Origin of the sequence: Burkholderia sp. AU15512 (assembly GCF_002223325.1) — a bacterium.
Taxonomy (GTDB): Bacteria; Pseudomonadota; Gammaproteobacteria; order Burkholderiales; family Burkholderiaceae; genus Burkholderia.
In genome coordinates, this window is sequence record NZ_NKEX01000006.1 from 1,145,437 (window position 1) to 1,202,743 (window position 57,307).

The following is a 57,307-nucleotide window of genomic DNA, read 5'->3' on the forward strand; positions in this document are numbered from 1 at the left end:
CATCTTCGATCGGCGCGGGTACCGCGTGCTGGCTGACGGCGACGCGCGCACAGGCCGTATCGAGCAGGCTGATCGCCTTGTCCGGCAACTGGCGGGCGGGAATGTAACGGTGCGACAGCGTGACGGCGGCCTCCAGCGCAGCGTCGAGCACGAGCACGCGGTGATGGCTTTCGAGCTTCCCGGCGAGGCCGCGCAGCATCGTCAGCGCGGCCGCTTCCTCCGGTTCATGGACGTGCACGAGCTGGAAGCGTCGTGTCAGCGCCGGGTCCTTCTCGATGTACTGCTTGTACTCGGACCACGTGGTCGCGCCGATCGTGCGCAGCAGGCCGCGGGCGAGCGCGGGCTTCAGCAGGTTCGCGGCGTCGCCGGTGCCGGCGGCCCCGCCCGCGCCGACGAGCGTGTGGACTTCGTCGATGAACAGGATCGCGGGCCGCTCGGACGACATCGCTTCGTCGATCACGCCGCGCAGCCGGCTCTCGAACTCGCCCTTCACGCTCGCGCCGGCCTGCAGCAGCCCGATGTCGAGCAGGTACAGCGCAACGTCCTGCAGCGACGGCGGCACGTCGCCGTCGGCAATCCGCAGCGCGAAGCCTTCCGCGACCGCCGTCTTGCCGACGCCGGCCTCGCCGACCAGCAGCGGGTTGTTCTGCCGGCGTCGGAGCAGGATGTCGACGATCTGACGAATTTCCGGATCGCGTCCGATCACCAGATCGATCTCGCCGGCCCGCGCGCGGGCGGTCAGGTCGACGGCGAAGCGCGCGAGCGCCGACCCGTCGGAGGCGGCGGCGGTCGCGCCGCGCATCGTCATGTCGCCGCCCGGCGCCGCCTGCCCGGCCGGTGGCGCTTCGGGCGAGCCTTCGACGATCGACGCGAGTTCGTCGGCGAGCACGTCCGGCACGATGCGCTCGAATTCGCGCGTGATCGCCAGCAGCACGTTGCGCAACTGCGGTGTCTTCAGGATCGCGAGCAGCAGCACCGCGCCGCGAATACGCGTCGCCTCGTACTTCAGCGTCGCGTAGACCCACGCGCGTTCGACCGCATCGTCGATGTGCACGGACAGATCCGACACCGAGCCCGCGCCGCGCGGCAGCTTGTCGAGCGCGGTAACGAGCCCGCGGTCGAGCGCGGCGTCGTCCACGCCGAAGTGGCGCAGCACGCGCTGCAGGTCGCCATCGGGCCGCTGCAGCATCTGCTTGAACCAGTGCGCGAGCTCGACGTACGGATTGCCGCGCAGCCGGCAGAAGCCGGTCGCCTGCTCGAGCGTCTCGTAGAGGAACGGATTCAGCTTTCCGAACAGGTTGGCGCGGCCGATATCGGACATGACGGTTCCCGTTTAGGCGGTTTCGCGATGAAGGGGGGCGCCGCCGCGCCGCACGTCGTAGCGAACGACGAGGTCGCGCGCGGGGCCCGGATCGAGCCGCTGCCCGAGCCACGCGGTGCGGCCGATGCCCTGCGGCGCGCCGAGCGCGATCGCCGGCACCGCGTCGGCCGCCAGTTCGAGCTGCACGTCCCAGTCGAACTCGATGCCGACGTATTCGCGCACCCATTGCGCGAGCTGCCGGGCGTGCGGGCCGTCCGGCAGGAAACGGCGGTACGCGTCGAGCGACAGCGGGCCGAGCACGATCCGGAAGCGCGACTGCGCATCGCGCACGGCCACACCGAGCGCGACGGCGCCGACTCGCAACGTCGGCCGCGTCGCGCGGATCGTGCAGCGCTGCGAACGTTCGATCGCGACCCACTGCGGCACGTGCTCGACGATGCGCGCCTCGACACCGAAATGCCGGCGCAGGATCTGCACGAGCCCTTCCGGGTTGCGCGTGTGCCGCACGAGATGGCCCGCGTGGAACAAGCGCGCATGCGGCGCAAGCATGTCGGTATCGGCTTTCGCGGCCGGCTTGTCGCCGTGTGCCGCCCGGCCGATCAAGCTTGCGACATAACCGTCGAACCGTGCGCGTTCCGGGCGATCGAGGCTCACCGTCGGCTGCGCATCGGCCCAGGCGCGGTAGAACAGCAGGATCAGCCGGTGATGAAACAGGTCGGCGAACGCGGCGAACGTCGGGTCGTCGTGCTGCGCCGCGCGTTCGTGTGCGTATTCGGTCAGGTGCGTGGGCAGCGGCCCGTTCGGGCCGAACAGCCCGAACCCGTGGATCGCGATGCGCGGCGGCATGCCGCTGCCCTCGTCGCTCACGCCGGCCAGCATCGACGCCGCGAACGCGAGCGACGGCTGCTGCCCGAGCCGCACCGGCTCGTCACGCGGCCGCATCGCATGGCCGAGCGGCGCGCGGCCGGGCGACAGCGCATCGAGCCAGCGCAGCGCCTGAAACAGGTCGTAACCGTGCGGCGCGGCGCGCAGGCGTGCCCACCACGCGTCGCGGCGTGCGGCTTCGGCAGCCGGCCCGGCGGCCGGAGACATATCGCGCTTCATATCGCGGGCCGCCTGCCGATGCGCGCCGGCCAGTGAGCGAGCGTGCCGCGCTGCGCACTGGTCAGCACGCATTCGGCGAACGCATTGATCGACACGTGGCGCGCGAAGAACTGTTCGAGCACCGCGCCGAGCAGGAATGGGCTGTCGCCGGAGAACGCATGATCGTCGACGGTCACGTCGACCTGCACGCCGCGCCCGAACATCAGCAGGCCGGACGCCGGCAGCCGGCGGAACACCGGCGAGAACGCCACGCGCAGGACGCCGTCGATCTGCCGGCGCATCGCGGCATCGGCCGGGTCGGCATGCAGGCCGAGCAGTTCGCGCAGCGCATGCGCGCCCTCGTCGTCGTCGAGATCGGTCAGCGTGTGGCGGGCCAGCCCGAGATGGCGGATCAGCCGCCACGCGGTTTGCGCATCGGCGATCGGCGGCCGAGGCCGCGACGGGCCGCGGATCGCGACGATGCTTTCGACCGGGGCCGATACGCGCAGCGTGAACGTGTTCGCGTCGCCCGGTGGCTGCAGCAGCACGAGATCGCGGTTCGTGCACAGCGTGTCGGCCGCCAGGTAGCGCATCGTTTCATCGTACGGCGCGCACTGGCTGTCGACGAGCGACACGTAGGTCTCGCTGCCGACGTAGCCGGTGCGCGTGCCGTTCGCACGCGCCTGAGAAGAGACCAGCCGCGGTTCGCGCCGCACCGTGTAGTACGCGCCATGGTTGCCGTCGTCGCTCGCGAACGACGCGTGAAACGGCCGGAATTCGCGTGACTGGCCGTCGTCACGCTGCTCGCTCGCGAGCCGCTGCACCGCATAGACCTCATAGTCGAGCGGCCGGCTGCGATCGACGACGACATGGTGCTCGCGCGCGCCCGGCTGCAGCGGAATGCGGTCGGCGCGGCGCGCGAACAGGTTCACGGCCGGCGTGCAGTTCAGCGCGAGGTGTTTCGCGCTGACGGCCGCCTCGAGCGCCGCATCGTGGCGATCGAACAGCACGGTCAGTTCGAACGCGTCGCCGGTCGCGCGCGCAAGCGCGGCGCGCAGCCCGCCGATGCTGAAAAACAGGAAGCGCGCCGGAAACGCGAAATACTCGCGCAGCAGCCGGTAGCCGTGGAAGCTGCGGCCATCGTCGGGCAGGATTGCCTGCGCAGGATCGAAGCCCTCGTGGACGATCGCGTCGGCATCGAGCGTATGCAGCCAGCGCGGCGGCTGCGCCGGATCGTGGCACACGACGCCGAGCGCATGCGCGGCGATCAGTTCGAGCAGGTGCAGCGCGTCGCGTTCGGGGCCGGCGAGATGAAACGTCAGCCGGTCGAGCGGCAACTGGGACAGTTTGGCACCGCCGCGCGCCTCCAACCGGATGCGCAGCGCGCCGCGCACGTCCTGCCGCGCGGCGAACGCGCCGCGCGGCAGCCACGACGGCGCACCGGTGACGGTCGCATCGGTCAGTTCGAGCGGCCACAGCGTCAGGTCATGCGCGGTGCGGAATTCGCACGCGGTTTGCTCGGACGCGGCCGGACGCGCGCGCAGCGCGGTGCCGGCCGGCAGCCGCCAGCCTTGCGCCAGGCTGCCTTCGTTCAGCAGCGGCGCGAACCGCACGATCGCCATCGACGGCAGCGGCGCGATATAGCCGGGATACACGGCATCGAGCAGCGCCTGCGTGAAGCGCGGAAACTCGGCGTCCATCTTGAGCTGCACGCGCGCGGTGAGGAAGCTGAAGCCTTCGAGCAGCCGCTCGACGTACGGATCGGGCGGCCCCGATTCATTGAGCCGCAGCCGCGCGGCCACTTTCGGGAACTGCTGCGCGAATTCGCCGCCAAGCTCGCGCAGGTACGCGAGTTCGCGGTTGTAGTAGTCGAGCAGGCGCGTATCCATCGCGTCAGGCCCCTGCCACCGATTGCAGCGACATCGCGCCCGTCTCGAGATCGAGGTCGGAGCGCAGCACGAATTCGAGCGGATGCGGGATCGACCACAGCGTGCCGCGTATCTCGAACAGCAGCACGTTGTGGCGCCGTTCGCCGGCGCGGCCGCCGGCGGCGTCGATCACGCTGCGCACTTCGACGCTGTCGGGCGCGATGCGCGGCTCGAAGCGGAGGATCGCGTCGCGGATCGACGCCTCGACCGACATCCGCTCGACGCCCGACATCGGCTTGCCCACGAGCGGCCGCATCCCGTAGTTGAGCACCGACGCCTGCGCGTGCGCGAACGCCGACCAGTCGACGAAGCCGTCCTCGGCGTTGCGCGTGTTGAGCAGCCACGCGAGATCGCGCAGCACGGCCGCGCGCAGGCGTTCGGTGCCGATCCACTGCGCGCCGGGCGCTTCGGCGGCGCGCTGCGGCGTGTCGTCGGTGAGCCGGTCGAGCAGCGCGGGCTGGAGCCGGTCGCGCAGGCTGCCTTCCCTGCCGTCGCGTCCGTCGCGTCCGTCGCGGCCGTCGCGGGTTCGCGGGTCGTCCATCGTCATCTCCGCGCCGTCACATCTCGGTGTTTTCCTTGATGTTCCAGCCGACGGTCACCTCCGCGCCCTTGCCGCCGTTGTCGTTCTGCTGCCAGTACTGCTTCTTCACCTTCGCGGCCTGGAAGCCGTAATGCATCATCAGCCGGTCGGCGACGTCGCCCGGATCGATGCCCGCGACCTGCGCGGACGTGACGAGCACCTCCTGCAGCGTCACGCGCATGAACTCGACCTGCGTGCCGCCCGTCTTGCACGCGGAGATCTCGACCGACGACAGATGCTTGCCGTTCGCGCAGTTCTTGATGATCGCGGGCGCACCCTTGTCCATGTACGCGGCGACGACGAGATCGTTGAAGCTCGCCTTGCCCGCGTTGCCGCCGCTGCCGCTCGCCATCGCGCCCGGCTGGCTCGCGCCCCACGTGAACGACTGGATGTCGGTCCAGCCCTTGTGCTGCGCGTCCGCCGATTCGCCGGTCACGCCGTCCACCTTCATAAACATTGCCACGCCCATTGCCGTCTCCGTTTCAGTGCGATGTCAGGATGAATGCCGCGTTGAAGCCGATCGTTGCTTGCTCTGCCCTCACTCGTTGGCCGCCTTCGCGGTCGGCAGCCGCGAGATGAGCCGCAGCGACACGGTGAGCCCTTCGAGCTGGTAGTGCGGCCGCAGGAAGAATTTCGACGTGTAGTAGCCGGGGTTGTCCTCGAGCTCCTCGACCACCACCTGCGCGGCCGCGAGCGGCTTGCGCGCCTTGGTTTCCTGCGACGAGTTGATGGGGTCGCCGTCGACGTAGTTCATGATCCAGTCGTTCAGCCAGCGCTCCATGTCGTCGCGTTCGCGGAACGAGCCGATCTTGTCGCGCACGATGCACTTCAGGTAATGCGCGAAGCGGCAGCACGCGAACAGGTACGGCAGGCGGCCGGACAGCCGCGCGTTCGCGGTCGCGTCGGGATCGTGGTACTCGGCCGGCTGGTACAGCGACTGCGCGCCGATGAACGCCGCGAAATCCGAGTTCTTCCGGTGTACGAACGGCATGAAGCCGTTCTTCGCGAGCTCGGCCTCGCGGCGGTCGCTGATCGCGATCTCGGTCGGGCATTTCTGGTCGACGCCGCCGTCGTCGGTCGGGAACGTGTGGCTCGGCAGCCCTTCGACCGCCCCGCCCGATTCGACGCCGCGGATCGACGAACACCAGCCGAACTGCTTGAACGAGCGGTTGATGTTCGCGGCCATCGCATACGCCGAGTTCGCCCACGTGTAGCGGTCGTGGTTCGCGGCGTCGGTGTCTTCCTCGAAGTCGAATTCGTCGACCGGGTTGGTGCGCGCGCCGTACGGCAGCCGCGCGAGAAAGCGCGGCATCGCGAGGCCGATGTAGCGCGAATCCTCCGACTGCCGCAGGCTGCGCCACGCCGCGTATTCGGTGTTCTGGAAGATCTTCGTCAGGTCGCGCGGGTTCGACAGCTCCTGCCACGAATCCATCTGCATCAGCTCTGGCGATGCACCGGCGATGAACGGCGCGTGCGCGGCCGCCGCGATCTTCGACAGCTCGCCGAGCATCTCGACGTCCGGCGGGCTGTGGTTGAAATGGAAATCGCCGACCAGGCAGCCGAACGGCTCACCGCCGAACTGCCCGTATTCCTCTTCGTAGATCTTGCGGAACAGCGGGCTCTGATCCCATGCGACGCCCTTGTAGCGCTTCAGCATCCGCGCGACCTCGTTGCGCGACGCCGGCAGCGCCTTGATCTTCAGCAGCTCGTCGGTCTCGGTGTGCGTGACGAGGTAATGCAGCCCGCGCCACGCGCCTTCGAGCGTCTGGAATTCGTTGTGATGCAGGATCTGGTTGATCTGCTCGGACAGCTTGCGGTCGATCTCCGCGATGATCTGCTTCACGCTGCCGTATGCATCGGTCGTCATGCCGACCGTATGTTCGAGCGCCTGCTGCGCGAGCGTGCGCACCGCGCGCTCGACCGACTCGCGCGCCTCGGCCGTCTTCGGCTTGAACTCCTTCTGCAGCAGCGCGGCGAATTCGTCGTGCGCGACGGCCGGTTGCGCGGCGTCGCGCGTGTCCGCACGGGATTGGACGGGATCATTCATCGCGGGCCTCCGGTTGGGTCGCGTCGCCGCCCTGCGCGGGGGCGTGCGGGTTGCGCACGAGCGTCTTCAGCAGGTCGGGATCGTTGATCGCGCGCTCGATCAACTGCTCGGCGCCGTGCTTGCCGTCCATGTACGACAGCAGGTTCGACAGCTCGGTGCGCGCCTCCAGCAGCCGGCGCAGCGCGTCGACGTTGCGCGCGATCGCGGCCGGCGAGAAATCGTCGATCTGCTCGAACGTCATGTCGACGTTGAGCATCCCTTCGCCGGTCAGCGTGTTCGGCACCTGGAACGCGACGCGCGGCGCGACCGATTTCATCCGCTCGTCGAAGTTGTCGACATCGATCTCGAGAAACTTGCGCTCCGGCAAGTCCGGCAACGGCTCCGCACGCTTGCCCGCCAGGTCGGAAATCACGCCCATCACGAACGGCAACTGCACCTTGCGTTCGGCGCCGTAGGTCTCGACGTCGTACTCGATCTGCACGCGCGGCGCCCGATTGCGCGCGATGAACTTCTGTCCGCTGCCTGCCGCCTTGGTTCTGTCCGTCATCGTCCACTCCTTCACATCGATCAGGTTGCGCAGTTGGTCGTCACCGCCCGCATCGCGGCGGCGCTCGCTCGTGTCATTCGCTCCGCTCGCCGCTCAGCAGGTCCAGCTTCGGCAGGCTCTCCGGCGCGAGATCGCGGATGATTTCGTAGAAGTCGAGCGCGAGCAGCCGTTGCGCGCGCCGCAGCAGCAGCGGCGCCGGATGGCTCGGCTCGTGTTGCTCGAAATAGCGGCATATCTTGTCCAGGCCGATGCGCACGTCGTCGCGGCTCGTGACCTCGGCATCGCGCCAGGCGTGGGCGTTCGGTTTGGCCGCCGGCGCGGTTGCGGCGGCGCCTGGCTGTGCCGTATCGCCGGGCGCGGCCTGCTGCATGTCGGGCGACACCGGTTGCGGCTCGGGCAGCGGCACGTCGCGCACGATCCGTTGCAGCGCCTTCTCGGCGTCGCCTTCGTCGGGCGCCCATTCGCGGCCCAGCCGGTCCGTCACGCCCGCGCGGATCGCCTCCAGCGCGTGCAGTGCCGCGCGCGCCGCGTCGAGCGGCGTCGTGCCGTCGCTGCGTGCGGCCGACAGCGCAGCCAGCAGGCTTTCGCGGCTGCCCGCCACGGGGCTGCCGGTGTCGTCGCGGCCGTCGAGCAGCCGTTCCGCGTCGCGCACGCTCGGCCCGCCGTCGAACAGCGGCTGGCGGCGCGCCGCGCGCGCGCAGTCGTGCGCGCCGGCTATCTCGGCGAGCGCGTTCATTCGTAATGTCGGGTCCGGTTCGCCGTCCGCGTCGAGCCGCGGATGCAGGTCGTCCCAGCGGCGTTCGAGCAGGTTTGCGACGAGCGCGAGCGCGTCCGCGTAGCCCGGAATACCGTGTTGCTCGATCCAGCTTCGTGCGAGACAGGCGAGGACGCGCAGATCCTTCGTGCGCGCCGACAGCGCCAGCGCGAGGCGCTCGACCGCCCGCCAGTCGGGCGCTTCCGCAGGGATCACGGTGTCGCCGTATTGCTGCTCGGCACGCGGCGTCGCGCGCTCCTGCAGTTGCAGGAACTCGGCGTCGTATTCGAGGTTCGCGCCGCACCGCGCATCGGGTGCGACATCCGCGAGCAGCTGGCCGATCAGGTCGGCGCGCGGCGTCGCCGGCAGGCCGGGCGGCACCGTGGCATATGCGGCGGCGGCCAGCGCCGCCTGGCTGACGTCATTCGAATGCATAGTCGATGTTGACCGGTTTGCTGCCGAAGTCGATCGCCACGGTGCGGTGCAACGGCGGCAGCGTGCCGTTGCGGATCTCGATCACGTAGACGCCCGGCGTCAGCGATACCGAGCGCAGCGGCGGGCTCGCGCCGCGCCGCGCGCCGTTCACGTAGACGTCGCCCCACGGCCGCACGTTGAAACGCACCTGCACGGTTTCCTGGGCCTTCGGCGGACGCGGCTGTTGCTCGGCAGGCAGCACGTTCACGGCGGCGACCGCGGTGTCGGCTTCCGATGGTGGCTTCGATTTCGTCGCGGGCGTGGTTGCCGGCGCAGCCGCCGCTTCCGACGGCGGCACGTTGACGACGCGTTCCGACGAATCGAGGCTGCCGGCGGGGGCGATGCCCGAGCTGGGGCCCGACGGGGACGGAGCCGGGTTCGTCACGGTGGTCGCAACCTGCGGCGCGGGCGTGGCGGCTTCGACGGCAGGCGCGCTGGCCGGCGCGGCGGCGACGGCGGGCGGTGGAACCTGCGCGGACGATCCGGCCGGCAGGCTGGACGGCGGCACGACGGTCGGTGTCGGCCCTTGCTGGGCAAGCGTGGCGCCCGGCGTGCTCGCGGGCGGTGACGTACCGGCCTGCGGCTGGCTCGCGACCGATGCGGCTTCGTCGGCGACGCGGGCGGGACGCGCCAGATAAGTCGCCGCGAGGCCGACGGCGATCAACGCAACGAGCGCGCTACCGACGTAGACAGGCACGCGGCGGTGGTGCGATCCAGGCGGAGCGTGGCCGCGTTGGGCGCCGGTCGGCACGGATGCGCCACTCGATGACGAGGCCGACGCCGATGCGGCGGGATGCGGTGCGGTCGAAGCGGCGGCGCCGGCAGCCGCGGATGCGTTCGCGTTGCCGGAACCGGCTGCACCTTGCGCGTCGATGTTCGGGGCCGTATTCGCTGATCGCGTACCGGCGTCGTTGTCGGTCGTTGGGGATCGCGTACCGGCTGCGTCGTGTGTGTCAGTTCGTGCAGCGGGCGCTTCTTGCTTGCGTTCGACGTTTCCGGTCGGCGCTTCGTATTCGACCGGTTTTTCAACCGGTTTCGCAGACGATTGAGACGTATGCGATGCAACAGACGCTGCGAGCGAGCCCACAGCCGCAACGGCGGCGCCTTGCGCGATGGTTCTGGACGTCGAAGGCGCATCGGCCTCCGGCTTGGCGCCGGACACGCCAGACGATGCGGATGCCGTATCCGTAGGCGCAGACCCATGATCCGCACCAGCGGGCGTCAACGCTCGCCCATCCGCCGCAGCGTTGCCCGAAGCGGTCCCGCCCGCGCCGATCGAAGCCGCGCCAACAGCCGACGCCGTACCGGACGCAGCAGAAGCCTCACCCTTCCCTTCCCCGCTCCTGCCTGCCTCACCCACCGGCGGCACGACCGCCGCGCCATATCCGCCACCCGTCCCGACGTCCCGCAACCCGAGCTCCGCCGCGAACGCCGCGACCGATTCCGGCCGATCCGGAATCCGCAACTGCAGCGCATGATCGACCGCCGCGAGAAACGCCGGGCTGTACACCTCGCCGGCCGGCAGTTCGCGCGACGCGAGCGGCCGGTACGTGTCCTTGATGCTGCGCACGACGGCCGCGGGCGGCAGCTCGCCGGTGATCATCGCGTGCATCACCGCGCCGAGCGCATAGAGATCGGTCCACGGCCCCTGGCTGAACGCGGGATCGTCGGTGTACTGCTCGATCGGCGCGTAGCCGGGCTTGATCATCATCGCGCCGTCGTCGACCAGGTCGCCGATCCGTTTGCGCGCCGCGCCGAAGTCGAGCAGGATCGCGCTGCCGTTCGGCCGGATCAGCACGTTGTCGAGCGCGACGTCGCGATGGAAGCACTGCGCGCGATGCAGCGTGTCGAGCGCGCCGAGCAGCGCGCCGACGATATTGCGCAACTGCGTCTCGCTGATCCGCATCCCGCCGTCGAGCAGTTGCTTGAGCGTGCGCCCTTCGTAGAACGGCATCACCATGTACGCGGTGCCGTGGCTTTCCCAGAAATGCAGGACCTTGACGAGCCCCGGATGATCGAATTGCGCGAGCAGGCGCGCTTCGTTGAGGAACGCGCCGCGGCCGGCGTCGAAGGCCTGCGCGAACCGCTCGGAGCGCAGCGACACCGTGTAGTCGCCGCCGCGCGTCGCCAGCATCGACGGCATGTATTCCTTGATCGCGACCGCGCGCCGCAACGTGCGGTCGAATGCGCGATAGACGATCCCGAAGCCGCCGATGCCCAGCACCTCGTCGAGCTGCAGTTCGCCCAGGCGATGGCCGAGCGGCAGCGGCCGCACCGTGAATTCGGATGCGTCGCCGCGTGTCGCCGTGTCGTGCTCGTTGTCTCTCGATCCAGCGTCCTTCATCTCCACCACCTCTCGAAACCGCGTCCCATTCCACCCGCCGCGCCCGCCGCGCCCGGCGGCCCGCCGTCCGTCAGCCGGGTCGCTAGCTGCCGCCGAACAGCGTCAGGAACAGCGCGTTGTCGGGCGTGCCCGTATGCGCGTGCGTGCGCAGCGGCGATCCGTCCGCGCGGTTGGTCCACCAGAAACTGGTGCCGCCGTGCGGATCGAAGTAACCGGACAGCCCGGGCCACGCGGCCGGGGCCGGCCGTTCCGGCGGCGGCGCCGGCATACCGTCGACGATGTCGGCGTAGGTGTCGTCGCCCGGCGTGAGCCGCACGCGCGCCAGCATCTGCTCGAGATCGCCGGGCGCGCGGGCATGGCGGATCGTGTCGAGCAGCGCCTGGCCGACCTGCCAGTAGAACGTGTCGGCGGCATCCGGCAGCCCGTTCCAGTAATCGGCGGCGCGCATCGGCAGCGTGACGATCACCGGGTAGTAGCGCCCGACGCGGTCGCAGCTCGGCGCGAGGCAGCCCGGCTGAATGCACGACGCCCCCGCCCCCGCCGGAATCAGGAAATTCCAGACCGGCGCGACCGTGTAGTGGCGCTCGATCTCGTCCGCGCCGCGCTGGCGCATCGCGGCCATGCCCTGCTGGAGCCAGCGCTCCCACCACAGCGCGAGCGCATGCGGCAGCCGGCTGTTGACGAAGTCGCCGGCGCCGGGAATCTTCCCGTACCAGGCCGGCGCATCGCCGTCGGTACGCGTGAACGGCGGTGTCGGGCTCATGGCTTCGGCGGGCATGTAAAGGACTCCATCTGGGGCAGCCTGAACGGGTTGCGGACACTGCCCGCATTCACTTGCAGCACGATCGGTTTGCCGTCGACCGTGAAGCGCGCAATCATCTGGTCCGAGCCGCGTCCGGCCGACACCCCCGCGCGGTCGAACAGCCGGTGCAGCGCCCACGGCCCGTCGGTCGAGAAGCCGTCGGTCGCGCCCGCCTGCCCGGACACCTGCAGCCGCACCTGGTTGCTGCCGCGCGGGCCCGGCCAGTTCACCGCGCTCTGCACGAGCGGGCCGTGCGCGTAGCGGACGATCTGTCCGTCGACGTCGAGCACCATCTCCGTGATCGACGGGTCCATTTCGAGCGGCTGGATCTGCACCTTCAGCTGTGCGGTGCGCGCGCCGCCGCCGAAGTAGACGTCGCGGATCACCGCCGCCTTCTCGAACGACGCCAGCATCGCGGCGGCCGACGGATCGGCGTCCGCATTGCGGTTCGCGAAGCGCCACGGGTGCGACGTCGTATCGACGATCGACTGCAGGTTCTTCTGGAAGAAGTCGTCCATCAGCCCACCGGGCGCGAACATCTGCGCGAAATCCGCCGGCGCGACGTCGCGCGCCGCGCCGCGCGCGAACGGATAGCGGCCCGCGATCGCCTGCCGGCAGAAGTCGCCGACGTTCGCACCGGCGCGCGTCGCGACGCTGCGCTGCTCGACGGTCGCCACGCTGCCGTTCGCGACGTTCGACAGGTCGTCGAGCACTTCGCGGAACGGCGTCGGCAGGCGGCCGGCCTGGGCGCGCAGCTTCGCGGGCGCGTCGGACGGCGGCGGCTGCGCGCCGCTCCTCAGCGCGTCGTCGGTGGCTGTCAGGTACGTGTACAGCGCGTCGATCGACTTCAGCACGTCGTTGAATGCCGACGCCTGGTCGCCGCTGCCCGGCGCGAACGCACGCAGCCCGGCGAAGTGGCTGTCGACGACCTGCTCGGCGCTCGCGGGCGCCGCCGCGGACGCACTCGAATTGCTGCCCTGGCCCGCGAAGATCTGCGACAGCGAGCTGCGCGCCTCGTCGACCTTGTCCTGCGCACGCGCCGCGAGATTGCGCGCCCCGCCCGGTGCGTCGCCGAGCGCGGTGTCGCGTGCGAGCGCCACCATCAGCCGCGTGAGCGGCGAATCGGCGGACGACAGCGCACGCGCCACCTGGATGCTCTGCGCGAGCGTCGCGGTGCGCTGCAGCTTGATGTCGGCGAGATAGTCGTCCCAGATCTTCAGGTAGTCGTTCAGATAGAGCTGGCGGATATCGCGCGCCCACGCGGCCGCGTCGTTCGGGCCGGGAATCTCGGACAGCCCGAGGTTCAGCACCCACACCTCCTCGCGCCCGTACGCTTCGACCTCGCCGGCCAGGCGCGGCGCGAACACGTTGCGATAGCCGTTGCGCGTGTAGAGCCCCGGCACGCCTTCCGACAGCGGCTTGCCGCTCTGCCGGCGGAACACCAGCGACGCGTCGGGGCCGACCGCCCGCGCCACGCTGAAGTCGAACGCGGAGGTGGCCGGCCGCAGCGTCATCGTCATCTGCCGGTACAGCCGCTGCGAGAACGGCACCTGGCGCAGCCGGTCGCGCACGTCGGCCACGAGGCGCTCGTTCATCGGATACGGCGACACCGCGACCCGGTTGCCGAACAGCGCGGCAAGATGCGCACGCAGCGCGGAGCGTTCGGCCGGCGAGAAATCGGGCGGCAGCGCGCGTTCCATCTCGAGGTCGACGACCGCCTGCACGAACGCGGGATCGTAGTGCGCGCTGTCGTACAGCATCAGGTAGGCCTTCAGCGCCGCATACGCGTATTCGGTCTCGTCGGGCCGTGCATCGCGCAGCGCGGCCTCCATCCGGCTCGCGGCGATCGGCAGCAGCACGTCTTCGAGCGCGCGCCGGTACACGGCGTCGACGGCTTCGTCGATCTTCTCGCCCTGGAACAGCCCCCACCGATACGCGAGCGGCGGATGCTGCAGGTCGACGCCGCCCGCATTCGCGAGGTTGCCGAGCGCGTCGAGCACGGGCAGCAGGCGCGCGACGTCGGCCGCATCGGAGAATGTCGCGCCGGCGATCTGCGCATCGACGGCCGGCACGCGCCCGGCGATCTGGTCGAGATACGTGCGGTTGTTCGAATAGCTGCGCAGCCACGCAAACAGCACGGCCACGCACACCAGCGCGAGCAGCACGTAGCCGGCGATCTGCAAAACGCGCCGCTTCTGGTGCCAGCGCAGGTCGCTGCCGGCGAGCGCGGCCTCGCGGAAGATGTGTTCCTGCAGCAACGACTTCAGGAAGAAGCTGCGCCCGGTCGAGCCGACCTGCGCGACCGGCGGCACGCCCTCGATCTTCAGGAAGCGCTTGATGCCGCTCATCACGCGATCGAATGCGGTGCCCTCCTGCGTGCCGCTCGTCAGGTAGACGCCGCGCAGCATCGGCATCGGCTCGTAGCTCGACACGGAAAACACCTCGGCGACGAACTGGCCGAGCATGTCCTGCAGGTCGGCGATCTGCTGCGGCAGCAGGTAGGTCATCTCGCGCTGGCGCGCGTCGGTCTGCGCGGCGAGCAGTTCGGGCAGCCCGTCGTTCAGCCGCTGGTGCAGCAGCCGGTATTCGCGGTCGAATGCCGCCCGCAGGTCGAAGCCCGGCGCCTCGCTCTGCGCGAGCGGGAACGTGAAGCCCCACACCTGCGCGCATTCCGCGCGGCCGTAGTGGCTGAAATACTCGGCGAAGCCCGCGAGCAGGTCGGCCTTCGTCACGAGCAGGTACACGGGAAAGCGGATGCCGAGCTGCGCGCGCAACTCGAGCAGCCGCTTGCGCAGCACCATCGCGTGCTGCGTGCGTTCGGCTTCCGACGCACCGAGCAGGTCGGCGACGCTGATCGTCAGCATCGCGCCGTTCAGCGGCTGGCGCGTGCGGTACTTCTTCAGCAGGTCGACGAAGCCTTTCCATTCGGCCTCGTCGAGCGCGCGGTTGCCCTCGTGCGTCGTGTAGCGGCCGGCCGTGTCGATCAGCACCGCGTCGTTCGTGAACCACCAGTCGCAATGCCGCGTGCCGCCCACGCCGCGGATCGCCGCGCGGCCGAACTGCTCGGCAAGCGGAAAACTCAGCCCGGAATTCACGAGCGCGGTGGTCTTGCCCGAGCCCGGCGCGCCGATGAACACGTACCACGGCAACTGATACAGATACTGGCGCGACATCCGGTCGAACCAGCGCGGCAAGCCCTTGCGCACGGTGTCGGCCTGCCCGAAGCGCACCTTCTTCAGCAGCGAAGCGGCTTCGTCGAAGCGGCTGCGCAACTCGTCGAGCTGCGCTTTCGCCGGATCGTCGGCGGTGGCCGGCCCGGGCGCGGCCTCGCGCAGCTGGTTCAGCAACTGCGCGTTGAGCCGGCCGGCGCGCCAGCTGCGCCACGCGACGCGTGCGCCCCACGCGATGAACAGCACCGCGATCGTGAGCCCGCGCGCCCAGCCGCTTTCGAGCGGCCGGACCTCGGCGAACGCGAACAGCGGCCCCGCGAGCCACACGAAGCACGCGAGCACGACGAGACCCGCGAAGGTCCAGATCTCCCGCGACGGCAACGGCCGGACGAAACGCGCGACAGCCTGGTTCATGGTCAATTGGCTCCCTGCGTGGCGCTCGCGCCGACGGCGGCGCTGCCGGGCGCCGGCAGCAGCGTGATCTCGACGCGCCGGTTCAGTGCGCGGTTCGCCGGCGAATCGTTCGGCGCGACCGGATCGAGCGTGCCGCGCCCTTCCGCCGCGAGCCGCTCCGGATGGTCGAGCCGCGCGGCGATCATCCCGCGCACGGCTTCCGCGCGTTCGCGCGACAGGTCCCAGTTCGATGCGAAGCGCGCCGTATGCACGGGCGTGTCGTCGGTATAGCCGGTCACGCGCACGTTGCCGGGCACCTTGTTCAGCGCGTCGGCCACGCGCGCGAGCACCGGCACGTAGCGGTCGATCACCGACGTCGAGCCGGACTTGAATACCCCGTCGCCGCGCAGCACGATCACGCTGCGGTCGGCCTGGTCGCGCACCGCCACGAGGCCGGCCGCGATCTCCGGTTCCAGGAACTTCGCGATGCGCGGCGCCTGCGCCGGGCGCGGCGGCGCCTGCGCGGGCTGCAGTTTCGGCACGTGCAGCGCGTCGATCGACGCGAACAGCCGATCCGAATGCCCGGCGAGCGCGATGCGCAGCCCGACGAACACGCCGAAGCCGATCAGCAGCGCGAGCGCCACGCACACCCACAGCGGCACGCCGAAGCGGCGCGCGACGTCGCGCGTGACGACGTCGCGCCAGTGCGGCGACAACGCCGGTTCGAATTCGCCGCGCACCGAGCGGATCGTCAGCGCGAGCTGGTGGCGCAGCGCGTCGAGCTGCGCATGGCCGTTGTCGAGCACGCGATAGCGGCCCTCGAAGCCGAGCGCGAGACAGAAATACAGCAGCTCGAGCAGGTCGAGATGCTGGCGCGGCTGCTGCGACAGGCGTTCGAGCAGGTGGAAGAATTTCTCGCCGCCCCACGTCTCGTTGTGGAACGACACGAGCAGGCTGTGCGACGACCACACGCTGCCGCCCCACGGCGTCAGCGCGGCCGCCTCGTCGAGCGCCGTGCACAGGCAGTAGCGCGCGCCGATGATCGCTTCCGACGGCACGCCGGCCTCCTGCGCCCGCGCCTCGAACTGCCGGATCTCGACGACCAGGTGCTCGCGCAGCCACGCGGGATTCGGGTGATGGACGGTCGAGCGGATCTGCGGCACCAGGTTGAGCAACGGATTCGCCGCGGCGACGAGCGGATTCGTGCCGCTCGCGGCCCAGCGCCCGGGGCGCGGCTGCGTCGCGGTCGGGCCGGCCGCGCCCGCCGCGGCCGGATGCATGCCGCCCGGATTCGGCGGCACGAATCCGCCGGCGCCGGGGGAGATCGAATCGGAGGAGGAATTCATCGCGTCGCCCCGCCCTTACCCGCGTATCGCCCAGAACTCCATCGAGAGCCCAGGGAATTCGCCGGCGAAATGGAAAGCGAGACCGCCGGAGCGCGCCAGCTGCTTCCACAGGTCGCTGCCCTTGTCGATCTCGAAGTACGTATGGCCCGCGTGATACGGAATCTGCCGCGGCGCGACCGGCAGCTGGCGCATCGTGATGCCCGGCAGCTGCAGCTGCACGAGATCGCGGATCCGTTCGACCGGCCCGAGCTTCGCCTGCGCGGGAAACCGTGCGCGCAGGCTGTCGGCCGGCACGTCCGCGCGCACCGCGAGCACGAAGCCGGCGGTGTCGCGCAGCGCCGGGTCGGCCAGCGTCGCGACGCGGATGCCGTTGCCCGCATCGCGCAGCTCGATCTGGATCGCGTTCTGCTCGAGCACCGTCGACAGCGACCGGCGCAGCTCGGTCATCAGCTCCGCGAAGCTCGTGCGCAGGTCGTCGTGCACGTAGACCGCAAGCGACTGCGGGCGCCGGCCGGCCGCCGTGAACGTACTCAGGTCGCAGGCGAGCTTCAGCCAGTCGCAGAACAGCGCCTCCGGGTGCGTCGACACGTGCTGCTGCGCGTGCCAGGTCAGCGCGAGATAGCGGTTCACGAGCTGCAGCAGCAGGAAATCCGCGACTTCCGACACGCCGCCGCGCCCGGGCTCCGACAGCCGTGCAGCGAGCGCTTCGCTGCGTTGCGTGAGCAGCCCGTGCAGCTCGCGCGCATACGCCAGCAGCACGGCGTCGTGCTGCGCGACGAGGCGCGGCGGAATGTAGCCGTCGTCGACGAGCAGCCGCGCGTCGGTGCGCCGCTCGACGATCCGTGCGACGCCGAGCGCGTGCCAGTCGCCGGTCAGCTCGGCTTCGAGCATCAGCCGCACGTTCAGGCGGCCCGTCTGCAGCAGCGCGGGGCCGAGCGCGACCGCGTTTGCGTCGGCCACTTCGTATTCGCGGACGACGTAGCGCGCGACGTCGGCGCTGCCGTTCGCGCCATTCACGCCGTTGGCGGCATGGTTGCCGCCCGCGCCCGCACCGAACGACACCTCCTCGCCGCCGCCGCGCCACAGCGGCAGCGCGAGCACGACGAGCTGGTCCTTCGCATTGGCCGGCACGTCGAGCGGCTCGGGGAGATCGTCCGGATGGGACAGGTCGAACGGCGTGCCGTCGCGCATCACGCCCGACGCGGTGCGCAGCGCGACCTTGCCGAGCGCCAGTTGCTCGCGATCGAGTTCCAGCGTGTCGAAGCCCCAGTAGAAGCCTTGCAGCGGCAGGCAGCGCAGCGCGACGTAGCGCTCCCAGTGCCGTTCGAGCTGCTGGAAATGCTGCGGCCGCAGGAACATCCCCTCGGTCCACACCACCCGCTGGCGGAGCGCCGCGATCGGCGTCGCGGACATCGTCGGTTCGGTCATGGGCGCCCCTTCGCATCGTTCAGCGCGACGCCGCCATTGCGGACGGCGATCGACAGCTTCAGCTCGCCCGGCGACGTCTGCCAGAACTTGTAGAGATTGAGCTGCTTCGCGCGCGGCAGCGGCACCGTCAGCCGCCAGCGGTTCTTGTCGAGCATCCGGTATTCGGCGACCACGCCGATCGCGCCGGCCTCGACGTTGCCGCGATAGCGCAACGTGCGCGACTCACCCGGCCGCAGGATCACGCGGTCGGTGCCGAGCAGGTCCGCGCCGAGCACGTTTTCCGGCTTGTCCTGCAGCGAGAAGAAATCGGCGCTGTCGAACGAGGACGCCGCGCGGAGCTGGAACACCTTCAGCACGATCGGCGAAGGCTTGCGGTTCATGTCAGGGTTGACGTCCGGCGCAACGTCAACCGTGATCGCATACGGCACCGCCGCGGCGTGCTCCGTCGCACCGCACCCCGGCAACAGCATCACGCATCCCCATACGATGAAACTGCTCGACCGCCATTGCATATGCCACCCTCGCCACCCAATAGCCGCGCGCCGGTTTTCGACTTCGAAACCGGATGATCTGATTGAAAAAGGGACAATTAATTGATCGGTAATTGTGTAACCTGCATATCCATCCATTGCAATCCGTGTCGGCAAATTGTTCTTGTAAAAAGCCGGGTCATATCAATCGGGGTTTTTGAAAGTCGCTTTGGCGAGATGATGGCCAATTGAATTGAGATTGGTAAATTAATGGCAAAAGTTAATCCGACCGGTGCGCCTGGGCGGCCCGGTTCTATGGCGTGGACACCTGTCGGATGGGCGCGGGACGTACGCCGGCCGGCCGCCGGGCAAGGGACGCTCGCGACGCTGGTGGTGTGCCAGGCTATTCGTTTCGCACGAACGGATGCCCCGTTTTCAGTGCATTGACGTGCGCTGACCAAACAACTGACGAATCCGAAAAACACAGCGAACTATAGGCCGTTTTTCCGGTTTCACAAGCACTGAAATTCGTAGTCGATTCTGTATTCACGGGGAAACGGATTGGCGAAATGAAACAAAACGTAACAGCTGGTTGGGTGTCGATGATTGGCACTAGAATCCAACAGCGCTTGTGTGCCACCTTCCAATTACGCCAATCTTTAATTTCAATAATGAAAGGTCGTTCATCGCTCGTTCTTTTCCTCGGCGCATGGTTGCTGGGGGCCGGCGGGTGCAGTACGTCCCCGACACAGTCGGCTGCACGCGCGACGGTCGACAGCGCGCGCGCCGCGTACGACAGCGGCGACTACGGGCGCACGATCGCATTGCTGAGCCATGCGAAGGAGATCGACGGCGCCGACACCGACACGCAGGTGGCCGCGCACAAGCTCCTCGCGTTCAGCTATTGCGTGACGAACCGCATCACGCCGTGCCGCGCCGAGTTCTCGAAACTTCTCGACCTCAACCCGCGCTTCGACTTGTCCCCTGCCGAGAAGGGGCATCCGATCTGGGGGCCCGCGTTCGAATTCGCGCGCCGCAGGCATGCGTCGTCATCCTGAACGAACCGGTTTCCACGCGAGCGCTTCACCGAGCGACGTATGACATGCAACTGATCGTGATCGAACATGCCGGCGAGCCGGTCGAAAACGACTCCTACGACGCCGTCGTGTTTCATCCGCCCGGCGGCACCATCGGCCGGGCCAGCGACAACCATCTCGTGTTGCGCGACGACACGCGGCAGATATCGCGGCTGCAGGCGCTGCTGCAGGTCGGCGACGACGCGTGCCTGCTGAAGAACCTGAGCAGCGTCTCGACGATCGAGGTGAACCGCGAGCCGGTCGGCTATGCGCAGGAGCGCCCGCTCAATACCGGCGACATCATCCGCATCGGGCCGTACGTGCTGCGCGCCGAACGTGACGACGGCGGCCAGGGTGACGATGCGCCGGTCATCGACATGGCGACCGATACCGGCGTGCACGTCGATCCGCAGCCGCAGGCGCGAACGTCGGCGGCGCCCTCGCCTGCTTCGTCTTCGCGGATCGATACGAAAGGCGCCGGCAACCGGCTGTGGGGGCTTCTCCAGGATCGTCTCGCGCCACGCGGCAAGGCGGCAGATGCCGGCACACGGCCAGGTGGCCCTGCACGGCCGGATGTCGCGCAACCGGCGAACCGCGCGGCGCAAACCGTACCGCCCGCCCCTTCACAGCGCGACCTGCACCAGCTGTCGATCGATCCGCTCGACCTGTTCGCGCAGCCGTCGGGCGATATTGGCACATCAGGCACGACGGGCACGGCACCGCATGCCGATCGCGGCCACACGGAGCGCGAAGCGTCGTCCGCGACCCAGGCCGACCATGCGCCCGAGTGGACGCAACACGTGCGGGTGCAGCCCGCTGCCGCGCGCGCGGCCGATACGCATGCGCAGCCGGCCGACGAACCGGCGCCGCACGCCGCACGCCCGCCGACGCCCGATGAACTGCTGAGCGCGTTCTTCGAAGGCGCGGGGCTCGATACGGCCGCCGAGTCGCATCAGTGGTCGGCCGAGCAGCTGTACATCGCGGGCCAGTTGCTGGCGCTGTTCGCGAACGGCACGGTCGAGCTGCTGTCGTCGCGCAGCATCCTGAAGCGCGAGGTGAAGGCGCACATGACGATGCTGCTCGATCGCGAGAACAACCCGCTGAAGCTGCTGCCGGACGGCGGCGCCGTGCTGCGGCAGATGTTCGGGCTGCCGCTGCCGGGTTTCATGTCGCCGCAGAGCGCGGTGAGCGACGCATTCCAGGACCTGCATGCGCACCAGATCGGCATGGTCGCCGGCATGCGCGCCGCGTTGATGGATCTGCTGACGCGCTTTTCGCCGCAACGGCTGCGCGAGCGCGACGACGCGATGCGCTGGTACGAGAAGCGCGTGCCGGTGCTGTACAAGGCGCGGATGTGGGATCGCTACGCGGCGACCCATCGCGACACGGTGTTCGCGATCGAGGACGATTTCGCGTCGGTGTTCGGCAAGGCGTTTCTGGCGGCGTACGACGCGGAAGTGGAAAGCTATCGCGGCAGCGGCCGGCATTGAGCGTCGAACGGCACGCCCGCCGTCGATAGCGGGCGGTGCGTGCCGGCGGCGGTGTCAGGTGCCTGTTTCATGCGAGGCCACCTTGTTTCGCCCCGTTTCCTTCGCGTGGTACAGCGCCTCGTCGGCCGCCTTGATCACCGCCTCGACTTCCCCTTCCTGCCCGGGGGCCCAGCTTGCCACGCCGATGCTCGCGGTGACGCGCCCGAATTCGCTTTCCGCATGTTCGATCGCGAGCCCGTCGATGGCCGCGCGAATCCGTTCGGCGATCTCGGTCGCGCCCGTGGCCGGCGTATCGGGCAGGATCACGACGAATTCCTCGCCGCCATAGCGGGCGGCGGTGTCCGCGGGACGCCGGATGTTCTCGCCGATGCATCGCGCAACCGCCGCCAGCGCGTCGTCGCCGGCCTGGTGACCATACGTGTCGTTGAACGCCTTGAAGCGGTCGACGTCGACGAACAGCAGCGAAAACACCGAACGGGCACGGCGCGCGCGGCGCCATTCGAGGTCCAGTACTTCCCCGAACGAGCGGCGATTGTTGAGCCCGGTGAGGCCGTCGGTGCGCGCGAGCATCACCAGCTCGGATTCGGCCCGCATCCTGCGCCGCAGCTGGGTGCCCAGCAAAAAGGACAGCACGATGAACGCCGCACCGAAGGTCGCCACCAGCGCGCCGATCGTGATCGCGCGCCGCCGCCACGCCGCGTAGATGTCCTGCTCCGCCTCGGCGACCATGATGATCAGCGGCAGGTGCGGCAGCGTCTTGAAGTAGTACAGGCGGCGCACGTGGTCGATCGTCGAGGTCTCGATGAACGAGCCTTCCGGCGCCGTCATGAAGTGGCGAAACGTCGCCGCCTTGCTGATGTCGCGGCCGATGGTGCGCACGTCGTACGGCTGGCGCATGAACATGATGCCGTCCCGGCCGACCAGCGAGATCGCGCCGTGCGAGCCGAGCGCAAGGCCGGCGAACAGCGTGTGGAAATACTCGAGATTGACCGCGATCATCACGATGCCGCCGAACGAGCCGTCCGGATTCGACACGCGGCGCGTCAGCGCCACGCTGAGCGAGCCGCCGCGCAGGCGGGACGCGTAGGGATCGCTGATGTAAAGCCCGGCGTTCGGATTGTCCCGGTGAACCGTAAAGTATTTGCGGTCGCCGAAATTGCCTTGTCGCGGTACGTCGTTCGCCGAATCGAGGATGATGTTGCCGGCCGCATCCAGCACGAGCATCGAGCCGAGAAATTGCGCGGTCATCGCGTGATCGAACAGGACGCCGCGCCGCAGGGCCGGCGTGGCCGCCATGACGTCCGGCCGCTGAAGGCCCTGGATCACCGCCTCCAGTGACAGCCCGTACAGCTCGATATTGCGCTCGATGTCGCGCTCGGCGACGAGCGCCAGATTTCGCGACGTCTCGCGTGCGCGATCGAGCGCGTCGTGACGGCTCTGGAACAACTGCAACACGCAGAGGCCCATCAGCGCGCACGCTATCAAGGTCCCCGCCAGCACAACGTAGTACGGCGCTGCCGACCGCGGATGCATCCGTGTCCTCTCAGGTTGGGCCGATGCTGACGCACCGGTTGTTATGGTTTCTTCTGAATAAGCTATACCAAAAAGTGTGACGCCCGGGTACGAGGGGCAGTCCGTACTTGCCAGGTTGCGGGTCACGTGAGCTGAACGGCATCGGGCGGAAGGTGCCGACGTCAATTCACCGACGGATGCGGCACGCGTCGTTGCCGGTGACGGAATTGAAACGATCCGCCCGCAGTGACACGCATATTGAAATGCCGACGGGGTTGCCGTTCGAATGCACGGCGGGAGTGAGACGCCGGCGAGAAACCGGGCGCCCCGCCCGGCCCGCGCCGATCGCGTGCGCGACGCCAGCAAGCGCCGCGCATGCGATCGATATCGACGACCGTCAGACGGCCATCACCGTCACCGACTTCGTGACGAGGTACGGCTCGAGCGCTTCCGGCCCGCCTTCCGACCCGTAGCCCGAGTCCTTCACGCCGCCGAACGGCATTTCCGGCCACGGCGTCGCCGGCTGGTTGATCCACAGCATCCCGACTTCGAGGCGCTGCGTGAGCAGGTGCACGTTCGCGAACGAACGCGTGAACGCGTAGCCGGCGAGACCGAACGGCAGACGGTTCGCTTCCGCGATCGCCTCTTCGAGCTTGTCGAAACCGCGAATCGCCGCGACCGGGCCGAACGGCTCGTTGTTGAACACGTCCGCTTCGAGCGGCACGTTCGCGATCACGGTCGGCGCGAAGAAGTTGCCTTCCGAGCCGATCCGCTCGCCGCCGGTTTCGATGCTCGCGCCGACCTTGCGCGCGTTGTCGATGACCGACGCCATCGCGGTCAGGCGGCGCGGGTTCGCGAGCGCGCCGAGCGTCGTGCCTTCCTCGAGGCCGTTGCCGACCTTCAGCCCTTCCGCATGCTTGACCAGCGCGCGCGTGAATTCGTCGCGGATGCTGTTGTGCACGAGGAAGCGCGTCGGCGAGATGCAGACTTGCCCCGCGTTGCGGAACTTCGCGCCGCCGGCTGCCTTCACCGCGAGCGCGACGTCGGCGTCCTCGGCCACGATCACCGGTGCATGGCCGCCCAGCTCCATCGTCGCGCGCTTCATGTGCAGGCCCGCCATCGCGGCGAGCTGCTTGCCGACCGGCGTCGAGCCCGTGAACGTGACCTTGCGGATCACCGGGTGCGGGATCAGGTACGACGAGATTTCAGCCGGATCGCCGTACACGAGGCCGATCACGCCGGCCGGCACGCCGGCGTCGACGAACGCGCGCAGCAGCGCGGCCGGCGAGGCCGGGGTTTCTTCCGGCGCTTTCACGAGGAACGAGCAGCCGGTGGCCAGTGCGGCGCTCAGCTTGCGCACGACCTGGTTGACCGGGAAGTTCCACGGCGTGAAGGCGGCGACCGGGCCGACCGGCTCCTTCACGACCGTCTGCTGTGCGCCGAGGTTGCGCGGCGGCACGATCCGGCCGTACACGCGGCGGCCTTCGTCCGCGAACCATTCGATGATGTCCGCCGCCGACAGCACTTCGACGCGCGCTTCGGTGAGCGGCTTGCCCTGCTCCTGCGTCATCAGCTGCGCGATCGCGTCGGCGCGTTCGCGCACCAGCGCGGCCGCCTTGCGCATCGTCGCCGCGCGCTCGTGCGCGGGCACCTTGCGCCAGGCTTCGAAGCCGCGTTGCGCGGCGGCGAGCGCCCGGTCGAGATCGGCGATGCCCGCGTGGGCCACCTTGCCGATCGGCTTGCCGGTCGCCGGGTTCACGACGTCGATCGTCTTGCCGCTCGCGGCGTCGACCCACTCGCCGTCGATCAGCAGTTGCGTATCCGTATAAGTCACGTTAGCCATCCAGACACCCCTACATTGCGTCGATAAACGCGCGCTGCCGCGAACGGCCGCGCGCCGGTTGACAGAAAAAGCCACGCCGCCGGGGCAGGCACGCACCCGGCGGCAGTGACGGCGGGCACGCCGGCCCGCCCTCGTTCCGCATGGGGCCGCGCTCAGCGCGCGGCCGCCGTCGCCTTGCGGAGTTTCGCGACGTCCGCCGCCTGCACGGCCGGCGCGCCGTTGTTCCAGCCGGCGCGCATGAACGTCAGCACGTCGGCGATCTGCCGGTCGTTCAACTGGTTCGAGAACGCCGGCATCGGATACGCGGACGGCACGCCACCGATCACGAGCGTGTCGCTGCCGTTCAGCGTCACGTTGATCAGCGACGATGCATCGGCTTCGAGCACGTTCGGATTGCCGGCGAGCGGCGCGAGCAGCGGCGCGTAACCGCGCCCGTCCGCGCCGTGGCAATGCAGGCAGTAAGCGTTATACACCTTCGCGCCCGGATCGGCCGCCGGCCGGCCCAGCGCGGCCTGCGTCGCCTTCGGATCGTAGCTGTACGGCGGCGCGCCCGTGCCGCCTGCCGCCGGCAGCGATTTCAGGTAACGCGAAATCGCCGCCAGATCGTCGTCGGAGAGCGCCTGCATGCTGTGGTTGATCACGCTCACCATCGAGCCGAACGCGGTCGCATGGCGGTTCGCGCCGGTCTTCAGGAACTGCGCGACCTCGGCCTCGTTCCAGCGGCCGAGCCCCGTGTTGGGCTCGCCGGTCAGGTTCGATGCGAACCAGTTGTCGATCGGCGCGCCCGACAGGAACGCCGCGCCGCCTTCGTCGAGCGCCTTCTCCTGGAAGCCGACGCCGCGCGGCGTGTGGCACGACCCGCAGTGCCCGAGCCCCTGCACGAGATACGCGCCGCGGTTCCACATCGCATCCTTGGCCGGCTTGTCGGCATAAGGCGTCGTGTCGAGGAACACCTTGTTCCACAACGCGAGCGGCCAGCGCATGTTGAGCGGCCACGGGATATCCGACGGCCGGTTCGCCTGCTTCACCGGCTCGACGCCGTGCATGAAATACGCGTACAGCGCCTTCACGTCGTCGTCCTTCAGCTTCGCGTACGACGGGTACGGCATCGCCGGATACAGGTTGTGACCGTCCTTCGCGACACCCTTGCGCAACGCGCTTTCGAAGTCGGCTTCGGTATAGCCGCCGATGCCCGTTTCCGGATCGGGCGTGATGTTGGTCGTGTAGATCGCGCCCATCGGCGTGACCATCTTCAGGCCGCCGGCGAACGGCGTGCCGCGCGGTGCGGTGTGGCACGCGACGCAGTCGCCCGCTTTCGCGAGATACGCGCCGCGCGCGACGAGCGCGCTGTCGGCCGGCGCCGCCTGCGCGGCATATGCGGCCGTGCCGGCCAGCAGTGCGGACACGGTGAGCAACGACGTGCCGAGCGTCTTCAGGGTGAGGTTTTTCATGGTCGTCGCCTCCCCTCAAGCCGTCTTCAGCTGGTCGCCGACCGGCAGCTTGCGCAGCCGCTTGCCGGTTGCCGCGAAGATCGCGTTGGCCACCGCCGCGGCGGTCGCGGCCGTACCCGGCTCGCCGATCCCGCCCGGCGCCTCGCCGCTTTTCACCAGATGGACCTCGATCGGCGGCGTCTCGTTGATCCGCAGCATCCGGTAGTCGGTGAAGTTGCTCTGCACGACGCGGCCCTCCTCGATCGTGATCTCGCCATACAGCGCGCCGGTGATCCCGAAAATGATGCCGCCCTGCACCTGCGCCTCGATCGTGTTCGGGTTGACGACCATGCCGCAATCGACCGCGCACACGACACGCTTCACCTGCACTTCGCCGTTGTCCACCGCCACATCGACGACGATCGAGAAGAAGCTGCCGAACGCGTGCATCACCGAGACGCCGCGCCCTTGCCCCGTCGGCAGCGCCGGGCCGCCCCAGCCGGCCGCCTTCGTCGCGACGTCGAGCACGTTGAGCGCGCGCGGCGTCTTGCCGAGCAGCGCGCGGCGGTATTGCACCGGGTCGGTCTTGGTCTGCGCGGCGAGTTCGTCGATGAAGCTCTCGACCACGAACGTGCCGCGCGTCGGGCCGACGCCGCGCCAGAACGCGGTCGGCACGTGGCGCGGCTCCTGGCGCACGTAGTCGACCAGCTGGTTCGGCAGGTCGTACGGCAGCTCGGCCGCGACTTCGACCGCATCGGGATCGACGCCGTGCTGGAACGCCGGCGGTGCGAAGCGCGCCATGATCGACGAGCCGACGATCCGGTGCTGCCACGCGACCGGCTTGCCGTTCGCGTCGAGGCCGGCCGAGATCCTGTCGTAGTAGCACGGCCGGTACATGTCGTGCTGCACGTCTTCCTCGCGCGTCCAGACTACCTTCACCGGTGCGTTGACCTGTTTGCCGACCTTCACGGCCTGGCCGATCATGTCCGTCTCGAGCCGCCGGCCGAAGCCGCCGCCGAGCAGGTGGTTGTGCACGACGATCCGGTCGGGCGCGAGGCCCGTGAGCTGCTGTACGGTATCGCGCGCCCGCGTCGGCACCTGCGTGCCGACCCAGATCTCACAGCCGTCGCCACGCACGTGCACCGTGCAGTTCACCGGTTCCATCGTCGCGTGGGCGAGCAACGGCTGCTCGTAGACGGCGTCGACGCGCGTCTTCGCATTCGCGAACGCCTTGTCGACGTCGCCGTCCTTGCGTGCGACCGCGCCCTTGCCGTTCGCCGCCGCCTGCGCGAGATCCGCGAACAGATCCTTCGTCGAGACTTTCGCGCCCGCGCCCTCGTTCCACTTCACGACCAGCGCCGACGCGCCGCGCTTCGCGGCCCACGTGTGATCGCCGACCACCGCCACCGCGTTGTCGACGCGCACGACCTGGCGCACGCCGGGGAGCTTCTTCGCGGCCGTGTCGTCGACGCTCGCGACCGTGCCGCCGAACACCGGGCTGTTCACGATCACCGCGTAAAGCATGCCGGGCAAGCGCACGTCGAGCCCGAACTGCGCGGTGCCGTCGACCTTCTCCGGCGAATCGAGCCGCTTCGCGGGCGTGCCGATCAGCTTGAAATCTGCCGGCTGCTTCAGCGCGACGTCCTTCGGCACCGGCAGCTTCGCCGCCGCATCGGCGAGCTGGCCGTACGACGCGCGCCGGCCGCTCGGCGGATGCTGCACTTCGCCGTTCGCGGCGCGGCAGGCTGCCGGATCGACGTTCCATTGCTTCGCGGCCGCCGCGACCAGCAGCGTGCGCGCGGTGGCGCCGGCACGGCGCAGCGGCTCCCATGCGTAGCGTATCGACGTCGAGCCGCCGGTGAGCTGGCCGCCGAGCAGCGGATCGAGGAACAGCTTCTCGTTCGGCGGCGCATGATCGAGCGTCACGCTCGACAGCGGCACTTCGAGCTCTTCCGCGATCAGCATCGGCAGCGCCGTATAGACGCCTTGCCCCATCTCGACCTTCGGCATCACCAGCGTGACCTTGCCGGCGCGGTCGATCTGCACGAACGCGTTCGGTGCGAACACGCCCGGTTGAGCCGGCTCGGCGGCATCGCCGCCGATCACCGAACGACGCGCATCGTCACCCGCGGCCGGCATGCTGAAGCCGAGCAGCAACCCGCCGCCGGCCGCCGCGCCCAGCGACATGCCGAACTTGAGGAACGAACGGCGCGACACGCCCGCGCCGGCCCGACCGGCTTCGATCAGTCCTCGTGACATGTCAGGCCTCCTTCGCGGCTTGCTTCACGGCCGCGCGAATCCGGTTGTACGTGCCGCAGCGGCAGATGTTGCCGGCCATCGCCGCGTCGATGTCGGCGTCGCTCGGGTTCGGGTTCGACGCGATCAGCGCGGTGGCGGCCATCACCTGCCCCGACTGGCAATAGCCGCACTGGACGACGTCGAGCGCGCGCCAGGCCTGCTGGACCTTGTGGCCGGCCGGCGTCGCGCCGACGGCTTCGATCGTCGTGATCTTGCGGCCGGCGACCGCCGCGACCGGCAGCACGCACGAGCGTGCGGCGACGCCGTCGAGATGCACCGTGCACGCGCCGCACTGCGCGATTCCGCAGCCGAACTTCGTGCCGGTGAGACCGACGACGTCGCGCAGCACCCAGAGCAAGGGCATGTCGTCGGGGGCGTCGACCGAGCGGGTTTCGCCGTTGATGTTGAGGGTGATCATTCAGCCTCCGGGGCCGGTGTATTGGGGAAGCGACGCGAACGATGCGTCGCGTGGTGTTGTCATCGCCGCCGCGTGCAGTGCGGCGGGTGCCGTGCGGCCCGGGTGGGCGCGAGCCGCGACGGGCGTACGGCGGCGTTACTCGGCGACGTCGATGCCCGACAGCACCTTGATGACCGGCGGCGCGGTGAACCAGTCGGCCGACTTCGCGCGGAATTCGCCGAAGTACGGGCTCGCGAGGTGCGCGTCGAACGCGGCCTGGTCGTCGTAGATTTCGTACAGGTGCAGGTTCGGCGAGCCGTCCTGCTCGCGGAACAGGTCGTAGCGCCGGTTGCCCGGCTCGGTGCGCGTCTTCGCGACCATGCCGCGCAGCTCGGCCTCGGCGGCCGCCGCGTGTTCGGGTTTCAGGAACAGGGAAGCAATCACGTGAAGCGCCATCTTGTCATTCTCCTAGTCGTCGATAGCGGAATCGAGCATGCCACAAGCCGGCGTCGCGTGACGCCAGCGTGCAGCCGTTGTGTGTCGCCGTGCCGAGGCGTCAGGCCAGTTCGTCCGGGCCCACGCGCACGACGACCTTGCCGAAGTTCTTGCCGGCCAGCAGGCCGATCAGCGCTTCCGGCGCATCGGCGAGATCGGGGACGACGTCCTCGCGCGTCTTCACCTTGCCCTGCGCGACCCATTCGCTCATGTCCTTCATGAACGTCGCATAGCCGGTGGCATAGTGATCCATGATGATGAAACCCTGCATCCGGATGCGCTTGCGCAGGATCGTGCCCATCAGTGCCGGCACGCGGTCGCGGCCGGTCGACACGGCCTTGTCGTCGTAAGCCGCGTCGTTGTAGTGCGCGATGATCCCGCACACGGGTACGCGCGCATGGTCGTTGAGCAGCGGCCACACCGCGTCGAACACGGCCCCGCCGACGTTCTCGAAATAGATGTCGATGCCGTTCGGGCATGCTTCCTTCAGCTTCGCGGCGAACGCCGGATCGCGGTGGTCGACGCACACGTCGAAACCGAGCGTATCGGTCACGTACGCGCACTTGTCGGCGCCGCCCGCGACCCCGACCACGCGGCAGCCCTTCAGCTTGGCGATCTGGCCGACCACCGCGCCGACCGCACCGCTCGCCGCCGCAACGACCACGGTTTCGCCGGCCTTCGGCTCGCCGATCGTCAGCAGTCCGGTATAGGCGGTGAAGCCCGGCATGCCGAGCACGCCGAGCGCGTACGACGGATGGGCGAAGTCGCGGCCGAGCGGAATCAGGCCGCGGCCGTCGGACAACGCATAGTCCTGCCAGCCGGCGCCTGCGACCACCAGGTCGCCTTCGCGGAACGCCGGCAGGTTCGACGAGACGACCTGGCTGACCGTGCCGCCGACCATCGGCTGGCCGAGTTCGGCCGGCGGCGCATAAGACGGTGCGTCGCTCATCCGGCCGCGCATGTACGGGTCGAGCGACAACCAGACCGTGCGCAGCAGCACCTGGCCGGCGCCGGGCGTCGGCACGTCACCGGATTCGGCGCGGAAGTTGCCCGGCGTCGGCGCGCCGACCGGGCGCGAATTCAGGATGATCTGGCGATTAGCGGTCTTGCTTTGTGGCATGTGAGCCTCCGTCAACAGGAATGGACGTGCTTCGTGGGCACGATCGGATCAGGGATGGACCAGCGGGAGACGCACGCGGGCGGCTGCATCGGCGCTCAGGCCGGCGCGGCTGCGTGCATGCGGTTGAATCAATCGGGACAGCGTAACGCGGTGTGACACGTTCGTCATGCGTGGATGAGTAGACCAGTCGTCTAGAATCGGGGTAAAAACAAGGCGCGCCGATGCGCGCCCGCGTTACGACTGCGCGCCGCCCGGCTCGAGCGGCGGCAGGTTCAGCATGCGCCGCGTTTCGACCATCGCCCGTTCGAGCGGCTTGCGATTGCGGTGAATCTTCTCCAGCAGCGTTGCGCCCAGCCACAGCTCGTACAGGATCGCGGCCGTATGCGACGGATCGGCGACCCCGCTCAGCGAACCGTCGGCCAGCCCGGCCTCGATGCCGCCCGCGAGCCGCTCGATGATCTGGCTCGTGCCCTGCCGCAGCACCGCGCGCATCGCTTCCGACAGATCCGACACTTCCGCGCCGAGCTTCACCGCGAGGCACTTGCCTTCCGGATCGTCCGCGCATTGCGTGTGCAGCCAGTTGCGCCAGTACGTCATCAGGCGCTCCGCGCCCGTGCCGGCCTGATGCTTGAACAGGTTGTCGAGGTGCGCGAGATAGCCGTCGAAATACGATTCGAGCAGCGCTTCGCCGAATGCCTCTTTCGAGCCGAAGTAATGGTAGAACGAGCCCTTCGGGATGCCCGCCGCAGCGAGAATCTCGTTCAGGCCGACCGCCGAAAACCCCTTGTGGAGCATGATCGGCTTGGCGATATTCAGGATGTGCTGGCGGACTTCCGCGCCCGAAGATGCATTCATGATGGCGTATGGTAGCAACGATTAGACCGGTCGTCTAGTGACGTCGAGCCGGCATGTTGAGCGGCACTTTACCCGATCCCCGCCTGGCGCCCAAACGTCGCGCCGGCATGCCGCCCTCCTTCCCGCTCCGCCGAGCGCGCGGCGTCACACGCCCGACTCGGTTTCGTCGCAGGCGTTTCATCGATCTCCCGCATAAATACGCGCGGCGCATGTGCCGGCGATCGGCCCGTTTCGATCGGCATTGCACACGTGTGCAATGCGCCGGATCGTCGTTGTCGCCTCCCGAAACCGTGACCAGGAACGTCCATGACCGCTTCGAAACCCGAACGCCCGTCCGCGCCGAACCGCCGGCGCTTCATCCAGCGCGGCGCCGCGCTGACCCTGTCGCCGCTCGTCGGCTCGCTGGCTGCCTGCGGCGGCGACGGCAGCCCGACGTCCGCGTCGTCGTTCGCCGCCGCCGGCGCCGCGGATGCCTCCGCGCGCAGCTACGGCATCGCCGACCGCTCGATCACGATCAACGTCGTCAATGCGATCCCGTCGACGACGCTCGCGTACGGCAACGCGGCGAGCCAGAGCGGCTCGCTGCCGCAGGCGTCGCAAGCGCAGGTCGCCACCGGGCAATCGACCGCCGTCAGTGCGTCGAACAGCTGGGGCGACTGCACGGGATCGTTCAGCCTTGCCGGCGGCGACGCATCGTTTGCCATTTCGTACACCCATCCGTTCGGGTCGCAGCCGACCACCGTCAGCGTCACGCCGTCCGCCGGCTACGTGTCGGGCGCCGACGCCGCCACGTTTCCCGGTCACGACTCGGTCGCGAATCTCATGCTGTATCGCGGCGTCCCGACCGCGAACGGCGCGTGGGTCGTTCCGCTCGCGCAGCTCGCGACGCCGCCGGCCAACAACTGCCAGGATTTCGCGAACAGCATGTTCGGCAGCAACGTGCGCACGGCCGCGGCCATCCAGTCCGCGTACCAAGGCACCGGCCCGCTCGGCTACGTGCCGCCCGCCGACTTCACCGGCGGCCAGCTGGCGGCCTTCGTCACGCAATGGGCGCAGCGCTGGCAGAGCGGCGCGGCCTATGGCGTGCTGCCCGCTGCCGATGCGCAACTCGTCGACGCGCTGAAACAGTACGTATCCGGCGCGTCGAACGCCGGCCCGCTGACGATGTGGGTGCCGCAGATCGCGTGGCAGGCCGGCTCCGCTCCGGCGGTGTTCGCGCTGACGGGCTATCGCGCGTTTCCGTTCGTCGATGCACAGGGCAACTGGAATACGAGCACGCTGTCCGCGTTCCTGACGCTGCTGGCGGCCGGCTCGCATATCGTCGCGATCAGCGCGACGAGCGACCTGCCGGCGGGCGTCACGATGCAGGCGTTCGACAGCTTCATGGGCGCGAGCGGCCTGACGACGTCGACGGATATCGGCAACTCGCACTACGCGTCGGTGTTGAACACGACGGGCCGCTATTACCTGAGCGTCGGCAGTGATTTCGCGCCGGCGAACTGCGGGCTGATCCTGTCGTTCCTGTACGGGCGCACGGTGAACAACCTGCTCGCGGGCGCCGGCACGTACAACACGTTCATCCAGCTCGAAGGCTGGCAGGCCGGCGGTTCGCGGCACAACGCCGACTATGCGACGTATCAGCAGACGCTGTGGAACATCTCGACGTATGGGGCGTCCGCGTATAGCGAGAAGCGCGCGACGTCGATTTTCCTCGCGCCCGCCGGGTGGACGCCGCAGGTCTATCAGACGACGCGGATGATGCCGTACGTCGGTGCCTACGCGCAGTCGAATGGGTCGCCGCAGGGCTGGCTCAATACGTCGCTCGTCACGATTCCGGCGGATGCGCCGGCGTTGCCGTCGCGGTATGTGTCGAGTTGATCGGTATCGGTGGATGGGTGGGCGATCGGGGGTGTGAGGGGCTCGGTCGCTTGCGTGGCCGCTTCAGGCTTCCGGGCTCCGGGCTCCGGACGTGCGTCGCCTTCGGCCGACGCACGCTTGCGGTTTCTACTTCAACGAGGCGGCGCTTCGTCCGCGCGCTTTCGCGTGCGCGCCCTCCGCTCGTCCCGTTGTGCGGCGGGCGCTGCCTTGGCGCCACGCAGCGCCGACCGGCGCGAGAGCGCCGTCATTTCGCGCCGCAGCGCATCGAGTTCCTTGACCCGTGCCGCCTCGGTCGCCTGCGCACCGTCGAGCTGCCCTTGAAGCACGCCGCATCGGTGGAGCGCGTCGCCGAGCTGCGTCTGCAGTGCGGCCATTTCCTTGCGCTGCTGCGCATCGCGCTGCTCCATGCGCAAGGCTGCTGCCTCGAGTTCCTTCTGCAGCCGCGCGGCCGCGAGCCGCTCGCGATCGATCTCCTGAAGCGCCCGCTTCTCCGACGCGCGCAAGCGCTCCTCGGCCCGACCGGCGTCGTCGCGCAGCCGGTCGAGCTGGGTGGTGAAATCCGCGCGCGCCTGCGCAAGTGCGCGGTCGCCTTCCGCGTTGTCGGCCGTGAGGCGTTCGATGTCCGCTTGCAGCGCTTGCCGCGATGCGTCGTCCGCCGCCCTCGCCTGTTCCAGTTCCTGAATGCGCACCTGCGCGGCCAGCAGCGCGGCCGTGCGTTGCTCCAGCGCGGTTTCGGTGCGGGCCAGTTCGGCCTGCAATGCCGCGACTTCCGCCCTTGCCGCTACCCGCTCGGCCTCGACCTCCGCGCGCAATGCGTCGAGCGCGCCGGCCGCGTCGGCGCTCGACCGATTCCATAGCGCCGCCACCAGCTCACCGGCGGCCGCCTGCAGATCGGCCGGCAGGTCGGGATGCTCGATGCGCACGCGACTCTTTTCCCGCAGCTCGGCCCAGAACTCGCCGAGGACGGCCGTCGGCGTGCTCATGCTGCCCTTGCGGACGAGCTGGTACAGGCGGTTTGCGGTGGGCGTGATGCCGAAACGGAAGAACAGCAGCGCGCAGGCTTCGCGATAGAGCTCGCGGGTTTTCGGGAAGTCGGCCTTGAGGCGCTCGATTTCGGCGGTCAGGCGGGATTCGTCGGCAGCGAGATCGGACATGGCGGGTTGGGCTGGTGATTTCGTAAATAATATAACGTAAACCGTTAAATATCCAATTTATCACGCCTTTTAATTTGACATTATTTCTATAATGTCGAGCGTGATGGATCGCCATGTCGCGTACGGTGCACTCGCGCACGACGCCGGCCCAGGCAGGACCGGGGGCGTGTGCGGGCATATGTTGCCGTAGCGACAGGGATGGCGAGCGAGGGGAAAGATCGGGCGGTGTGGGAGCCGGGGCGCTGCCGAATCGCCGGGGGCGACGCCGGGGCGCGTATGCGTCCCGTCGCTGTCGAGCGGGACCCTGCGCGTGCGCCCGCCGTCCGGACGCGTGCCACCGATCTACCGGACGATGCGGAAGATGTGTCGTGCGGCGCCAATGCGCGCCCAGGCATCATGCCGCCGGCACGCTGCCAGTCGCGATAACGGCAGGTGTGCCGTCGCTGGCCGCGGTACGGGGCAAGCGGGAATGCGGGCCGCCGCCGCGTTGACGCGCCGGACGGCGGATACGGCTCAGAGCCCTTCGTTCAGGAAGTTCTGTGCGTACTGGAGCCGGTTGTCCATCTGCGGATCGGTCGCCTGCTCGTAGTCGGTGTCCCAGACCTGGGCGGCCTGCGACACGTTCGTCGTGTTCTTCAGGTCGGAAATCGTCTTGCTGTACGGGCCGTCGAGTTCCTGGTTCATGTAGCCGATGTTCGCGTCGAGGCTGCCCGGATCGAGGTTGTGCTGCTGCGCATACGCGATCTCGCCCTGCTTGCGCGTGCCGCCCCACTGCGCGAGCCCCCAGCCGTTCGCGTTGTCGTCCGCGAAGTTGCCCGACGGCGCGCCTTCGGCGCCGCCCTGGTTGACGTTCGGCTTCAGGCCGCTTTCCTGCTGCAGGTTGCCGAGCACGCCCGCGATCTGCGTATCGTTCAGCCCGTAGCGGCTGCGCAGGTCGTCCGCGATCGCATGTGCCGCGCTGCCGCCCGTGTTCGCGGGGAGCGTCGACCCACTCTGGCCATGCGTCTGCCCGTCGCTCTGCCCGCCTGGCGGGATACTGGCGTTCGCCGGCGGTGCGCTGCCGGCCGGCGGCGCGTCGTTCGACGACGGCCCGTTCAGCGAGAACGAAAGCGGTGTGCCGTCGTTGCTGCCGCCGTCGCCGCTCGCCAGCCGTATCGACGGCATCCCGCCTCCGTTTCCATCGCCGGCAGGCTGCGTTCCGTCAGCGGCCGACGCCTGCTTGAGCGCGGCGAACACCGCTTGCAGGATCTGCTCGAGTTGGGCCAGCACCTGCGTGATCTGCGCCTGGTTCGAACCGGAATCCTGCGAAGGGTCGAAGTTCGTCGACCCGGTGGAATTCAAACTCACTGTCAAGGACATGACTGCCTCCTTCCGGGAATCGCTGGACGGGCCACCTCGACCGACTATAGGCCGCATGGCGGATGACGCGTGCGGCCGGCGCGAAGCGGGCGACGGGTTTGCGAATCGGAACGGCGCCGCGCGCGGTCGGCGCCGCCACCGGCGAGCTTCGCCACGCTGCACTTCGGCACTTCGCGTCGCGCGCCGGTGTTTCGTGTCGGGCCGCCCGGGCGCTGCGCCGAGGCATACAGTCGAAGGGCCTACGATGCTGCCAGGGGCAAGCGACCAACGGCAAACGGCAAACGACGCCGGCCTGACGCAGTCCGGCCGGCGCAAACGGCGACGCGCGCCGGTCGACGAGCGCGCCTCCCCCGATCACTCCCCGCGGAGAACGGCGCTCATGATCACCATCACCGTCCAGGGCAACGCCCCGATTTCCCGGACCGACCCCGCGCGCGACGCCGGATCGGCGGACAGCCCGGGTTCGCAACAGATCGCGCAGATCATCCAGGCACTGATGGCGGAGCTCAAAAGCCTGTTGTCAGGGCAAAACGGCAACGACTCGCCCTCCTCGCCACCGGTGGCAAGCACGGGCCGGTCCGCCCCGCCGTTGGCCAACCATGAGGTCCAGCCGCAGACATTACCGTCGAACGGCCGGAATGCGCCGGTCGATCCGAACACGCCGCGCACCCGGAACGACCAGAATCCGCCGGTTGGCGGAGCGCCCTCCGGAAGCTCGGCGAAACTGTCGACCAACGCGGGCGGTGTGGCGCAGGCCGGCGCGATCGACGGTATCGCCCCGACGTCGACGCAAACCGTCCACACCGGTACGGGCAACGACAAGACCTTCAACGTCACCAACAATACGAACCGGCCCGAGTCGTTCACGTACGCGGTGCAAGGCCAGAACAAGGCGACCCTCACGCTCGCACCGGGCCAGACCGGCACCTTCGTCGGCGGTTCGCACGACATCGGCGTACGGATCTCGCCATCCGATGCGAACGGCAATACGCATCCGGACGAGGTGCTGTACGAAGACGGCGGGGCCGACAACGGGCAGGCGTCCGGCGCGGGCAATCCGGACGTGAGCAAGGTCGACGGCGACAAGGATTTCGCCGGTCACGACGAGAACATGACCGTGACGCTGTCCGACGGGCGCACCGCCGGCGACGGCGACGCGATCCGCCCATACCTGTATTCGACCGACGATGCGGCCGCGATGGGCCTCGCGGGCGATCCGAGCAAGACGGTCAACATCGTGATGTCCGACCGGAACCCGGCCTGACGAGCGCCCGCCCATGCGGCGGCGCCGGCATCGACGGCGCCGCGCATAGCCGCCGGGTCAGAAGTGAATGATCCGCGGCGTCAGCAGGAACACGCGTTCCATGTGCTTGTGCGACCGGTCGGTATTCCGGAACAGCGCGCCGAGCAGCGGGATCTTCGACACCCACGGCACCTGTGCGACGCCGTTCGAATCGTTGTCGGTGCTGTAGCCGGCGATCAGCAGGCTCTCCCCCTCGCCGACGAACGCCTGCGTGTTGATCTCGCTGCTGGTGATGACCGGCAGCGTATCGACCTTGTCGCCGGTGAGCTGGCCGTCCTCGATGTGCACGTCGAGCTTGATCCGCGTCGTGCCGTCGTTCTTGTCCTGCACGACCATCGGCAGCACGCGCAGCGACACGCCGGTCGACACCGAATAGAGATCGCCGGACGTATAACCCTGCACGCGCACGAAGAAGCGCGTCTTGTTGTCCATCACCGCCTCGACGTTGTCGAGCGTCGCGACCTTCGGGCTCGAGTCGATCCGCGCTTGCGACGTCGATTCGAGCGCGGTGATCCGCGCGAGCAGATAGCGCCCGGCATTGCCGAGCACCGCCGTGATCGCGCCGCCGACCGGCGTGGCCGCGACGGACGTGGTGCCGTCGGCCAGCGTCGTCACGCCGAAGTTCGGGTTGATGTTGCCGTTGTAGCCGTTCTGCTGCAGCGTGCCCGAGCCGGTCTGCAGGTCGACGTGGCTGTTGTGCGCGCGCCAGTCCACGCCGATCTGCCGCAGCAGGTCGTCGTTGATCTCGATGATGTGCGCCTCGATCTCGATCAGGTTGGGGCGCGCATCGAGCTTCTCGATCAGCGGCGCATAGAGCCCGATGCGTTGCGGCGTGTCCCGGACCAGCACCGTGTTGGTGGTCGGGTCGGCTTCCACGACGGGCAGGCTTGGGTCGCCCGGCCCGGGATCCGCGGCACCGCCCTGCGTGCCGTCCGACACGGCGCCGTTCTTGCCGCTGCCCGACTGGCCGCCGCCGAACAGCCCGCTGACCAGGCTGCGCGACGCGTCGCCGCCCGCCATGCCCGGCGGCAGCGGCGGTACCGGCGAGCCGCCGGTGGTGCCGCCGGTGGTGCCGCCGCTCGCGTCGGCCATCGGCGACAGGCGCTGCATGCCGCCGATCGTCTGCGCCGACGGATTGCCCGTCGAGCCGCCCTGCTCGGGGTGATAGAGCTTCGACACGACCGTCGCAACGCCCGGCACGACCACGTTCTTGCCGTCGAGCTGCACCTTGTGGTCGGCTGCCCACGCGCTGCTGAGCTTGAACGCGCGCACCACCGTGCCGTTCGAGCGCTGCATGTTCTCGTCGAGATGCTTCGCGACGCCGGCCACCATCTGCACGTACTGCGGGGGCCCGCTGATGATCACGGTGCGTGCGCTGCTGTCGTAGGTCAGCGGATAACGCTTGTCGTCGAGCCGCATGCCGCGCAGCGTGGCGTTGAGATCGGCGATCGACGCGTTGTCGAGCCGGACGATCTGGCGCGTGACGTCGTTCGCGTTGCTGATCGACATGACGCTGCCGTCGTAGAACCACACGAAGCCGAACGTCGCGGCGAGCGTGTCGAGGATCCGTTGCGGCGGCATGTCGAAGCGCCCGGTCACGGTTCCGGTGACGTTGTCCGCAATCGACGCCGTCACGCCCTGACTCGCGAGCAGGTCGCGCAGCACATCCTTCAGATCCTTGCCTTCTGCCGTCACGTGCGCGACGCCGCTGCGCCAGCGCACCGCGTCCGCATGCGCTGCCGCCGTCGCGCCCATGCCGATCACCCACACGGCCCACGCCGCGCAAAATATCGCCTTCGATCTCATCGCTGTCGCACACCCGTTACGGAGGGAAAATTCGGTTCGTTATCGTTCGAGCGTGTGCGACGGCGCTTCGTCGAACTGCTTTCGATAGCCGTTGATCAGCGTCGAGCGGTTCTGCACGCCCCAGCGGCTCGCGGTGGCGAGCACGCCGCCGTCGGACGCCGAGCCGTCCACGAGCTCGGAGCGGATGCGCTCCATCCGCTGGCGGCGGATCAGCTCGGTCGGCGACATGTTCAGGAATTTCCTGAATGCGCTTTGCAGCGCCCGCTCGGTCACGCCGACTTCCGCGGCGATGTCGCGCACGGACAGGTCGGCGTGCTCGAGGTTCTCGAGCAAGAAGGTGTAGGCGCGCCGGTAACGGGCCGGCAAGCGCGCGCCGATGTCGTCGAGCTGGGACGTCTCGCGGATCTTGCGCTCGAGGAACGGCACGCGTGCCGACAGCGCTTCACGCAGGCACTCCATCGAGGTCAGCGCATAGCGGCTGTAGAACTGCTGCGCGTCCTTCAGCCGCCCCTGCGCCTGGCGCGTCTTGGCCACGCAGTACAGGTATTCGATCTGCCGGTGTCCGCCGACGCCCGACTGCGCGGCGCCGTACAGCGGCTCGAGGATCATGTCGGCGACCTGGGCGGCATCGCATGCCAGCATCGCGAGCGCAATATCGAGCCGCAGCGTGCGCTGGTAGTCGCGCAGGTTGTGGTCACGTGCCCAGTTCACGTGCCTGAGCAGTCCGTCGACCGCATTCCGGTCGGCGCCGGTCGCGTCGCGCAACTGGCACAGGTAATCGACGCGTGAGCGCAGCACGGGAATATGCACGCTCGCGAGATCGATCCTGCTTTGCGCGCTGTCGAGGTACGCGTGCAGCGACGCCCGCGCGGAGCGGCCGTGCATCAAGCCGGACTGCCAGTAGACGTGATCCTGCAGCGAGGCCGACGAACGCAGCGTGCACTGCATCGCGATGTCGAGCTTCAGCGCCGCGAGCAGCTCATGCCAGGCCGGCATGGTCGGTTCCGGTGCCTCGCGAGCCAGTTCGCGCAGTTCATCCAGTTCGCCGATCGCTTCGCTCACGCGGCCCAGTTCGTAGAGCACGCAGACGATGCCGACGCGGACTTCGAGCACGCGGTCGATCGGAATGTCGTCCTCGTCCGCTGCGCGGCCGAAGCAGGCCAGCGCCGTATTGAGCCGGTAGCGGAAGAGCGCCTGCCATGCGGTGTTGCGGCAGGATTCCGCGCGCATTGCCTGGCGCGATGCGTGGCTCAGGCGCTGCGCGGCCCGATAGGTTTCTTCCGCTTCCACGTCGCCGCCGGTGAGCAGCTGCATGTCGGCGTGCAGTTGCAGCGCGTACGGCGGATTGCGCGGCGCATCGGCCTCGTCCGCCCAGCGGCTCGCCAGCTGGCGAGCGACGCCGATGTCGCCGTTGAACAGCATGGCGCCGAAACGTTCGCGCCCTGCGGCGAAATCCGGGGTTCCCAGATAGGCAGCAAGCGGGAAATAAAGTGTCGAAAACATAACTGACTCCAGTGCGTGCCGGCTTGTCGGGCCGCCTTGGAGAACAGCGTAATGGAATGAAGTATGAAGAAACTCAATTAATCTAATCTTTGGCCATTTTTTGAGAAAGATTGAGTTTGAAATGAATTAGTAAACTAATGATTATCTGTTTTCCCACGATTTGAAAAAATTCCATTCCATTGCGCCTCGAGGGAATTCAGGGCCAGTTGTCCGTGCACCTGGTCGACGAACAAGCCGATGAAGATCGCGAGCATCGCGATCGCAACCGCGGCCTTCACCGGCTGGCTCAGGCTGGAAATATCCAGCTTCGACGCCGATTTCGACACGAAGCCGAACGCGACGTCGACCAGCACCAGGATGAACAGCAGCGGCGCGGCGAGCTTGGCGATCGACTGCATCAGCGTGTCCGTCTGCCGCAGCACGAACGACGCCACGATATCGCCCGCGATCGGCGCGCCGGTCGATACCGGCCACCAGCCATACGATTCGTACAGCGTGCCGAGCAGGAACGTCATCCCGCCGAGCGCCCAGAACGCCATGATCGCCACTTGCTGCAGCAACGTACCGACGGGCGTGCTCTGTTCCTGGCTGGCGGGATTGGTGATCTGGATGTTGTTGTGTCCGGTCAGGTCGTCGATATAGACGCCCACGCTTTCCGCGACCCAGAACACGGTCGACGCCGCATAGCCCAGCACCAGCCCGATCGCCGCCTCGCGCAGCATCACTTCGGCGAGGAACAGGCCGTGCAGTGCTTCGATGAACGCAATCGGCTGGCCCATGGCGACATACGCGCTGAACACGATCGCGATCGCGTTGCGCACGGTGCCCTGGATCACGCCGTCCGCGGTCGGCGGGAACACGAACATCAGCACGAACAGCCTCAGCGAACAGACGCCGGTCACCGTCAGGTAGCCGATGAAGAGGCCATGCAGGCCGACGAGCGGTTCGAGTGTCTGGGTCATCCGGTGTCATCCCTGGGCGGCACGCGCCCGGATGAACCGGGACGTGGCGATCTCCTCGTTCTCTTCGTCCTGCGCGTCCTCGCGAGCGAGATCGATCGCCTGCCGGATCGTCGCGATCCGTTCGCTGCACTGGTCGATCCGCTGCGTGTTGCGCGCGATGTCGCGCTGAATCCGCGCGATCTCGCTGTCCACGCCCTGGATCAGGCCGTCGAGCTGGGCCAGTTCCGCGACCATCGCGCGCCGGCGGTCGGTCACGACGCCGATGTACCGCACGCACTGGTTGAACGCGTCGATCGAAAAGCCGTCGCTGCCGCCCGTCATCTGCGCGACGCGGGCCTGGTAGCCGTCGATCACCCGCGTCTCGCCGTCGATCTGCGCGACCTTCGCCGCGCGGCGCGCGAGCAATCCCGCGCGTTCGTCGTGTCGCGCGGCGAGCGCGCCGCGCCAGGCATCGATCTCGCGCGTGCGCCGCGCATTCGCGTGTGCGAGCGCGGCGATGCGGTGTCGGTTCGCGTCCGCCATCAGGCAGCCGTCAGTGCATGCAGTCGCGCCTCGGTGTCGGCCAGCGCGACGATTTCGTCGGTAGGCTGCGACAGGAACGCCTTGATCGCGTCGTGCCGTGCGATCGCCTCGTCGGCGAGCGCATTCGCGCCCGGTTTGTATTCGCCGATCTGCAGCAGCATCTCGATCTCGCGGTACTTCGCCATCAATGCGCGCACCCGCGCGGCCGCGTCGACGTACGGCGCGGGCATCACCTGCGACATCACGCGCGACAGGCTGCCGAGTACGTCGATGGCCGGATACTGGTTGCGCGCGGCGATCTCGCGCGACAGGATCATGTGCCCGTCGAGAATCCCGCGGACTTCCTCCGCGATCGGATCGCTGCCGCTCTCGTCTTCGGCGAGGACCGTATAGAGCGCCGTGATCGAGCCGGTCGCGCCCATCCCGGCCCGCTCCAGCAGGCGCGGGAGTTCCGCGAAGATGGACGGCGGGAAGCCGCGCCGGGCCGGCGGCTCGCCGGCGGCCAGCCCGATTTCCCGCCCGGCGCGCGCGAAGCGCGTGAGCGAATCCATCATCAGCAGCACGCGTAGCCCGCGATCGCGGAAGTATTCGGCGATCGCCGTCGCCACGTAGGCCGCCTTCGCGCGCTCCATCGACGAACGGTCGGACGTCGCGCAGACGACGACAGATCTCGCCATGCCGGCCGGCCCGAGAATCAGCTCGACGAATTCGCGCACCTCGCGGCCGCGTTCGCCGATCAGCGCGATCACGTTGATGTCGCAGTCGGTGCCGCGCGCGAACATGCCGAGCAGCGTGCTCTTGCCGACGCCTGCCGGTGCGAAGATGCCCATCCGCTGCCCTTCCGCGAGCGTCATCATCCCGTCCACGACGCGCACGCCGGTTGCCATCGGCGTATCGATCATGCGCCGGCTCATCGGCTCGGGCGGCGACGCGAACACCGGCTGCAGCGTGTCGGACTCGATCTCGGGGCCGCCGTCGACGGGATTGCCGAGGCTGTCGATCACGCGCCCGAGCAGCATGTCGCCGACCTTGACGGCGAGCGAGCGGCCCAGCCCGACCACCTGGGTCGAGCGTGAGATGTCCGTCAGCCGCGAGAACGGCGACAGCAGTGCGCAGTCGCGCGTGAAACCGATCACTTCCGCGTGCTGCAGCAGCGCGCCGGCCGGCGTGCGCAGCTCGCACAGCTCGCCCAGCGATACGTCGAGGCCGCCGACCTTCACGAGCGTGCCGATCACCTCGATCACCTTGCCGGTACGCAGCACCCCCGGCCGCGCGAGGATCTCGCGCTCGATCTCGTCGGTCAGGCGCTCGAAGCCGAGCGTCCGGTCGAACCAGCCGTCCTTCATCGCGACACCTCGGCCGCCGCCGCATCGCCGTTTTCCGCTTCGTCGCCGGTGCCGGCGGCCGCCGCATCATCGGGATCGTCCGCCGCGCCGTTCACGTCGGCCGCGTCGAGGTAGATCGAGCGCTTCAGTGCGCGGGCGACGGCGCTGCGCATCGCCCGCAACTGCGTGTTGAGACTCGCGTCGACCGAGCCGAAATCGGTCTCGCAGACGCACGCGCCGGGCTCGAGCTGCCGGTCGGCCACGATCGACACCGGAATCGGCCGGCCGAGGTCGCGCCACTTTGCCGCGAGCTGGTCGAACGCGGCACGTGCCGCTTCGTAATCCTGCGGATTCACCGCGACACGCAGGTAGGTGGAATTGTCGATGATCCGGTCGACGGTCGACAGCGCGCGCTCGAACAACGCTTCGCGATCCATGCTGTGCACGATGCTCTCGACCGCCGACGCGATGATGTCCGCCAGCCGCTCGCGCATGCGGACCTGCAGGCGGCTCTGCGCGTCGGTCGCATCGGCGAGCCGCTCCATCCATTCCGACAGCGCGCGGTTCGAACCCTCGCGGTAGCCGCGCTGTTCAGCGGTTTCGTAAGTGTCGCGCGCGGCGTCGAGCAGCAGCTCGGCCTGTTCCTCGCCCGCCGCAACGATCGCGGCGGCCTCGGCCTGCGCGTCCTCGAGCACCCGCGCCCGGTCGGCGTCGAGCTGCGCGTAAGCGTCCGCGATCGACAGCAGATGGCCGAACGTCTCGCGCCGGACCACGTCGCCATGCACGCCGAACCGCACCGCGGGGCCGTCCACGCCCGCGTCGCCGGTGCCGGCCGTCATCCGGCTGCTGTTCAGCCAAATAACCATGCCCACTCCCGAAGCAATTCAGGCAGACGACGAAACAGCCGGGCCGTACCCGCTTCGTCGTGCTGCGTCGGCAACGCGTTGAGCCAGGCGGGCACGTCGATCATGCGCGGCAACGCAAGCCGCGACAGCGGAAACGGCAGCCCGGCCGCGCCCTTCAGGTCGCGCAGCATCAGCAGCATCCCTTCGATCGCGAGCGCCTGCGCATCCAGCGACGCGAGCGGCGGCATCGCGACGGCGGCAAGACGTGCCGCGTCGTTCGCGCTGTCGGTGTTCGGGCCGCGCATCAGCACGTCCACGTCGAGCCCCGTCCAGTCGGCGAGCCGCCGTTGCGCATGCCGGTCGATCAGCCGCCGCACCTCGCCGCGGCGCAGCAGCAGCGCACGCATCCGCCAGATCCGCAGCGTCAGCGGCGCGGGTGCGACATCCAGCAGGCACGCGTTCGGCTGCGGCGCGACGGCCGCACCGATGCTGGCGAAGGCGCCCTGAGACAATTCGACGAAACCCGGCGGCGTCACGCCGAGCGCGCGAACCAGCGCGCGCGAGCACCGTACGGCGGCGCTCGTCGGTGCCCCCGCGAGCAGTGCCCGCCAGTCGCGCAGGTGCGCTTCGGGCACGCCGAGCGATGCGGCGATCCACGACGGGTGCACCCAGTCGGCGACGCAATCGACGTTCTCGCGATGACGGTCGAGCGCCGTCGCGACGCGCACGGCCGGCACGCCGGCCTCGAGCCCGGCTGGCGCTGCGAAACCCGCCATCGCCTACGGCTCCTTGCGGGCCGGCCGGAAGCGCCCGGCAAAGGCGTCGAGCCAGCCCTGCAGCGGCGGTGCGCCGCGTGTCAAGCCGAACCGGTACGCGGCGAAGCCCGCGCCCGCCAGCAGGGCCGCGACGGCGGCGCCGAGCGCGATCATCCACCACGGGCTCGACACGGGGGGCGGCGCTTTCGACAGCTCGACCGGATCGGCCGCGACCGTCGTGACGCTCACGTGGTCGTAGGTCAGCCCTTCGACGCTGTGCATCACGAGCGTCTTGATCTGCGGGATCAGCGTGTTGATGTCGGCGTCCGGCCGGTATTTGATGAACACGGCGGCGGACGACGGCTTGATGTCCTGCGCGAGCGGGTCGTTGTTCGGCAGCACGATCTGCACGCGCGCGACGAGCACGCCGTCGATCTTCGACAGCGTCGACGACAGCTCCTGCGAGATGCCGTACACGAAGCGCACGCGCTCCTCGGTCGGCGTCGATACGAGGCCGTCCTTCTTGAACAGTTCGCCGAGGTCGTTGAACTTGCTGTGCGGCAGCCCGCGCGAGCGCAGGACCTCCATCGCGCGCACGACCTGCGCGTCGTCGACGTCCAGCGTCCAGTTCTTGCCGCCGTCCGGGCTGTCCTTGCTCGCGGACACGCCCTGCTCCAGCAGCGCGACGAGCATCTCGTTCGCGTCCTGCTCGGTGAGACTGCCGTACAGCTCCTTCTTGCATCCGCCGAGCAGCGCGATGCACAGCGCGACGACCGCAATGCGCGCCGCGCGACGATTAGACTTCATGAGATTTGCCACCCGCCCTTCGGGCACTGCCGTTCGCGACGTTCCGCTCCGCACGCCGGCGGACCGCGGGGCTCATTGGTTCTTCATCAGCGTCTGCACCGACGACTTCGACGATTCCGCGAGGCTCATCTTGACCTGCATGTTCATCTGCATGCTGGTCATCTCGTACATCATCTGGATCGTGCGCTGGGTCATCTCCGTCATCGACATGCCCGGCAGGTCGGCCGTCAGCTTGCCGACATCCTCGATCGTGTGCCGGAACTGCACGTCCTGCGCCTCGATCGCTTTCGATACCGACGACGACAGATGGCTGCCCGCGTGCTCGGGCGGCGCCATCGGCGCGCGGGCCATCAGCGCCGTGAACTTGTCGCCGAGCTCGGTCGTCGCGGGGGACGCGGCTGCGGGCGTCGCCGCCGTTGCGTCGAGGGCGGCCGGTGCGAGCTGGCTGACGGGGTCGATGGACATCTCGGTGCCTCCTCTGAATCACGCGCGCAGGAAGGCGCCGCCGTGGAACATCTCGGCCGCCGGCGCGGGGGCGTGCGGCACGGTGTCCTGCGGTGCGTCGGTGCGTGCGCCGGCTTCCTCGAGCGACGCCGGTGCGACGAACGGCTGGCCCGGACGATGCTCGCGGATCGCGCGATCGACCTCGTCCTTCACTTCGAGCGCCCGCACCAGTGCGCGCGTGTCCTTGTTGTGCGGATCGTCCGCGAGCGCCTCGGTCGCGATCTGCCGCCACGACGGGTCGCCCATCGACGACAGCGAGAACGCCAGCAGCGCCTTCGCATAGCCGAACTGCGGACGCATCTCGATGACCCGCAGCAGGACCTGGTTCGCTTCCTGCCACTGTCCCTTCGCCATGCGAAGGAGGCCGTCCAGCGCATCGATCTCGACCACACGCGGGCGCAGCAGCCGCAGCGCGTCGATCACCTGCTCGATGTCGAACAGGTCGACGGGCGTATTCGGGAAATTGTCCAGCAGCGCCACGGAGACGGTCTCGATCAGCCCGCCAATGAATTCCGGGCTGCAGTTCAGGTACTCCGGCGTGTCTACGGTCATGGCAATGCACTCCTGCGATGAGAGGAAAACGGTCCGGCCGGTCGTGCGGCGGGCGGCTCGCCGCCGGATGCATGCCGACGTCTGCCAACATAGCAATTCCGCCCCGGCCGGCCGGCGCGCATGCGAAGCCAGCACGCGCGAGGCGAAGCGGGCCCGGTGGGCCGCGCCGGCCGGCCGCTCGCTTCGGCACGCGCCGCGCCGCTTCGCATCGCGCCCGCCGGCCGCGTGCGGCGGGCGCTAAGGTCATCGCAGCGGCGTGAATGCGCGCCCCTTTTGATCCGATCCGGCCGAGATGTGCCGCGGGCCCATTCATGAGCGACGAAAAGACCGAACAGCCCACCGACAAGAAACTCGAGGATGCGCGCAAGGACGGCGAAGTCGCGCGCAGCACCGACTTCGCCGACGCGTTGTCGATGGCCGGCGCGCTGATCGCGCTGGTCGCGACGGTGCCGCTCTTTCGCGACGGGCTGCACGAGCTCGTGTCGATCCCGCTGTCGTTCGTCGCGCAGGACCGCACGCTGGAGCGCATGCACGCCGACCTGTTCCGGCTCGGCGCCACCGCGCTGAAGCTGATCGTGCCATGCGTGTTCGCCGCCGCGCTGGCGTCCACGGCCGGCTCCGTCGCGCAAGCGGGCTTCCGCATCGCGACCAAGCCGGTCACGCCGAACCTGCAGACGGTGAATCCGGCGAGCGGCATCAAGCGGATCTTTTCCGCGAAGAGCCTGATCGACTGCGCGAAGATGGTCGTCAAGGCGATCATCCTCGGCTGGGTGATGTGGCAGTCGATCAAGTGGCTGTTCCCGCTCGTGGTCGGCTCGATCTACCAGCCGCTCGGCGGACTGTCGCTGATGTTCTGGGACATGCTGGCGAAGCTCGGCGCGATCTCCGTCGGCATCTTCCTGCTGGTCGGCGCCGTCGACATCAAGCTGCAGCGCTTCCTGTTCATCAAGAAGATGAAGATGAGCAAGGACGAGGTGAAGCGCGAGCACAAGGAGCAGGAAGGCAGTCCCGAACTCAAGGGCGAGCGCCGCCGCCTCGCGCGCGAGCTGGCGAGCACGCCGCCGAAGCCGCGCGTCGGCCTGGCCAACGTGCTGGTCGTCAATCCGACCCACTTCGCGGTCGCGGTGCGCTATGCGCCCGACGAACACCCGCTGCCCGTCGTGATCGCGAAGGGCATGGATGCGGACGCGGCATCGCTGCGGCGCGCGGCCCGCGACGCGGGCGTGCCGATCATCGGCAACCCGCCCGTCGCGCGCGCGCTGTACAAGGTCACGCTGAACCAGCCGATACCGGAAGAGCTGTTCGAGACGGTCGCCGCGATCCTGCGCTGGGTCGACGCGATCGGCTCGCCCTCCACCCCACCCCTTCACTGAGCGTTCCGATGTTCAAGGCCCTCAAGTTCCCGGCAGGCGGCGAAATCGGCATCGCGCTGCTGGTGACCGCGATCATCTCGCTGATGATCCTGCCGCTACCGCCCGAGCTGATCGACATCCTGCTCGCGATCAACATCACGATCAGCGTCACGCTGCTGATGGTCACGATGTACGTGCCGGACATCGTGTCGCTGTCCGCGTTTCCATCGCTGCTGCTGTTCACGACGCTCTACCGGCTGTCGCTGAACATTGCGTCCACCAAGTCGATCCTGCTGCACGCCGAGGCCGGCCACATCATCGACAGCTTCGGCAAGCTGGTGGTGGGCGGCAACCTCGTCGTCGGGCTGGTCGTGTTCATCATCATCACGACCGTGCAGTTCATCGTGATCGCGAAAGGCTCGGAGCGCGTGGCCGAGGTCGGCGCGCGCTTCACGCTCGACGCGATGCCGGGCAAGCAGATGAGCATCGACGCCGACCTGCGCGCGAACCTGCTGAGCCCCGAGGAGGCGCGCCACCGCCGCGCGACGCTGGCCATCGAGAGCCAGTTGCACGGCGGGATGGACGGCGCGATGAAGTTCGTGAAAGGCGATGCGATCGCCGGCCTGCTGATCACGACCATCAACATCGTCGCGGGCATCGCGGTCGGGGTCGCCTATCACGGCATGAGCGCGGGCGAAGCGGCGAACCGCTTCTCGGTGCTGTCGGTCGGCGATGCGATGGTGTCGCAGATTCCGTCGCTGCTGCTGTCGGTCGCGGCCGGCGTGATGATCACGCGGGTCGCGGACGAGCGCAGCCACAAGCCGCGCTCGCTCGGCGAGGAAATCGGCCGCCAGCTCGGCTCGAGTTCGCGCGCGCTGTATTTCGCCGCGCTGCTGCTGCTCGGCTTCGCGCTGGTGCCGGGCTTTCCGGTCGTGCTGTTCCTGCTGCTGTCCGCGATCCTCGCGTTCATCGCGTACAAGCTGAACGACCGGCAGCCGCAGCAAGGGCCGGCCCAGGACGGATTGCAGGCGATGCAGCGTTCGGGCGCGAAGGCCGATACGCCCGCGATCATGACGCGGGCGCCGCAGTTCGCCTGCCCGATCGGCGTGCGCGTCGCCCCCGACCTGATGCAGCGGCTGGTGCTGCCGGTGCTCGACAAGTCGTTCGGCGCGGAGCGCGCACGGCTGCAGGAAGAACTGGGGCTGCCGTTTCCCGGCATCACGATGTGGACCCATGCGGGCCTGCCCGCGATGTACGCCGAGATCCTGATTCACGACGTGCCGCATCTGCTGGTCGAGCTGCCGGCCGGCATGGTCATGCTGCCGGAGCCGGAGCGCGTCGCGACGGGCACCCCGCTGTCAGCCGAGGACGTGCAGCAGCGCGACGCGCTGGTGGCGAAGGGCGAATCGCGGCCGCCGATCGATCCCGGCGGGCGGCCGACCCACTGGGTCGACGCACGCGAGGCCCAGGCGCGGATCCCGGCGTGGGGCCCCGAGCAGGTCGTCGCGCACGCGTCGGTCGCGCTGATGCGCCACCATGCGACGCAGTTCCTCGGCATCCAGGAGGTGCAGTGGATCCTGGAGCAGCTCGGCGAGGATCACCCGGGGCTCGTCGCGGAAGTCCAGAAGGTACTGCCGCCGCAGCGGATCGCCGACGTGCTGCGGCGCCTGCTCGAGGAACAGATCTCGATCCGCAACGTGCGGACCATCATGGAAAGCCTGATCGCGTGGGGGCCGAAGGAAAAGGACATGCTGATGCTGACCGAGTACGTGCGGGGCGACCTGTCGCGCTTCATCGCGCATCGCGCGACGCGCGGCCAGCGCACGCTGTCGGCCGTGCTGCTCGACCTGCCGATCGAGCAGCACATCCGGCAGGCGATCAAGCAGACGCCGACCGGCAATTTCCTTGCGCTCGCACCGGACGAGATCGGCCTGCTGATCGACAAGATCCAGGCGGTCGTCGGGCCGCAGCCGACCGACGGCGTCGCGCTGGTCACGTCGATGGACATCCGCCGCTACGTGCGCCGGATGATCGAGGCGAAGCTCGACTGGCTGGCGGTGTACTCGTACCAGGAACTGGGCGAGCACGTCGATCTGCGCCCGATCGGCCGCATCACCGTCTGACGCCGCGCCGTGCCCCGCATCGACAGCCGCGACGCGCGAGCGCTGCCGCCCCCGGACGACGCGCCCCCGCGGACCGCGCGCGGCGCGCGCCGGTTCGACTACGCGGCGCTGCTGGCCACGCGCCGCACCGTGGCGCGCCCGGTATCCGATGCGCCGCCCGCGTCGCGCCAGCAGAACGATCCGTCCGATGAAGCCGATCCGTCGTCCGGCCGTGCGGAGCCGTTCCCGCTGATCTCGAACGAGCGCGACGCGCCCGCTTCCGACCCGGCGCCGACGCCCGCCGAACTGGCCGAATGTCGCGCCATCGCCGCGCGCATCGCCAGCGCCGCCGCACCGATCGCGACGGTCACGCTGCAGGAGCAGCGCGACCACCTCGGGCTGCTCGGCGTGCTGTCGCGCGAGATCGCGGCGTTCTGCGGCGATCCCGCGGTCGCGGCCGGCGGGCAGTGGGAAGCGCACGTCGTGCTGAGCGACCGGATCCTCGCGGCCACCGAACTGCACGTGTCGCTTTCGCATTTCGACCTGCAGCTTCGGTTCGAAACACAGGATCGCGAAGCACGACAGTTACTCTTGGCCCACAGCGTCGCGCTCGAACAGGAACTCGACACGATGCTGCGGGCATGGGGGCAGCCGCGGACCGTCCGTCTCACGGTGTGGTAGCCGGCCCCGCGTGAATTGCCTCGAGCACGACGCCCGGCGGGCGGCCTGCGCGGGCCAACGGCGGCATTTTCCGGCCACGGATGAAACTGATTCGGCATTCGATCACCCCCGGCGACGCGCCGTGCGCGCCGCTCGTCCTGCCGCCGCTCGATCCGGCGCGCGCGCATGCGTCGCGCCGGCTGTTCGATGCGCGCCTGCCGGTGTTCCTGCACGACACGCTCGGCGTGCGCGATTTTCGTTGCGGCTTCGCGGTCGACACGCCGGACCATGCGGACCCGGCCGTCGCGGAGCTGCGGATCGACACGCCGGCCGGCCCCGTGAGCGCGCATCTGCTGCTCGATCTCGAACGCTACCCCGCACTATCGGTCTGCGCGTGGTCCGAGGCCCAGGCTGCCGACCGGCGCACGAGCCCCGAACTGACCCTGCGCAACGCCGTCGCGAACGTGCTGTGCGCGCCGCTGCTGGGTTGTCTCGATACGCTCGGCCTGACCGGCGCGCAGGTCGTCGCGGTCCGGCGCGGCGCGTGGCCGGCGCCGCGCCCGCACAGCGTGACCGTCGCGCTGTCGCTGACGCTGCGCGACCGGCGGCACGACGCGCTCGTGCAGTTGCCGGGCCGTTGCATCGAGTGGCTGGATGCGTGCCTGGCGCGCACCGCGCGCGCCGGCTGGCTTGATGCGTCGCTGCGCGTGCCGGGCAGCCTCGTGCTCGGCGTGAAGGCGCTGTCGATCGACACGCTGCAGAGCTTGCGCGGCGGCGACATCCTGTTGCGCGTGTTCGATCCGTCGCTCGACGCCGCGTGGCTGCACGGCGCCGGCGCCCGTGCGGACCCCGCGCCGCACCCCGTCGCCTTCGCGACCTGGGGCAGCGCGGGCCTCGCGCATGGCCGGGCCGCGGTGGCCGTGCAAACCCGAACGATCACTTTGTTGAAGGAACCCGTGATGACGGAAACCACCGTCCTGAACACGCCGGACGCCGGGCTCGATGCCCCGGATGCCGAGCAAGCCGTCGAAGTGGGCGAACTCGAGCTGCCGGTGCAGTTCGTCGCCGATACCGTCGCGCTGACGATCGACGAGGTGTCGTCGCTCGCGCCCGGCTACGTAATCGAGCTGCCGACCGCGATCGCCGACCTGACGCTCAAGCTCGTCGCGCACGGCCAGGTGATCGGCTACGGCGAACTGGTCGGCATCGGCGAACACGTCGGCATCCGCATTCTCCGCATGGCGCACGAGCATGGTTCAGTACGGTGACCTGTCCGGCCTGCTGCTGATCGTCGTTGCGATCGGCCTGTTGCCGTTCGTCGCGATGGTCGTGACGTCGTACGCGAAGGTGGTCGTCGTTCTGGGCCTGCTGCGCAACGCGCTCGGCGTGCAGCAGGTGCCGCCGAACATGGTGCTCAACGGCATCGCGATCCTCGTGTCGGTGTACGTGATGGCGCCCATCGGCATGATGGCGGCGAAGACGCTGAGCAGCCAGACGATCTCGCCGCAATCGTCGCAGGCCGTGATCCAGGCGGCCGACGCGGCACGCGAGCCGTTCCGGCAGTTCCTCATCAAGCACACGCAGGAGCGCGAGAAGCGCTTTTTCATGCGATCGGCGTCGATCGTGTGGCCGAAGGAGGAGGCGCAGTCGCTGAAGGAAACCGACCTGATCGTGCTCGCGCCGGCCTTCACGCTGACCGAGCTCACCGACGCGTTCAAGATCGGCTTCCTGCTGTACGTGACCTTCATCGTGATCGACCTGATCATCGCGAACGTGCTGTTGTCGATGGGGCTCAACCAGGTGTCGCCGACCAACGTCGCGATCCCGTTCAAGCTGCTGCTGTTCGTCGTGATGGACGGATGGTCGGCGCTGATCCACGGGCTCGTGCTGACCTACAAATGACCGGAGCCGCCATGGACGTCGATTCTCTGGTTCACGCCGCCACCCAGGGCATGCTGCTGTGCCTGACGGTGTCGTTGCCGTTCGTGATCGCGGCCGCCGCGGTCGGGCTCGCCGTGTCGTTCGTCCAGGCGATCACGTCCCTGCAGGACCAGGCGCTGCCGTTCGCGGTCAAGCTGATCGCCGTGACGATCGTGCTGGTGATCGCCGCCCCGCTGTCGTGCGCCGCGATCCTGCATTTCGCGAACGAGATGATGCGAACGGCGTTTCCCAACTGACGCGAGGCCGCGATGACACGTATCGGACCCCACTCCGCCGCACTCGCCCAGCAGGCGGCGGCCGCGCACCGGAAGTCGGCGAAACCGTCGCGCACGAAGCCGGCCGGGCAATTCGCGACGCTGTATCGCGGCACGCGCTTCGCGCAGGGCGGCATGCAGGCACAGCAGAATGCCGCGCAGATGCAGCGCGCGAAGAAAATGGCCGCGCGGCTCGCCCGGCGCCGCCGCACCGCACGCGGCAAACGTGGCGCCGGTTCGCTCGACGGAGCGGACGGCGCCGACACCGCCGGGGAACCGCCGGAACTCGAGGTATCCGGCGACGAGCACGAACGCCGGGGCGGAAACGGCGGCGGGCGCGACAGCCAGGGCGACGAGCAGGACGATGCGAACGAAATGGAACGCGTCGCCACGGCCACGTTCAAGACCGGCCGCAGGCCCACGGCCGGGCCGGCCGCGTCGACGCGCGCCGCGGAATCGCCACCTGCCCCTGCGCCCGGCCTCGATCCGCGCGCGCTGCGCGACGCGTGCGCCCGCGAACTGCTCGCGCTGCCACGCGCGCTCGCCGCGCAGCCGGGTGCCGGCGTCGCCGCGCACGTGCACGCGTGGTCGGCGCGCTGGCTGCGCGTGCAGCAGTCCGGCGTCGCGCTGCCCGAGGCCGATCTCGAGATGCTGCGCACGCAGCCGCCGCCGCAGCGGGGGGCGGCACCGCTGCCGGAAGCGGCACGCGACTTCAACGTGCTGGCCGGCCTGCTGCTGCGCCAGTTCGACCGCCCGCGCACACCGCGACAGTCCGCGGACGCGCTCGACACGTTGCGCGCGCTGCGGCGCATGCCGTAGCGCGGTGGCGCCCGATGCTTCGTTCGACACGCGAAGTCTTCGCATCCGGGGCCGGCAGCGCGTTTTTAGCCTCTACATTCACAGCGAGACGGACGAAGCGCGCCCGTCGTGCACGGCACCGCCGATTCGGCATACGGACCTGATATCGATTGAACGCTTCGCTCATGAAACAGCTACGGATACTGACGGGATTCCATGCGGGCGCGATGCTGCAGCTCGCGCCGGGTCAGCATCGGGTTCATGGCGGTGCCGATGCGGATATCCGTCTGACGGACTGGAGCGGCCCGGACGTGACGCTCGACGTCGATCCGTCCGGCGTCGTGCGTGCGATCACGCGTATCGACGCGCCGGAAACCACGCCCGCGGATACCGCGGCCGAACCGGAAACGGTGATCCTGGTCGATTTCGTGCCGATGCGGTTCGGCGAGACGATCCTGTGCGTGGGTCCTGACGACGTGCCGTGGCCGTCGGATCTCGACCTGCTGTCGACGCTGCTGACCCGGCCTGCCGATGCGCGGGTCGATGCCGAGCGGCGCAAGCGGCGACGCTACTACGGCGCACTCGTCGCGTGCATCGCGATCGGCATCGTCGCGGGCACCGCCGTGCTGCTGACCACCGCGCCCGACAGCGAGGCCGCGCTGCGACACGGCGCCGACTACCGGACCACCCGCATCCAGGACGCGCTCGCGGCCGCGCACATGACCGAGCTGCAGGTGCGCACGGTCGGGAACACGAGCGTCGTGACGGGCATGGTCGCCAATCTCGCCGACGATCAGCTCGTCCGCTCGACGCTCGCGAAGATCGCATCGAAGGACGTCGTGCGCAGCTACGACGTCGCGCAGAACGCGGTGCACAGCATCGAGGATTCACTCGGCATCGCGGGCGTGCGCGTCAAGTACCTCGGCAACGGCGAGTTCGCGATCACCGGCACGGTCGACAGCAAGGACGCGCTCGACAAGGCCGTCACGCGCGTGCGCGCCGACCTCGATTCGAACATCCGGCGGCTCGTCGTGCAGGCGGTCGAGCATCCCGGCCACGCCGCGCCCGTGACCGGACAGTATTCGGAGATCGTGTCGTCGGACACGGTGCAGTACACGCAGACGCCCGACGGCGTCAAGCACATCTACATGACGGACGCACCGGCTGATCCGGTGCCGGCGTCCGGCGTGCCGGTCGCCTCCGGCCCGGCGCTGCCGTCCGTCGACAGCAGCACGATCGTGCGCAGCGCGGAGCAGGTGCATGCCGCGCCCCGCCCGGCTGCGCCGGACTCCTGAATTTCAACCGACCTCGACAGGACCACCGACATGTACGAACCGATTACGCCCTACGCCAAGCAGTTCGACAATCTTTCCGCGGTCGTCAGGGATCCGAACGCGGCGCCGACGATCGACGGGATCCAGCGCGCGCTCGCCGAGATCGCTGAGAACGTGAACAACGCCACGCCGGGCGCCGAGATCGACAACCGGAATCGCGCGACGCTTTACCGCGGCCTGCTGGCCGCCACGCGTGTGATCCAGCAGATCCGGCGGGCGTAGCGCGCCCCGCTTCCGTTCTGTTCCGCTGCGGCCCTTGCCGCTCGAGAACGGTTTATCCGCAGTAACCGTCGTCACTTCACAAGGAGAATCACCATGGCAGGCGCATTGGCAGGTGCAGGTGCAGCAGTCGCGAGCATTGAACAATCCACGGCGGCACAGACCGCGATCACGCAGGCGAGCTCGGCGGCAGCCACCGCCCAGGCATCGAACAACGCCCAGCTGAATGCGGCGACGGCGGCAGCCAACGCCACCAATTCGGCAACCGGTTCGCTCAAGGACATCGCGAAGAACCAGTAACGCGCTTCGCACGCCGCACCGCGGCGCCACCGCCGGCGCGACAGGCCAGCCCGACCCGGTCATCCGGCGGGCTCCGGCGCGCCGGCCTCTTCTCATTCCCGCTTTCGTCGCGTCGTCCCGCTCATGAACGATCCCCGCTATCTCGAACTCGTGGCCCAGTTTTGCGCGGTAGTCGGGCTTCACGACGTCGACTACGTGCAGGAAACCGGTTCGGTCGAGGTCGAAGGGTTCGAGGTGCGCCTCGAGCACGTCGAGCGCGACCAGGAGGCGATCTACGCGAACTTCCACTTCGGCACCGTCACGGCGGGCCGCACGCTGCACATTTTCCGGTTGATGCTCGAGGCCAACCTGCTGATCTACGCGCAGGACCAGGCGCAACTCGGCATCGACGCGGACACGGGCTCGATCGTCCTGATCCTGCGGCTGCCCTTCGATCCCGATTTCAGCGGTGCCGATCTCGCGGACCTGCTGGTTCACTATGCCGACCACGGCCGCTACTGGCGGCAGAACATCATCGAGTCGAGCGACGAGATGTTCGAAGGCATCGCTTCCGGCGAATTCTTCTGGCTGCGGGCGTGACCCCGTGACCGGCCGAATCGCGCCGCCCATACGCGCCGCGCGCAGCGGATCACGGCCCGATGTCCGCGCGACGGGCCAGGCTCAGCGCGCTCCATTCGAGCAATGCGACGAAACCGTCCGGCACCGCGATCACATACCGGCGGCCGCTGACGTGCGCGATCGCGCCCGGTTCCCACGCATGCCGTTCGTGCCAGCCGACCGCACGCCGCACGTAGAGCACGCTGCCGCCGACGTGCGCGATGCATTCGTGCAGCCCGTTGGCCCGGACCTGCGTCATCACGCGATCCACCGGCTGCGTGAAATCGAGGGTGCGGTCGGTTTGCGACGGCATCGGCCAATGGCTGCCGCCCGCCTGCGGCACGCGCGCGGCCCACAGCGCGTCGAAGCGGTACGCGACCTGCTGCGCGAGCCGGCAGCCGGCCATCTGCACCTTGAGCTGCAGGCTTTCGTGGCACTCGTCGGCGGCGAGCGCGAAGCGCTCCTGGGCCAGTATTTCGCCGGCGTCGAATTCCGGTGCGATCCGGTGGCAGGTCACGCCCCATTCGCGATGGCCATCCAGGATCGCGCGCATCAGCGGGTACGGGCCGCGCGCCTGCGGCAGCAGCGAAGGATGGAAGTTGATCGCGTGCCGCACGTACGGCGTCCAGTCCGGAATCCGCCAGCCATACCCGGCCACCACCAGCACGTCGCAATCGAGATCGCGCAGCGTGCGCAGCGCGGCTTCGTCGATTCGCGACAGCTGCAGCGGCAGCCCGTGCCGCGTCGCATGCGACACGATCTCCGCATTCGAATTCACACGGTCGTCGGTCACGAAGCTGAACAGCGATACGGGTGTCCATCCGGCGCTCGCGAATGTCTCGAGTACCCCATGAAACAGATCGAATCCTGCGAGTGCGAAACGCATGCGGTATCTCCATCGAGGGAACGGCGGCGGCCGGTGCTGCCTGCCACGCGGCGCCGCGCATCCGCCAGCATGTCACGGCGCACCGCGCTACCCGTGCGGTGCGACGAACCCGGCGCCACCCATGCGAAGACATTCCGTGACGCACGTGCAGGTTCGCGCATTCGCGCCGCGGCGCACGCCATTGCGCAACACTGATCCGACCGATCGATGACGAGCGATCATCATGCGACTGCCCCCGTTGACCCACCTCGAAACCGAATGGCTGATACTTCGCCCGCTGGTGCCCGGCGATGCGCCCGCGCTCTTCGAGCAGATGCTGAGCGACCCCGAAACGATGAAGTACCTGCCGATCGGGCGTCACGGCGATCTCGCGCAAACCCACGCGT

51 protein-coding genes (2 of these 51 running past the window's edge) are annotated in these 57,307 nt (G+C 68.9%); 16 read left to right on the forward strand and 35 right to left on the reverse strand.

Features of this window, described 5'->3' with window-relative positions:
- The 14 genes from tssH to tssJ form a co-directional block, all read right to left on the reverse strand.
- Window positions 1-1,321, reverse strand: the 5' end (the start) of a protein-coding gene (gene tssH, locus CFB43_RS24490; RefSeq protein ID WP_089496932.1) for a type VI secretion system ATPase TssH. It extends 1,343 nt beyond the left edge of the window; 1,321 of the gene's 2,664 nt are visible here — the first part of the coding sequence; it begins with the start codon at window positions 1,319-1,321; its stop codon lies beyond the left edge, outside the window.
- Between the two features lie 12 nt (window positions 1,322-1,333).
- Window positions 1,334-2,413: a type VI secretion system baseplate subunit TssG gene (gene tssG / locus CFB43_RS24495; RefSeq protein ID WP_373452558.1), complete on the reverse strand. Its 1,080-nt coding sequence runs from the start codon at window positions 2,411-2,413 to the stop codon at window positions 1,334-1,336.
- 8 nt (window positions 2,414-2,421) lie between these two features.
- Entirely contained in the window at window positions 2,422-4,293 is a 1,872-nt protein-coding gene (gene tssF / locus CFB43_RS24500; RefSeq protein WP_089496934.1) for a type VI secretion system baseplate subunit TssF, read from the reverse strand.
- A 4-nt stretch (window positions 4,294-4,297) separates the two neighbouring features.
- A complete protein-coding gene (tssE, locus tag CFB43_RS24505) occupies window positions 4,298-4,873 on the reverse strand; it encodes a type VI secretion system baseplate subunit TssE (protein ID WP_256990117.1) in 576 nt (191 codons plus the stop codon).
- Between the two features lie 16 nt (window positions 4,874-4,889).
- Entirely contained in the window at window positions 4,890-5,381 is a 492-nt protein-coding gene (locus tag CFB43_RS24510; RefSeq protein ID WP_027791618.1) for an Hcp family type VI secretion system effector, read from the reverse strand.
- A 69-nt stretch (window positions 5,382-5,450) separates the two neighbouring features.
- A complete protein-coding gene (gene tssC / locus CFB43_RS24515; protein ID WP_089496935.1) occupies window positions 5,451-6,959 on the reverse strand; it encodes a type VI secretion system contractile sheath large subunit in 1,509 nt (502 codons plus the stop codon).
- Window positions 6,952-7,506 (reverse strand): type VI secretion system contractile sheath small subunit, encoded by a 555-nt coding sequence (gene tssB / locus CFB43_RS24520; protein ID WP_089496936.1) that lies wholly within the window; start codon window positions 7,504-7,506, stop codon window positions 6,952-6,954. The genes tssC and tssB overlap by 8 nt, the downstream gene beginning before the upstream one ends.
- Window positions 7,507-7,579: 73 nt before the next feature.
- Window positions 7,580-8,695, reverse strand: coding sequence for a type VI secretion system protein TssA (gene tssA, locus CFB43_RS24525; protein ID WP_089496937.1), 1,116 nt, complete (start codon window positions 8,693-8,695; stop codon window positions 7,580-7,582).
- Window positions 8,682-11,078, reverse strand: coding sequence for a serine/threonine-protein kinase (locus CFB43_RS24530; protein ID WP_089496938.1), 2,397 nt, complete (start codon window positions 11,076-11,078; stop codon window positions 8,682-8,684). The genes tssA and CFB43_RS24530 overlap by 14 nt, the downstream gene beginning before the upstream one ends.
- An 82-nt stretch (window positions 11,079-11,160) precedes the next feature.
- On the reverse strand, window positions 11,161-11,856 hold the full coding sequence (gene tagF / locus CFB43_RS24535; RefSeq protein WP_175238661.1) for a type VI secretion system-associated protein TagF: 696 nt from the start codon (window positions 11,854-11,856) through the stop codon (window positions 11,161-11,163).
- The gene (tssM, locus tag CFB43_RS24540) at window positions 11,838-15,464 is read right to left on the reverse strand and encodes a type VI secretion system membrane subunit TssM (RefSeq protein WP_089496939.1); all 3,627 of its coding nucleotides are present in this window, start codon (window positions 15,462-15,464) and stop codon (window positions 11,838-11,840) included. The genes tagF and tssM overlap by 19 nt, the downstream gene beginning before the upstream one ends.
- 2 nt (window positions 15,465-15,466) lie before the next feature.
- Entirely contained in the window at window positions 15,467-16,789 is a 1,323-nt protein-coding gene (locus CFB43_RS24545; RefSeq protein ID WP_089496940.1) for a DotU family type VI secretion system protein, read from the reverse strand.
- A 15-nt stretch (window positions 16,790-16,804) separates the two neighbouring features.
- Window positions 16,805-18,217: a type VI secretion system baseplate subunit TssK gene (tssK, locus tag CFB43_RS24550; protein WP_089496941.1), complete on the reverse strand. Its 1,413-nt coding sequence runs from the start codon at window positions 18,215-18,217 to the stop codon at window positions 16,805-16,807.
- Window positions 18,214-18,729 (reverse strand): type VI secretion system lipoprotein TssJ, encoded by a 516-nt coding sequence (gene tssJ, locus CFB43_RS24555; protein ID WP_089427480.1) that lies wholly within the window; start codon window positions 18,727-18,729, stop codon window positions 18,214-18,216. Before tssJ ends, tssK begins: the two co-directional genes overlap by 4 nt.
- Window positions 18,730-19,358: 629 nt before the next feature.
- On the opposite strand from tssJ, the gene CFB43_RS24560 reads away from it, so the two are divergent.
- Window positions 19,359-19,745, forward strand: coding sequence for a TssQ family T6SS-associated lipoprotein (locus CFB43_RS24560; protein WP_089427481.1), 387 nt, complete (start codon window positions 19,359-19,361; stop codon window positions 19,743-19,745).
- 44 nt (window positions 19,746-19,789) lie between these two features.
- On the forward strand, window positions 19,790-21,253 hold the full coding sequence (tagH, locus tag CFB43_RS24565; RefSeq protein ID WP_089496942.1) for a type VI secretion system-associated FHA domain protein TagH: 1,464 nt from the start codon (window positions 19,790-19,792) through the stop codon (window positions 21,251-21,253).
- A 54-nt stretch (window positions 21,254-21,307) separates the two neighbouring features.
- Here the strand turns inward: tagH and CFB43_RS24570 are convergent, their stop codons facing one another.
- The 8 genes from CFB43_RS24570 to CFB43_RS24605 all read right to left on the reverse strand — a co-directional run bounded on the left by CFB43_RS24570 (window position 21,308) and on the right by CFB43_RS24605 (window position 31,203).
- Entirely contained in the window at window positions 21,308-22,786 is a 1,479-nt protein-coding gene (locus CFB43_RS24570) for a sensor domain-containing diguanylate cyclase (RefSeq protein ID WP_089496943.1), read from the reverse strand.
- A gap of 376 nt (window positions 22,787-23,162) precedes the next feature.
- The gene (locus CFB43_RS24575; RefSeq protein ID WP_089462634.1) at window positions 23,163-24,608 is read right to left on the reverse strand and encodes an NAD-dependent succinate-semialdehyde dehydrogenase; all 1,446 of its coding nucleotides are present in this window, start codon (window positions 24,606-24,608) and stop codon (window positions 23,163-23,165) included.
- Window positions 24,609-24,760: 152 nt separating this feature from the next.
- Entirely contained in the window at window positions 24,761-26,059 is a 1,299-nt protein-coding gene (locus CFB43_RS24580) for a c-type cytochrome (RefSeq protein WP_089496944.1), read from the reverse strand.
- A 15-nt stretch (window positions 26,060-26,074) separates the two neighbouring features.
- Window positions 26,075-28,297 carry a xanthine dehydrogenase family protein molybdopterin-binding subunit gene (locus CFB43_RS24585; protein ID WP_089496945.1) on the reverse strand — a complete coding sequence of 741 codons (2,223 nt, stop codon included), beginning with the start codon at window positions 28,295-28,297 and terminating at the stop codon, window positions 26,075-26,077.
- A 1-nt stretch (window position 28,298) separates the two neighbouring features.
- The gene (locus CFB43_RS24590; protein WP_089432687.1) at window positions 28,299-28,754 is read right to left on the reverse strand and encodes a (2Fe-2S)-binding protein; all 456 of its coding nucleotides are present in this window, start codon (window positions 28,752-28,754) and stop codon (window positions 28,299-28,301) included.
- Between the two features lie 135 nt (window positions 28,755-28,889).
- Complete coding sequence (locus CFB43_RS24595; protein ID WP_089496946.1) at window positions 28,890-29,189, reverse strand: putative quinol monooxygenase; 300 nt, start codon at window positions 29,187-29,189, stop codon at window positions 28,890-28,892.
- Between the two features lie 100 nt (window positions 29,190-29,289).
- Window positions 29,290-30,348 (reverse strand): NADP-dependent oxidoreductase, encoded by a 1,059-nt coding sequence (locus CFB43_RS24600; protein ID WP_089496947.1) that lies wholly within the window; start codon window positions 30,346-30,348, stop codon window positions 29,290-29,292.
- A gap of 234 nt (window positions 30,349-30,582) precedes the next feature.
- Entirely contained in the window at window positions 30,583-31,203 is a 621-nt protein-coding gene (locus CFB43_RS24605) for a TetR/AcrR family transcriptional regulator (RefSeq protein ID WP_089496948.1), read from the reverse strand.
- A 306-nt stretch (window positions 31,204-31,509) separates the two neighbouring features.
- Here CFB43_RS24605 and CFB43_RS24610 point away from each other — a divergent pair, with 306 nt between their 5' ends.
- Window positions 31,510-33,081, forward strand: a complete 1,572-nt coding sequence (locus CFB43_RS24610; protein WP_089496949.1) for a hypothetical protein — start codon at window positions 31,510-31,512, stop codon at window positions 33,079-33,081.
- 131 nt (window positions 33,082-33,212) lie between these two features.
- Here CFB43_RS24610 and CFB43_RS24615 read toward each other — a convergent pair whose 3' ends face one another.
- Window positions 33,213-34,235: a DNA-binding protein gene (locus CFB43_RS24615; protein ID WP_089496950.1), complete on the reverse strand. Its 1,023-nt coding sequence runs from the start codon at window positions 34,233-34,235 to the stop codon at window positions 33,213-33,215.
- A 513-nt stretch (window positions 34,236-34,748) separates the two neighbouring features.
- Complete coding sequence (locus CFB43_RS24620) at window positions 34,749-35,594, reverse strand: phage tail tip lysozyme (protein ID WP_256990118.1); 846 nt, start codon at window positions 35,592-35,594, stop codon at window positions 34,749-34,751.
- On the opposite strand from CFB43_RS24620, the gene CFB43_RS37960 reads away from it, so the two are divergent.
- A complete protein-coding gene (locus CFB43_RS37960; protein WP_144023105.1) occupies window positions 35,593-36,858 on the forward strand; it encodes a hypothetical protein in 1,266 nt (421 codons plus the stop codon). The two genes, CFB43_RS24620 and CFB43_RS37960, sit on opposite strands and share 2 nt — an antisense overlap.
- A 57-nt stretch (window positions 36,859-36,915) precedes the next feature.
- Here CFB43_RS37960 and sctC read toward each other — a convergent pair whose 3' ends face one another.
- The 10 genes from sctC to CFB43_RS24680 all read right to left on the reverse strand — a co-directional run bounded on the left by sctC (window position 36,916) and on the right by CFB43_RS24680 (window position 46,478).
- Entirely contained in the window at window positions 36,916-38,703 is a 1,788-nt protein-coding gene (sctC, locus tag CFB43_RS24635; protein WP_089496953.1) for a type III secretion system outer membrane ring subunit SctC, read from the reverse strand.
- A gap of 39 nt (window positions 38,704-38,742) precedes the next feature.
- Window positions 38,743-40,206 (reverse strand): helix-turn-helix transcriptional regulator, encoded by a 1,464-nt coding sequence (locus CFB43_RS24640; RefSeq protein ID WP_089496954.1) that lies wholly within the window; start codon window positions 40,204-40,206, stop codon window positions 38,743-38,745.
- 134 nt (window positions 40,207-40,340) lie between these two features.
- On the reverse strand, window positions 40,341-41,168 hold the full coding sequence (gene sctT, locus CFB43_RS24645; RefSeq protein WP_089496955.1) for a type III secretion system export apparatus subunit SctT: 828 nt from the start codon (window positions 41,166-41,168) through the stop codon (window positions 40,341-40,343).
- Window positions 41,169-41,174: 6 nt separating this feature from the next.
- Window positions 41,175-41,690: a hypothetical protein gene (locus CFB43_RS24650; protein ID WP_089496956.1), complete on the reverse strand. Its 516-nt coding sequence runs from the start codon at window positions 41,688-41,690 to the stop codon at window positions 41,175-41,177.
- Window positions 41,690-43,036, reverse strand: coding sequence for a type III secretion system ATPase SctN (gene sctN, locus CFB43_RS24655; RefSeq protein ID WP_046547818.1), 1,347 nt, complete (start codon window positions 43,034-43,036; stop codon window positions 41,690-41,692). The genes CFB43_RS24650 and sctN overlap by 1 nt, the downstream gene beginning before the upstream one ends.
- Window positions 43,033-43,881, reverse strand: coding sequence for a type III secretion system stator protein SctL (gene sctL, locus CFB43_RS24660; RefSeq protein ID WP_089496957.1), 849 nt, complete (start codon window positions 43,879-43,881; stop codon window positions 43,033-43,035). The genes sctN and sctL overlap by 4 nt, the downstream gene beginning before the upstream one ends.
- On the reverse strand, window positions 43,866-44,636 hold the full coding sequence (locus tag CFB43_RS24665) for a type III secretion protein HrpB4 (protein WP_089496958.1): 771 nt from the start codon (window positions 44,634-44,636) through the stop codon (window positions 43,866-43,868). Before CFB43_RS24665 ends, sctL begins: the two co-directional genes overlap by 16 nt.
- Before the next feature lie 3 nt (window positions 44,637-44,639).
- Window positions 44,640-45,422 carry a type III secretion system inner membrane ring lipoprotein SctJ gene (gene sctJ, locus CFB43_RS24670; protein WP_089496959.1) on the reverse strand — a complete coding sequence of 261 codons (783 nt, stop codon included), beginning with the start codon at window positions 45,420-45,422 and terminating at the stop codon, window positions 44,640-44,642.
- A 72-nt stretch (window positions 45,423-45,494) separates the two neighbouring features.
- On the reverse strand, window positions 45,495-45,887 hold the full coding sequence (locus CFB43_RS24675; protein ID WP_046547815.1) for a type III secretion protein HrpB2: 393 nt from the start codon (window positions 45,885-45,887) through the stop codon (window positions 45,495-45,497).
- Between the two features lie 18 nt (window positions 45,888-45,905).
- Window positions 45,906-46,478 carry an HrpB1 family type III secretion system apparatus protein gene (locus CFB43_RS24680; RefSeq protein ID WP_089496960.1) on the reverse strand — a complete coding sequence of 191 codons (573 nt, stop codon included), beginning with the start codon at window positions 46,476-46,478 and terminating at the stop codon, window positions 45,906-45,908.
- 311 nt (window positions 46,479-46,789) lie between these two features.
- On the opposite strand from CFB43_RS24680, the gene sctU reads away from it, so the two are divergent.
- From sctU to CFB43_RS24735, 11 genes are all read left to right on the forward strand, one after another.
- Window positions 46,790-47,851 (forward strand): type III secretion system export apparatus subunit SctU, encoded by a 1,062-nt coding sequence (gene sctU, locus CFB43_RS24685; RefSeq protein WP_089496961.1) that lies wholly within the window; start codon window positions 46,790-46,792, stop codon window positions 47,849-47,851.
- A gap of 8 nt (window positions 47,852-47,859) precedes the next feature.
- Complete coding sequence (gene sctV / locus CFB43_RS24690; protein WP_089496962.1) at window positions 47,860-49,953, forward strand: type III secretion system export apparatus subunit SctV; 2,094 nt, start codon at window positions 47,860-47,862, stop codon at window positions 49,951-49,953.
- Window positions 49,954-49,962: 9 nt separating this feature from the next.
- Window positions 49,963-50,613 carry a type III secretion system protein SctP gene (gene sctP, locus CFB43_RS24695; protein ID WP_089496963.1) on the forward strand — a complete coding sequence of 217 codons (651 nt, stop codon included), beginning with the start codon at window positions 49,963-49,965 and terminating at the stop codon, window positions 50,611-50,613.
- An 80-nt stretch (window positions 50,614-50,693) separates the two neighbouring features.
- Window positions 50,694-51,860, forward strand: a complete 1,167-nt coding sequence (sctQ, locus tag CFB43_RS24700) for a type III secretion system cytoplasmic ring protein SctQ (protein ID WP_089496964.1) — start codon at window positions 50,694-50,696, stop codon at window positions 51,858-51,860.
- Entirely contained in the window at window positions 51,844-52,494 is a 651-nt protein-coding gene (sctR, locus tag CFB43_RS24705; protein WP_089458202.1) for a type III secretion system export apparatus subunit SctR, read from the forward strand. Before sctQ ends, sctR begins: the two co-directional genes overlap by 17 nt.
- Before the next feature lie 11 nt (window positions 52,495-52,505).
- Window positions 52,506-52,769, forward strand: a complete 264-nt coding sequence (sctS, locus tag CFB43_RS24710) for a type III secretion system export apparatus subunit SctS (RefSeq protein WP_046547810.1) — start codon at window positions 52,506-52,508, stop codon at window positions 52,767-52,769.
- A gap of 12 nt (window positions 52,770-52,781) precedes the next feature.
- Entirely contained in the window at window positions 52,782-53,606 is an 825-nt protein-coding gene (locus tag CFB43_RS24715; RefSeq protein WP_089496965.1) for a hypothetical protein, read from the forward strand.
- Window positions 53,607-53,770: 164 nt separating this feature from the next.
- Complete coding sequence (locus CFB43_RS24720; protein ID WP_144023106.1) at window positions 53,771-54,880, forward strand: secretion protein; 1,110 nt, start codon at window positions 53,771-53,773, stop codon at window positions 54,878-54,880.
- Window positions 54,881-54,910: 30 nt separating this feature from the next.
- Entirely contained in the window at window positions 54,911-55,141 is a 231-nt protein-coding gene (locus tag CFB43_RS24725) for a hypothetical protein (protein WP_046547808.1), read from the forward strand.
- A gap of 93 nt (window positions 55,142-55,234) precedes the next feature.
- On the forward strand, window positions 55,235-55,438 hold the full coding sequence (locus CFB43_RS24730; protein ID WP_046547807.1) for a hypothetical protein: 204 nt from the start codon (window positions 55,235-55,237) through the stop codon (window positions 55,436-55,438).
- Window positions 55,439-55,561: 123 nt separating this feature from the next.
- Window positions 55,562-56,017, forward strand: a complete 456-nt coding sequence (locus tag CFB43_RS24735; protein WP_046547806.1) for a CesT family type III secretion system chaperone — start codon at window positions 55,562-55,564, stop codon at window positions 56,015-56,017.
- 49 nt (window positions 56,018-56,066) lie between these two features.
- Here the strand turns inward: CFB43_RS24735 and CFB43_RS24740 are convergent, their stop codons facing one another.
- Entirely contained in the window at window positions 56,067-56,921 is an 855-nt protein-coding gene (locus CFB43_RS24740) for a methionyl-tRNA formyltransferase (RefSeq protein WP_089458199.1), read from the reverse strand.
- A gap of 223 nt (window positions 56,922-57,144) precedes the next feature.
- Here CFB43_RS24740 and CFB43_RS24745 point away from each other — a divergent pair, with 223 nt between their 5' ends.
- On the forward strand, window positions 57,145-57,307 hold the 5' portion of the coding sequence (locus tag CFB43_RS24745) for a GNAT family N-acetyltransferase (protein ID WP_089496967.1). Its footprint extends 467 nt past the window's final position; only the first 163 of its 630 coding nucleotides appear in the window; the start codon lies at window positions 57,145-57,147; its stop codon lies off the right edge, out of view.

Coding starts and splice junctions, on each gene's coding strand:
- CFB43_RS24715 (WP_089496965.1), top strand. CDS start 52,782: ATGACACGTATCGGACCCCACTCCGCCGCACTCGCCCAGCAGGCGGCG.
- CFB43_RS37960 (WP_144023105.1), top strand. CDS start 35,593: ATGACTGCCTCCTTCCGGGAATCGCTGGACGGGCCACCTCGACCGACT.
- CFB43_RS24585 (WP_089496945.1), bottom strand. CDS start 28,297: ATGTCACGAGGACTGATCGAAGCCGGTCGGGCCGGCGCGGGCGTGTCG.
- CFB43_RS24580 (WP_089496944.1), bottom strand. CDS start 26,059: ATGAAAAACCTCACCCTGAAGACGCTCGGCACGTCGTTGCTCACCGTG.
- CFB43_RS24590 (WP_089432687.1), bottom strand. CDS start 28,754: ATGATCACCCTCAACATCAACGGCGAAACCCGCTCGGTCGACGCCCCC.
- tssF (WP_089496934.1), bottom strand. CDS start 4,293: ATGGATACGCGCCTGCTCGACTACTACAACCGCGAACTCGCGTACCTG.
- tssB (WP_089496936.1), bottom strand. CDS start 7,506: ATGACGGACAGAACCAAGGCGGCAGGCAGCGGACAGAAGTTCATCGCG.
- tssE (WP_256990117.1), bottom strand. CDS start 4,873: ATGGACGACCCGCGAACCCGCGACGGCCGCGACGGACGCGACGGACGC.
- sctQ (WP_089496964.1), top strand. CDS start 50,694: ATGAAACTGATTCGGCATTCGATCACCCCCGGCGACGCGCCGTGCGCG.
- tssJ (WP_089427480.1), bottom strand. CDS start 18,729: ATGCAATGGCGGTCGAGCAGTTTCATCGTATGGGGATGCGTGATGCTG.
- CFB43_RS24510 (WP_027791618.1), bottom strand. CDS start 5,381: ATGGGCGTGGCAATGTTTATGAAGGTGGACGGCGTGACCGGCGAATCG.
- CFB43_RS24665 (WP_089496958.1), bottom strand. CDS start 44,636: ATGGCGGGTTTCGCAGCGCCAGCCGGGCTCGAGGCCGGCGTGCCGGCC.
- tssC (WP_089496935.1), bottom strand. CDS start 6,959: ATGAATGATCCCGTCCAATCCCGTGCGGACACGCGCGACGCCGCGCAA.
- sctR (WP_089458202.1), top strand. CDS start 51,844: ATGGTTCAGTACGGTGACCTGTCCGGCCTGCTGCTGATCGTCGTTGCG.
- sctS (WP_046547810.1), top strand. CDS start 52,506: ATGGACGTCGATTCTCTGGTTCACGCCGCCACCCAGGGCATGCTGCTG.
- CFB43_RS24530 (WP_089496938.1), bottom strand. CDS start 11,078: ATGAAGGACGCTGGATCGAGAGACAACGAGCACGACACGGCGACACGC.
- sctJ (WP_089496959.1), bottom strand. CDS start 45,422: ATGAAGTCTAATCGTCGCGCGGCGCGCATTGCGGTCGTCGCGCTGTGC.
- CFB43_RS24605 (WP_089496948.1), bottom strand. CDS start 31,203: ATGAATGCATCTTCGGGCGCGGAAGTCCGCCAGCACATCCTGAATATC.
- CFB43_RS24560 (WP_089427481.1), top strand. CDS start 19,359: ATGAAAGGTCGTTCATCGCTCGTTCTTTTCCTCGGCGCATGGTTGCTG.
- CFB43_RS24575 (WP_089462634.1), bottom strand. CDS start 24,608: ATGGCTAACGTGACTTATACGGATACGCAACTGCTGATCGACGGCGAG.
- sctC (WP_089496953.1), bottom strand. CDS start 38,703: ATGAGATCGAAGGCGATATTTTGCGCGGCGTGGGCCGTGTGGGTGATC.
- tagH (WP_089496942.1), top strand. CDS start 19,790: ATGCAACTGATCGTGATCGAACATGCCGGCGAGCCGGTCGAAAACGAC.
- CFB43_RS24545 (WP_089496940.1), bottom strand. CDS start 16,789: ATGAATTCCTCCTCCGATTCGATCTCCCCCGGCGCCGGCGGATTCGTG.
- tssK (WP_089496941.1), bottom strand. CDS start 18,217: ATGACCGAACCGACGATGTCCGCGACGCCGATCGCGGCGCTCCGCCAG.
- tssG (WP_373452558.1), bottom strand. CDS start 2,413: ATGTCTCCGGCCGCCGGGCCGGCTGCCGAAGCCGCACGCCGCGACGCG.
- CFB43_RS24735 (WP_046547806.1), top strand. CDS start 55,562: ATGAACGATCCCCGCTATCTCGAACTCGTGGCCCAGTTTTGCGCGGTA.
- CFB43_RS24615 (WP_089496950.1), bottom strand. CDS start 34,235: ATGTCCGATCTCGCTGCCGACGAATCCCGCCTGACCGCCGAAATCGAG.
- CFB43_RS24730 (WP_046547807.1), top strand. CDS start 55,235: ATGGCAGGCGCATTGGCAGGTGCAGGTGCAGCAGTCGCGAGCATTGAA.
- CFB43_RS24675 (WP_046547815.1), bottom strand. CDS start 45,887: ATGTCCATCGACCCCGTCAGCCAGCTCGCACCGGCCGCCCTCGACGCA.
- CFB43_RS24600 (WP_089496947.1), bottom strand. CDS start 30,348: ATGCCACAAAGCAAGACCGCTAATCGCCAGATCATCCTGAATTCGCGC.
- tagF (WP_175238661.1), bottom strand. CDS start 11,856: ATGCCCGCCGAAGCCATGAGCCCGACACCGCCGTTCACGCGTACCGAC.
- CFB43_RS24740 (WP_089458199.1), bottom strand. CDS start 56,921: ATGCGTTTCGCACTCGCAGGATTCGATCTGTTTCATGGGGTACTCGAG.
- tssA (WP_089496937.1), bottom strand. CDS start 8,695: ATGCATTCGAATGACGTCAGCCAGGCGGCGCTGGCCGCCGCCGCATAT.
- CFB43_RS24620 (WP_256990118.1), bottom strand. CDS start 35,594: ATGTCCTTGACAGTGAGTTTGAATTCCACCGGGTCGACGAACTTCGAC.
- sctL (WP_089496957.1), bottom strand. CDS start 43,881: ATGGTTATTTGGCTGAACAGCAGCCGGATGACGGCCGGCACCGGCGAC.
- CFB43_RS24640 (WP_089496954.1), bottom strand. CDS start 40,206: ATGTTTTCGACACTTTATTTCCCGCTTGCTGCCTATCTGGGAACCCCG.
- sctV (WP_089496962.1), top strand. CDS start 47,860: ATGTTCAAGGCCCTCAAGTTCCCGGCAGGCGGCGAAATCGGCATCGCG.
- sctU (WP_089496961.1), top strand. CDS start 46,790: ATGAGCGACGAAAAGACCGAACAGCCCACCGACAAGAAACTCGAGGAT.
- sctT (WP_089496955.1), bottom strand. CDS start 41,168: ATGACCCAGACACTCGAACCGCTCGTCGGCCTGCATGGCCTCTTCATC.
- CFB43_RS24720 (WP_144023106.1), top strand. CDS start 53,771: ATGAAACAGCTACGGATACTGACGGGATTCCATGCGGGCGCGATGCTG.
- CFB43_RS24680 (WP_089496960.1), bottom strand. CDS start 46,478: ATGACCGTAGACACGCCGGAGTACCTGAACTGCAGCCCGGAATTCATT.
- CFB43_RS24595 (WP_089496946.1), bottom strand. CDS start 29,189: ATGGCGCTTCACGTGATTGCTTCCCTGTTCCTGAAACCCGAACACGCG.
- sctN (WP_046547818.1), bottom strand. CDS start 43,036: ATGAAGGACGGCTGGTTCGACCGGACGCTCGGCTTCGAGCGCCTGACC.
- CFB43_RS24650 (WP_089496956.1), bottom strand. CDS start 41,690: ATGGCGGACGCGAACCGACACCGCATCGCCGCGCTCGCACACGCGAAT.
- tssM (WP_089496939.1), bottom strand. CDS start 15,464: ATGAACCAGGCTGTCGCGCGTTTCGTCCGGCCGTTGCCGTCGCGGGAG.
- CFB43_RS24610 (WP_089496949.1), top strand. CDS start 31,510: ATGACCGCTTCGAAACCCGAACGCCCGTCCGCGCCGAACCGCCGGCGC.
- CFB43_RS24570 (WP_089496943.1), bottom strand. CDS start 22,786: ATGCATCCGCGGTCGGCAGCGCCGTACTACGTTGTGCTGGCGGGGACC.
- CFB43_RS24725 (WP_046547808.1), top strand. CDS start 54,911: ATGTACGAACCGATTACGCCCTACGCCAAGCAGTTCGACAATCTTTCC.